The 57,045-nt window shown below is 68.2% G+C and carries 47 protein-coding genes and 2 tRNA genes (2 of these 49 running past the window's edge); 23 read left to right on the top strand and 26 right to left on the bottom strand.

The window, feature by feature from the left end:
- Positions 1 to 172 carry the start of an arylesterase gene (locus AAW00_RS12480; RefSeq protein WP_047004766.1) on the bottom strand. Its footprint begins 548 nt before the window's first position, so the window shows 172 of its 720 coding nt (coding positions 1–172); its start codon is at positions 170 to 172; its stop codon lies off the left edge, out of view.
- A 27-nt stretch (positions 173 to 199) separates the two neighbouring features.
- On the opposite strand from AAW00_RS12480, the gene AAW00_RS12475 reads away from it, so the two are divergent.
- Together AAW00_RS12475 and AAW00_RS12470 are read left to right on the top strand one after the other, a co-directional pair.
- Positions 200 to 898, top strand: a complete 699-nt coding sequence (locus AAW00_RS12475) for an ABC transporter ATP-binding protein (RefSeq protein WP_047004765.1) — start codon at positions 200 to 202, stop codon at positions 896 to 898.
- Positions 895 to 3,405: an ABC transporter permease gene (locus AAW00_RS12470; protein ID WP_047004764.1), complete on the top strand. Its 2,511-nt coding sequence runs from the start codon at positions 895 to 897 to the stop codon at positions 3,403 to 3,405. The genes AAW00_RS12475 and AAW00_RS12470 overlap by 4 nt, the downstream gene beginning before the upstream one ends.
- Positions 3,406 to 3,466: 61 nt before the next feature.
- Here AAW00_RS12470 and AAW00_RS12465 read toward each other — a convergent pair whose 3' ends face one another.
- Positions 3,467 to 4,051: an RDD family protein gene (locus tag AAW00_RS12465; RefSeq protein ID WP_082125071.1), complete on the bottom strand. Its 585-nt coding sequence runs from the start codon at positions 4,049 to 4,051 to the stop codon at positions 3,467 to 3,469.
- A gap of 24 nt (positions 4,052 to 4,075) precedes the next feature.
- On the bottom strand, positions 4,076 to 6,820 hold the full coding sequence (locus tag AAW00_RS12460; RefSeq protein ID WP_047004762.1) for a TonB-dependent receptor: 2,745 nt from the start codon (positions 6,818 to 6,820) through the stop codon (positions 4,076 to 4,078).
- 330 nt (positions 6,821 to 7,150) lie between these two features.
- On the opposite strand from AAW00_RS12460, the gene typA reads away from it, so the two are divergent.
- Entirely contained in the window at positions 7,151 to 8,992 is a 1,842-nt protein-coding gene (gene typA, locus AAW00_RS12455; protein ID WP_047004761.1) for a translational GTPase TypA, read from the top strand.
- Between the two features lie 3 nt (positions 8,993 to 8,995).
- Here typA and AAW00_RS12450 read toward each other — a convergent pair whose 3' ends face one another.
- Positions 8,996 to 9,550, bottom strand: a complete 555-nt coding sequence (locus AAW00_RS12450) for a hypothetical protein (RefSeq protein WP_156170068.1) — start codon at positions 9,548 to 9,550, stop codon at positions 8,996 to 8,998.
- A gap of 103 nt (positions 9,551 to 9,653) precedes the next feature.
- Between AAW00_RS12450 and AAW00_RS12445 the strand changes: the two genes are divergently transcribed.
- On the top strand, positions 9,654 to 10,817 hold the full coding sequence (locus tag AAW00_RS12445; protein ID WP_047004759.1) for a glycosyltransferase family 4 protein: 1,164 nt from the start codon (positions 9,654 to 9,656) through the stop codon (positions 10,815 to 10,817).
- On the opposite strand, the gene AAW00_RS12440 is transcribed toward AAW00_RS12445, so the two are convergent.
- Positions 10,773 to 11,279: a hypothetical protein gene (locus AAW00_RS12440; RefSeq protein ID WP_047004758.1), complete on the bottom strand. Its 507-nt coding sequence runs from the start codon at positions 11,277 to 11,279 to the stop codon at positions 10,773 to 10,775. The two genes, AAW00_RS12445 and AAW00_RS12440, sit on opposite strands and share 45 nt — an antisense overlap.
- Positions 11,280 to 11,338: 59 nt before the next feature.
- Entirely contained in the window at positions 11,339 to 12,289 is a 951-nt protein-coding gene (locus AAW00_RS12435) for a PadR family transcriptional regulator (RefSeq protein ID WP_162199432.1), read from the bottom strand.
- Positions 12,290 to 12,409: 120 nt separating this feature from the next.
- Between AAW00_RS12435 and AAW00_RS12425 the strand changes: the two genes are divergently transcribed.
- Together AAW00_RS12425 and AAW00_RS12420 are read left to right on the top strand one after the other, a co-directional pair.
- Positions 12,410 to 13,726: a replication-associated recombination protein A gene (locus AAW00_RS12425; RefSeq protein ID WP_047004757.1), complete on the top strand. Its 1,317-nt coding sequence runs from the start codon at positions 12,410 to 12,412 to the stop codon at positions 13,724 to 13,726.
- Positions 13,723 to 14,595: a hypothetical protein gene (locus AAW00_RS12420; protein ID WP_047004756.1), complete on the top strand. Its 873-nt coding sequence runs from the start codon at positions 13,723 to 13,725 to the stop codon at positions 14,593 to 14,595. Before AAW00_RS12425 ends, AAW00_RS12420 begins: the two co-directional genes overlap by 4 nt.
- Here AAW00_RS12420 and AAW00_RS12415 read toward each other — a convergent pair.
- A complete protein-coding gene (locus AAW00_RS12415) occupies positions 14,592 to 14,900 on the bottom strand; it encodes a TM2 domain-containing protein (protein WP_047004755.1) in 309 nt (102 codons plus the stop codon). The two genes, AAW00_RS12420 and AAW00_RS12415, sit on opposite strands and share 4 nt — an antisense overlap.
- 132 nt (positions 14,901 to 15,032) lie before the next feature.
- On the opposite strand from AAW00_RS12415, the gene AAW00_RS12410 reads away from it, so the two are divergent.
- Positions 15,033 to 15,107: transfer RNA gene (locus tag AAW00_RS12410), tRNA-Thr, on the top strand.
- A 235-nt stretch (positions 15,108 to 15,342) separates the two neighbouring features.
- Here AAW00_RS12410 and AAW00_RS12405 read toward each other — a convergent pair.
- Positions 15,343 to 16,683 carry a sigma-54-dependent transcriptional regulator gene (locus tag AAW00_RS12405; RefSeq protein WP_047004754.1) on the bottom strand — a complete coding sequence of 447 codons (1,341 nt, stop codon included), beginning with the start codon at positions 16,681 to 16,683 and terminating at the stop codon, positions 15,343 to 15,345.
- Complete coding sequence (locus AAW00_RS12400; RefSeq protein WP_047004753.1) at positions 16,680 to 18,365, bottom strand: ATP-binding protein; 1,686 nt, start codon at positions 18,363 to 18,365, stop codon at positions 16,680 to 16,682. The genes AAW00_RS12405 and AAW00_RS12400 overlap by 4 nt, the downstream gene beginning before the upstream one ends.
- A 187-nt stretch (positions 18,366 to 18,552) precedes the next feature.
- Here AAW00_RS12400 and AAW00_RS12395 point away from each other — a divergent pair, with 187 nt between their 5' ends.
- The 8 genes from AAW00_RS12395 (at position 18,553) to AAW00_RS12360 (ending at position 32,067) form a co-directional block, all read left to right on the top strand.
- Positions 18,553 to 19,944: a dicarboxylate/amino acid:cation symporter gene (locus AAW00_RS12395; RefSeq protein WP_047004752.1), complete on the top strand. Its 1,392-nt coding sequence runs from the start codon at positions 18,553 to 18,555 to the stop codon at positions 19,942 to 19,944.
- Positions 19,941 to 20,903: an alpha/beta hydrolase gene (locus tag AAW00_RS12390; RefSeq protein WP_047004751.1), complete on the top strand. Its 963-nt coding sequence runs from the start codon at positions 19,941 to 19,943 to the stop codon at positions 20,901 to 20,903. Before AAW00_RS12395 ends, AAW00_RS12390 begins: the two co-directional genes overlap by 4 nt.
- A 21-nt stretch (positions 20,904 to 20,924) precedes the next feature.
- Complete coding sequence (locus tag AAW00_RS12385; protein WP_047004750.1) at positions 20,925 to 23,996, top strand: TonB-dependent receptor plug domain-containing protein; 3,072 nt, start codon at positions 20,925 to 20,927, stop codon at positions 23,994 to 23,996.
- Positions 23,997 to 24,087: 91 nt separating this feature from the next.
- The gene (locus AAW00_RS12380; RefSeq protein ID WP_047004749.1) at positions 24,088 to 25,176 is read left to right on the top strand and encodes a M14 family metallopeptidase; all 1,089 of its coding nucleotides are present in this window, start codon (positions 24,088 to 24,090) and stop codon (positions 25,174 to 25,176) included.
- 42 nt (positions 25,177 to 25,218) lie between these two features.
- Positions 25,219 to 25,818: a TetR/AcrR family transcriptional regulator gene (locus AAW00_RS12375; RefSeq protein ID WP_047004748.1), complete on the top strand. Its 600-nt coding sequence runs from the start codon at positions 25,219 to 25,221 to the stop codon at positions 25,816 to 25,818.
- Between the two features lie 229 nt (positions 25,819 to 26,047).
- Complete coding sequence (locus AAW00_RS12370) at positions 26,048 to 27,382, top strand: efflux RND transporter periplasmic adaptor subunit (RefSeq protein ID WP_082125068.1); 1,335 nt, start codon at positions 26,048 to 26,050, stop codon at positions 27,380 to 27,382.
- A gap of 51 nt (positions 27,383 to 27,433) precedes the next feature.
- Positions 27,434 to 30,619: an efflux RND transporter permease subunit gene (locus tag AAW00_RS12365; RefSeq protein ID WP_047004747.1), complete on the top strand. Its 3,186-nt coding sequence runs from the start codon at positions 27,434 to 27,436 to the stop codon at positions 30,617 to 30,619.
- Positions 30,620 to 30,630: 11 nt separating this feature from the next.
- Positions 30,631 to 32,067 carry an efflux transporter outer membrane subunit gene (locus AAW00_RS12360; RefSeq protein ID WP_047004746.1) on the top strand — a complete coding sequence of 479 codons (1,437 nt, stop codon included), beginning with the start codon at positions 30,631 to 30,633 and terminating at the stop codon, positions 32,065 to 32,067.
- 1,032 nt (positions 32,068 to 33,099) lie between these two features.
- On the opposite strand, the gene AAW00_RS12355 is transcribed toward AAW00_RS12360, so the two are convergent.
- Both AAW00_RS12355 and queF read right to left on the bottom strand, forming a co-directional pair.
- The gene (locus AAW00_RS12355; protein ID WP_047004745.1) at positions 33,100 to 34,413 is read right to left on the bottom strand and encodes a UDP-glucose dehydrogenase family protein; all 1,314 of its coding nucleotides are present in this window, start codon (positions 34,411 to 34,413) and stop codon (positions 33,100 to 33,102) included.
- A gap of 69 nt (positions 34,414 to 34,482) precedes the next feature.
- Complete coding sequence (gene queF / locus AAW00_RS12350) at positions 34,483 to 34,950, bottom strand: preQ(1) synthase (protein WP_047004744.1); 468 nt, start codon at positions 34,948 to 34,950, stop codon at positions 34,483 to 34,485.
- A gap of 98 nt (positions 34,951 to 35,048) precedes the next feature.
- Here queF and AAW00_RS12345 point away from each other — a divergent pair, with 98 nt between their 5' ends.
- From AAW00_RS12345 to AAW00_RS12310, 8 genes are all read left to right on the top strand, one after another.
- Complete coding sequence (locus AAW00_RS12345) at positions 35,049 to 35,888, top strand: sulfurtransferase (RefSeq protein WP_047004743.1); 840 nt, start codon at positions 35,049 to 35,051, stop codon at positions 35,886 to 35,888.
- Positions 35,885 to 37,099 (top strand): cystathionine beta-lyase, encoded by a 1,215-nt coding sequence (gene metC / locus AAW00_RS12340; RefSeq protein ID WP_047004742.1) that lies wholly within the window; start codon positions 35,885 to 35,887, stop codon positions 37,097 to 37,099. The genes AAW00_RS12345 and metC overlap by 4 nt, the downstream gene beginning before the upstream one ends.
- Positions 37,096 to 38,169 carry a mechanosensitive ion channel family protein gene (locus tag AAW00_RS12335; RefSeq protein ID WP_047004741.1) on the top strand — a complete coding sequence of 358 codons (1,074 nt, stop codon included), beginning with the start codon at positions 37,096 to 37,098 and terminating at the stop codon, positions 38,167 to 38,169. The genes metC and AAW00_RS12335 overlap by 4 nt, the downstream gene beginning before the upstream one ends.
- Before the next feature lie 94 nt (positions 38,170 to 38,263).
- On the top strand, positions 38,264 to 39,019 hold the full coding sequence (gene cobA, locus AAW00_RS12330; RefSeq protein ID WP_082125067.1) for a uroporphyrinogen-III C-methyltransferase: 756 nt from the start codon (positions 38,264 to 38,266) through the stop codon (positions 39,017 to 39,019).
- Positions 39,016 to 39,312 carry a DUF2849 domain-containing protein gene (locus AAW00_RS12325; RefSeq protein ID WP_047004739.1) on the top strand — a complete coding sequence of 99 codons (297 nt, stop codon included), beginning with the start codon at positions 39,016 to 39,018 and terminating at the stop codon, positions 39,310 to 39,312. The genes cobA and AAW00_RS12325 overlap by 4 nt, the downstream gene beginning before the upstream one ends.
- A complete protein-coding gene (locus AAW00_RS12320; RefSeq protein WP_047004738.1) occupies positions 39,312 to 40,946 on the top strand; it encodes a nitrite/sulfite reductase in 1,635 nt (544 codons plus the stop codon). Before AAW00_RS12325 ends, AAW00_RS12320 begins: the two co-directional genes overlap by 1 nt.
- Positions 40,939 to 41,403 (top strand): DUF934 domain-containing protein, encoded by a 465-nt coding sequence (locus AAW00_RS12315; protein WP_047004737.1) that lies wholly within the window; start codon positions 40,939 to 40,941, stop codon positions 41,401 to 41,403. The genes AAW00_RS12320 and AAW00_RS12315 overlap by 8 nt, the downstream gene beginning before the upstream one ends.
- On the top strand, positions 41,396 to 42,145 hold the full coding sequence (locus tag AAW00_RS12310) for a phosphoadenylyl-sulfate reductase (protein WP_047004736.1): 750 nt from the start codon (positions 41,396 to 41,398) through the stop codon (positions 42,143 to 42,145). The genes AAW00_RS12315 and AAW00_RS12310 overlap by 8 nt, the downstream gene beginning before the upstream one ends.
- Here the strand turns inward: AAW00_RS12310 and AAW00_RS12305 are convergent.
- The 15 genes from AAW00_RS12305 to AAW00_RS12225 all read right to left on the bottom strand — a co-directional run.
- A complete protein-coding gene (locus AAW00_RS12305) occupies positions 42,142 to 42,792 on the bottom strand; it encodes a hypothetical protein (protein WP_047004735.1) in 651 nt (216 codons plus the stop codon). The two genes, AAW00_RS12310 and AAW00_RS12305, sit on opposite strands and share 4 nt — an antisense overlap.
- Before the next feature lie 44 nt (positions 42,793 to 42,836).
- Entirely contained in the window at positions 42,837 to 44,060 is a 1,224-nt protein-coding gene (locus tag AAW00_RS14335; RefSeq protein WP_052761936.1) for a cupin domain-containing protein, read from the bottom strand.
- Between the two features lie 94 nt (positions 44,061 to 44,154).
- Positions 44,155 to 44,607 carry a hypothetical protein gene (locus AAW00_RS12295; protein WP_047004734.1) on the bottom strand — a complete coding sequence of 151 codons (453 nt, stop codon included), beginning with the start codon at positions 44,605 to 44,607 and terminating at the stop codon, positions 44,155 to 44,157.
- 102 nt (positions 44,608 to 44,709) lie between these two features.
- Positions 44,710 to 45,618 (bottom strand): NAD-dependent epimerase/dehydratase family protein, encoded by a 909-nt coding sequence (locus tag AAW00_RS12290; protein WP_047004733.1) that lies wholly within the window; start codon positions 45,616 to 45,618, stop codon positions 44,710 to 44,712.
- Complete coding sequence (proB, locus tag AAW00_RS12285; protein WP_047004732.1) at positions 45,615 to 46,736, bottom strand: glutamate 5-kinase; 1,122 nt, start codon at positions 46,734 to 46,736, stop codon at positions 45,615 to 45,617. Before proB ends, AAW00_RS12290 begins: the two co-directional genes overlap by 4 nt.
- Before the next feature lie 18 nt (positions 46,737 to 46,754).
- Positions 46,755 to 47,834: an Obg family GTPase CgtA gene (gene cgtA, locus AAW00_RS12280; RefSeq protein WP_047004731.1), complete on the bottom strand. Its 1,080-nt coding sequence runs from the start codon at positions 47,832 to 47,834 to the stop codon at positions 46,755 to 46,757.
- A 325-nt stretch (positions 47,835 to 48,159) separates the two neighbouring features.
- Positions 48,160 to 48,235, bottom strand: a tRNA-Ala gene (locus tag AAW00_RS12270).
- 111 nt (positions 48,236 to 48,346) lie between these two features.
- Entirely contained in the window at positions 48,347 to 49,276 is a 930-nt protein-coding gene (locus tag AAW00_RS12265; RefSeq protein WP_047004729.1) for a hypothetical protein, read from the bottom strand.
- Between the two features lie 163 nt (positions 49,277 to 49,439).
- A complete protein-coding gene (locus tag AAW00_RS12260) occupies positions 49,440 to 50,210 on the bottom strand; it encodes a Bax inhibitor-1/YccA family protein (protein ID WP_047004728.1) in 771 nt (256 codons plus the stop codon).
- Between the two features lie 112 nt (positions 50,211 to 50,322).
- On the bottom strand, positions 50,323 to 51,129 hold the full coding sequence (locus tag AAW00_RS12255; protein WP_047004727.1) for a pyrroline-5-carboxylate reductase family protein: 807 nt from the start codon (positions 51,127 to 51,129) through the stop codon (positions 50,323 to 50,325).
- Between the two features lie 12 nt (positions 51,130 to 51,141).
- Positions 51,142 to 51,648: a type III secretion system chaperone family protein gene (locus tag AAW00_RS12250; protein WP_047004726.1), complete on the bottom strand. Its 507-nt coding sequence runs from the start codon at positions 51,646 to 51,648 to the stop codon at positions 51,142 to 51,144.
- 151 nt (positions 51,649 to 51,799) lie between these two features.
- Positions 51,800 to 53,488, bottom strand: coding sequence for a tetratricopeptide repeat protein (locus AAW00_RS14330; RefSeq protein ID WP_162199431.1), 1,689 nt, complete (start codon positions 53,486 to 53,488; stop codon positions 51,800 to 51,802).
- Positions 53,489 to 53,590: 102 nt separating this feature from the next.
- Positions 53,591 to 55,273 carry a cell division protein FtsZ gene (gene ftsZ / locus AAW00_RS12235; RefSeq protein ID WP_047004723.1) on the bottom strand — a complete coding sequence of 561 codons (1,683 nt, stop codon included), beginning with the start codon at positions 55,271 to 55,273 and terminating at the stop codon, positions 53,591 to 53,593.
- A gap of 138 nt (positions 55,274 to 55,411) precedes the next feature.
- Positions 55,412 to 56,719, bottom strand: coding sequence for a cell division protein FtsA (ftsA, locus tag AAW00_RS12230; RefSeq protein WP_047004722.1), 1,308 nt, complete (start codon positions 56,717 to 56,719; stop codon positions 55,412 to 55,414).
- Positions 56,719 to 57,045 carry the final stretch of a cell division protein FtsQ/DivIB gene (locus AAW00_RS12225; RefSeq protein ID WP_047004721.1) on the bottom strand. 585 nt of this gene lie beyond the right edge of the window, so the window shows 327 of its 912 coding nt (coding positions 586–912); its start codon lies beyond the right edge, outside the window — the gene reads right to left on this strand; its stop codon occupies positions 56,719 to 56,721. The genes ftsA and AAW00_RS12225 overlap by 1 nt, the downstream gene beginning before the upstream one ends.

The following is a 57,045-nucleotide window of genomic DNA, read 5'->3' as shown; positions in this document are numbered from 1 at the left end:
AAGCGAGGATGGTGCGCGGCGGGCCCATCACGGGCAAGTCATCGGCAAGCGGCGCCTCCGCCTGCGGCGGCGCCTCGGGGGCCGGCGCCTGCGTGTCGCAGCCAGCCAGCAGCACGGCCATCGATGAAGCGACGAGCGCGCCCGTCCACGGCCTTCGGGATGTCTTGTCCATGCGGACTAGCTATGCCATCCGCTCGGCGTGACAAGTCCCCCGCAGCATTCGCCCGTCATTTCTGCCCGAGACCTGCGCCTGACGCTTGGCGAGGGAGAGGCCGCGGTGGAAATCCTGCGCGGCATCGATCTTGACGTAGCGGCGGGCGAAACGCTGGCGCTGCTCGGCCCGTCGGGCAGCGGCAAGAGCTCGCTGATGGCGGTGCTGTCCGGTCTCGAACGCGCCACGGCGGGCGCGCTGAGCGTGGCGGGCGAGGATTTCACCGCGCTGGGCGAGGACGCGCTGGCACTGGCCCGGCGCGGGCGCATCGGCATCGTGTTGCAGGCGTTCCACCTGCTGCCGACCATGACCGCCGCCGAGAACGTCGCCACGCCGATGGAGCTGGCGGGCACCCAGGCTGCGTGGGAGCGCGCCGTGGCCGAACTGGAGGCCGTCGGACTAGGCCATCGCACGACCCACTATCCCGCGCAGCTTTCCGGCGGCGAGCAGCAGCGCGTCGCCATCGCCCGCGCCATCGCGCCCCGCCCGCCGCTGATCTTCGCCGACGAGCCCACCGGCAACCTCGATGCCGCCACCGGCGAGAGCGTGGTCGAGGTGCTTTTCCGCCGCCGCGAGGAGACCGCCGCGACGCTCGTCATCATCACCCACGACCCTGCCCTCGCCGAACGCTGCGACCGGGTGGTCACGCTGGCCGACGGGCGCATCGCCAGCGACACCGCCAGGTGAGCTGGGCGCGCGCCTCGACCATCGCGCGGCGCGACCTCGCCAGCGGGTTTCGCGGCCTCAGGCTGCTGCTCGTCTGCCTGTTCCTCGGCGTGGGCGCGCTGGCGGCGATCGGCAGCCTGACTTCCGCCATCGAGGACGAACTGGAAGGCCAGGGGCAGGCCATCCTGGGCGGCGATCTCGAAGTCGAGCTGTGGCAGCGCGGGATGACGGCGGAGGAGGAGGCGTGGCTTGCGCGCTACGGCACGCTGTCGCGCGGATACCGGCTGCAGGCGATGGCCGCGACCGACGATGCCGCCGTGCCGGTCGAGCTGAAGGCGGTCGACGCGCAATACCCGATGTACGGCACCCTGCGACTGGAGGACGGACGCTCCGCCGGCGCGCCGCCCGCCAGTTCGGCCTGGCTGGCGAAGGGCGCGGCGGAGCGTCTCGGCATCGGCGTGGGCGACAGCTTCACGCTGGGCACCGCCACCCTGCGCGTCGCCGGCATTATCGCCGAGGAGCCGGATCGCCTCTCCGAAGGCTTTGCGCTCGGGCAGACGATCATCGTCCCCTACGACCTGCCCGAACAGGCCAGCCTCACCCTGCCCGGCGCCATGTTCCAGACGAAGACCCGCGTCGCATTCTCCGGCGGCGACGACCCGGAGCAAGTGTCGGAAGCGCTCGAGGAGGCCTTCCCCGGCCAGCCCTTCGACATCCGCACCGCCGCCGTCGCCTCGCCGGGCGCGGAACGGTTCGTCGGCCGCATGGGCGAATTCCTGACGCTGGTGGGCCTCGCCGCGCTGGTGATCGCGGGCATCGGTATCGGCGGGGGCGTGAATTCCTATCTCGAGGCGCGGCGCAATTCCATCGCGACGCTGAAGATCCTCGGCGCCACGTCGCGCGACATCGCCCGCATCTATGCGCTGGAGATCGGCGCGGCGGCGCTGGCGGGCTCGCTCGCCGGGCTGTTCGCGGGCGTGCTGGTCACGCCGCTGCTGGCCTCCGCATTGGGCTCGCTGCTGCCGGTGAGCACGGACATCGCCGTCGCGCCCCTGGCGCTGCTGCGCGCGCTCGCCTTCGGACTGCTGGTCGCGCTGGTCTTCGCCGCCCCGCCGCTGGCGCGTGCGCGGGTGTTCCCGGCGATGGCGCTGATGCGCGAGCGCGTGTCGCCGCTCTCCCGGCGCTGGCGCGGTGCGGCGAGGCCCGTCCTGCTGGGCATTGCCGGCATCGTGTTACTGGCGGTCGCTGCGTCGGACCAGCCGCTGCTTTCCGCCGGGTTCCTCGCCGGGGCCGCCGTGGTGCTCGGCCTGCTGGCACTGGTCGGCAAGGGCATCCGCACTGCCGCCGCCCGCCTGCCGCGTCCCGCCAATCCCATCGCGCGCGCCGCGCTCGCCAACCTTCACCGCCCCGGCGCGCACACCGGTGCGCTGGTGACCGCGCTCGGCTTCGGGCTCAGCGCCTTCGTGCTGCTGGCGGCGGTGCAGAGCTCGCTCGATGCCAATATCCAGCGCACCGTTCCGGACCGCGCCCCCGCCTACTTCGTGCTCGACGTACCGCGCGACGGCCTCACGCAGTTCGATACGCTGGTGAGCGCCCGTGCCCCCGGCGCCGCGATCGAGACGGTTCCGACCCTGCGCGGATCGATCGTCTCCTACGGCCCCGCCGATGCGCCCGTGGTAGTGGCCGATCTCGAGGAGCTGCCCGAGGGCGCATGGGGGCTGGGCGGAGAGCGCGGGTTGACCTACGCGGCCGAATTGCCGGGCGGCAACACCGTGACCGAGGGCGAATGGTGGCCGTCGGACTATGCCGGGCCGCCGCTCGTCTCGGTCGATGCCGAGCTTGCCGAGGCGGCGGGAATGCAGATCGGCGACGTCATCACGATTTCCATTCTCGGCGTGCAGAAGAGCGCGCGGGTCGCCAGCTTCCGGCGCATCGACTGGGAAAGCCTGGGCTTCAACAACGTCTACGTCTTCACGCCCAGCACCTTTGCCGACACGCCGCACAACCTGGCGGCCACGGTCAGCCTGCCGGACGGCACCGAGGCGGGCGGCCTGCTGCGCGACCTGGTGCGCGCCTTCCCCTCGTCGAGCGTGATCGAGGTCGGCCCCTTGCTGACCGAGGCGCGCGCCATCCTCGACCAGGTGAGCCTCGCCATCCTCGCCGCCGCATCGGTGGCGGTGCTGGCGGGAATCGCCGTGCTGCTGGGCGCCATCGCCGCGGCGCGCGCGGCGCGCACCTACGATACCGTGGTGCTGCGGGTGCTGGGCGCGAGCCGGGGGCAGCTTCTCGCGCTGCAATTCGCCGAGTTCGGCCTGCTGGCCGCGGTGCTGGCGGGCGTCGCGCTGGCGCTGGGCAGCGGGCTTGCCTGGCTGATCGTGGTCCAATTGTTCGAGTTCGACTGGCTGCCCGACTGGGGCGAGGTGCTGGCGGTGCTCGGCGGTGGCCTCGTGCTGGTGCTGGGCTTCGCCCTCGCGGCCTCGCTCCCGCTGCTGCGCGCCCGCCCTGCGCAAAGCCTGCGCTCGCTCTGACCGATCACGAAAAAGGGGGCCCGCAGACCCCCTTCCCCGTCTGTGCGAGGAGGCCGCGGCCTTACTCGAACACGCCCCGCGACGCGAACTGGCCCGGTTGCCCCTTCACCACCAGCGTGCTGGCGAGCATGTCGTGCAGGCCTTGCTTCTTCTCGGTGAAGGCCACCATGATGAAACCGATGAGCAGGATGATGCTCGACAGGAACTTGCCGAAATAGCGGCCGATCGCGCGCGCCAGCGAGATGCGGTTGCCGTTGAGATCGGTGACGATCAGGCCGAGCGCCTTTTTGCCCAGCGTGGCCTGCCACGGCCCGCTCTCCATGACGGCGAAGTAGGCCACGCCGATGACGATCATCAGCAGGATCAGCAGTCCGCCGCCTCCGGTAAGGACGGCTTCCTGCGCGGCGGGATCGAGTGCTGTCGTGGCACCGGCACCCAAGCCGAACACGCCCGCGATGACCATCTGGACGATGTAGAGAATGATGGAATCGATGATGTACGCACCCGTGCGTATCCAGAAACCGGCGTAAGGCGTTCGTGATTGTCCCCTCTTGTCCCTGTTGGATTCAAGGCGGGCAGAGCACCATAATCGTCCGCCACACGCAAGAAAAAGGGGGCCCGCAAGCCCCCTTTTCCCACCGCCGATGGCGGCTCCCGTCCAAGGGATGTGTTACCAGCGGAAGCGACCGGTCACGCCATAGGTGCGCGGATCGTTCGGGTAGCCGGAGACGCTGCGCGGCTGGGCCGGGCTGGGGAAGATCGTGCCCAGGTTCCGGTCGTCGAGCAGGTTGCGGCCCCACACCGACAGTGAGAAGCCGGCATCGTGCTCGTAGGTCAGCGAGGCCGTCAGGTCGTTCACTTCGCGCGAGAACGGTGCGGCAGCAGCGATCGCCGCCGTCGCATCCAGAATCGTCCCGTCAGGCGCGCGCACCAGGAAGTCGGGCAGGCCTTCGACCAGCTGCGTTTCGCTCTGCCACAGGTAGTTGACGCGCGGCACCAGCAGGGCGTTGCCGAGGTCGAACTCGTACTGCGCACCCGCGATCACCGTCCATTCGGGGATGCCCGCCGGACGCTGGCCCGAGATGTCGCCCACCGCCGACTGCGTGAAGCTGTCGAACACCGGGTCGAGATAGGTCGCGGCGAAGTTGATGGTGAACCCTTCGGTCGGATACCACAGGGTCTCCAGCTCGACCCCGCGCGTGCTCTGGGCGCCCGCGTTGGCGAGCACGAAGCCCGAGCCGGTGAAGATGTTGGACTGGAAGCCCTCGATCTCCTGGTCGAACACCGTGAGGTTGATCGAGGCCCAGTCGAAGTTGGTCTTCACGCCCAGTTCCATCACCCGCGATTCCTCCGGGCCCGCGAAACGCGAACCGGCGGACAGGTTGGCCACGCCGAGGCCGCGCTGGATCAGCGCCGCGCGGTCCGCCGTCGTGGGACGGGCATCGCGCGACAGGTTGATCGAGCTCGCCTTGAAGCCGGTCGCGTAGCTTGCATAAACGTTCACGTCGGGCGTGACGTCGTACGACAGGCGTGCGGTGTAGCTGAAGTTGTCGTCGTTGGTGCGGCCGTCCTCGACGGCGTTGGGCACGTTCACGAACGGCGGCAGGAACTGCAGCGCGCGCAGCGGATTGAGCGGGTTCGCCAGCGGGTTGTTGACGTTGGCCGCGGCAAACTGGCCCGCCTGCACCTGGATGGCCTGGAAGACCTGGAAGTTGGTCGGGCTCGAACCGGCAAAGGCGGCGACCTCCGCCGCGGTCGCGCCGCGGTTCAGGCCGAGGCGCTGGCCGACGGCCTGCGACACGAAGCCTTGGCCCAGCACCTGTCCGCGAAACGGCGCGAGCTGCGGCGCATCGAAGTTGATGGCCGAGAACACGTCGGTCGAGACGGCGTTCTGGGTGAAGGTCTTGCTGTCGTCGGTGTAGTTGCCGCCCAGCGTCAGCACGAGGCCGTCGAAGATCTCGAAGTCGACCTGGCCGAACAGCGAGTAGCTCTCCGAATCCAGCGTGTAGCTTTCGGTGAAGCCCGACCCCTGGGTGAAGAAGCGACCGTTGAAGTTCGTGCCGAAGGCCTGGCTGAAGACGGCCTCGAGCGGCGTCGCGCCCGGCGTCAGCGGGGAGGCGAAGATCGAGAACGCGTTGCTCGACAGGCCCGCCACCAGGAGGTTGGCGTAGTTGCGGAAGTCCGCGCCGTAGAGCAGCTGGTTCGACTGGTCGACGTCCTCATTCAGGTAAAAGGCGCCCAGCAGCACGTCGAGACGATCGCCGATCGAGCCGGCCACGCGGAATTCCTGCGTAAAGGTGTCGATCCTGAGATCCTGCGAGTTCGGGTAGATCAGGTCGGCGCTGGAGAAGTCCGAATCCTGCACCGTCACGCTCTCGGTAGTGCGGCTGGCGGTGATCGAGGTGAAGGTGAAGTCATCGCTCAGATCCCAGTCGAACTGCCCCGAGATGCCGTGGTTGCGGATGTCGTTGGTCGAATCGAAGTTCGAATAGATGACGTCGGCGAAGGGATCGGCCGGGTTGGTCACGTTGCCGCCCAGGGCACGGATCACCGGGGTCGAGGGGCCGTTCTGCACGTTGACCACGCCGCAGCAGATCTCGTCGATGTCGTCGACGTCGGCGATCACGCGCAGCGTCCAGTCGTTGCCGGGATCGATCAGCGCCTGGCCGCGCAGGAACCATCGGTCGCGGTCGTTGGAACGGTTGCCGGTGCCCAGGTCCTCGAAGAAGCCGTCGCGCTCGTTGAAGCCGCCGGCAACGCTGACCGCCACGCTGTCGGACAGCGGGCCGGTGACGTAAAGGCGGCCGAGCAGCGCGTCGTAGTTGCCGTAGGTGAGCTCGGCCGAGCCGCCCCAGTCGAACTGCGGCTCTTCGGTGACGACCGAGATGACGCCGGCGCTGGCGTTCTTGCCGAACAGGGTCGACTGCGGGCCGCGCAGCACCTCGATGCGGGTGACGTTGGGAAGGTCGGAGATAGAGGAGGCGGTGCGGCTGCGATAGACGCCATCGATGAACACGCCGACCGAGGGTTCGATACCGGCGTTGTTGGCGCCGTTGCCGAAGCCGCGGATGAAGAAGCCGGTGTTGGCCGAGGACTGGCGCTGGCCGACGCTGAGCGAGGGCACCACCGTCTGCAGGTCGCGGATGTCGCGGATCTGGTCGCGCTCGAGCACCTCGGCGCCGGTCACGGAGACGGCGACGGGAATTTCCTGCAGGGTCGCTTCGCGCTTGGTCGCGGTGACGATGATCTGGTTGCCTTGGCTGAATTCCTCCCCGTCTTCCTCGGGGTACATGTCTTGGCCGGTCTCGGCCTCGCTCTGGGCGAAGGCGGCGGCGGGCGCGAGCAGCGCGGCAGCGGCGACGCCGCACAGGAACTTGCGCGAAATGCCGGCGGTGCCGGCGAACACAGTCTTCATAGAAATCTCCATCTCTCCCCCTCATGCCGACCCTGCCACCGTTTTCGGCGATCGGTCCGCACGCGAGCGACCTGTCTAGGTAGCCCAGACAATACAAAGCGGTGCAACCTTGCACAATCGGGACATGAATCGCCTATCTCGCGGCGATACAGGTGTATCATTAGCGCAACAGGAAGACATCTGACGTAATGGTGAGGTTCGTTGGCGACGGTCTCCGGGACCTGCCCGTGCTTGCCCCTCGCGCCGCTCTCGGCTAGGGGCGCGCGAATTCGCAGGTGCAGCATTTCGCGCACCCGAGGCGAACCAGCGCTTTTTGCAGGAAACCAGATCATGTCCGCCCCCCTTCGCAACGTGGCGATCATCGCCCACGTCGACCATGGCAAGACCACGCTCGTCGACCAGCTCTTCCGCCAGTCCGGCACCTTCCGCGAGAACGAGCGTGTCGAGGAGCGGGCGATGGATTCGGGCGACCTCGAAAAGGAGCGCGGGATCACCATCCTCGCCAAGCCGACCAGCATCGAGTGGGCGCCCAAGGGCGGCGGGCAGAACTACCGCATCAATATCGTCGACACCCCCGGCCACGCCGACTTCGGCGCCGAGGTGGAGCGCATCCTCTCGATGGTCGACGGCGTCATCCTGCTGGTCGACGCCGCCGAGGGCCCGATGCCGCAGACCAAGTTCGTGACCGGCAAGGCGCTCGGCCTCGGCCTGAAGCCCATCGTGGTGGTCAACAAGATCGACCGCGCCGACGCCCGCGCCTCCGAAGTGCTGGACGAGGTGTTCGACCTCTTCGTCAACCTCGACGCCAACGACGAGCAACTCGACTTCCCGGTGCTCTACGCTTCGGGCCGCTCGGGCTATGCCAGCGAGGACATCGACGCACGCGAGGGCGACCTGACGCCCATGTTCGAGCTGATCGTCAAGCACGTCCCCGCCCCCGACCTCGACGAGGACGGCGACTTCGCCATGCTGGCCACCCTGCTCGACCGCGACGCCTTTCTCGGCCGCATCCTGACGGGCCGCATCGAGAGTGGGCGGCTGGAGGTCGGCATGCCGATCAAGGCGCTCGACGTTACCGGAAAGCTGGTGGAAGCGGGCCGCGCCACGAAGGTCTTCGCCTACAACGGTCTCGACCGCGAGCCGGTGCTGCACGCCAAGGCGGGCGACATCGTCGCCATCGCCGGCCTGACCGAAGCCACCGTCTCCAACACCCTGTGCGCCCCGCACGTCACCGCGCCGATCCACGCGCAGGAGATCGATCCGCCAACGCTTTCCATGACCTTTGCCGTCAACGACAGCCCCTATGCGGGCCGCGAGGGCGACAAGGTGCAGAGCCGCGTCATCCGCGACCGGCTGGAGCGCGAGGCCGAGGGCAACGTCGCCATCCGCATTACCGAGGCCGCCGGCAAGGACGCCTTCGAGGTCGCGGGCCGCGGCGAACTGCAACTGGGCGTGCTGATCGAAACCATGCGCCGCGAGGGCTTCGAGCTCTCCATCAGCCGCCCGCGCGTGCTGTATCGCGAAGAGAACGGCCAGCGCATGGAGCCCTACGAGACCGTCGTGGTCGACGTGGACGAGGAGTTCTCCGGCACGGTCGTCGAGAAGATGGCGCAGCGCAAGGCCGAGATGACCGACATGCGCCCCAGCGGCGCGGGCAAGACGCGCCTGACCTTCACCGCGCCGAGCCGAGGCCTCATCGGCTACCACGGCGAGTTCCTGTCCGACACCCGCGGCACCGGCATCATGAACCGCCTGTTCGACAGCTACGGCCCACACAAGGGCCCGATCTCGGGCCGCCAGAACGGCGTGCTGATCTCGATGGAGATGGGCGAGGCGCAGGCCTATGCGCTCAACATGCTGGAGGAGCGCGGCGTGCTGTTCGTGTCGCCCGGCACCAAGCTCTACGAGGGCATGATCATCGGCGAGAACGCCAAGCCCGACGATCTCGAGGTGAACCCGCTCAAGTCCAAGCAGCTGACCAACTTCCGCGCCAGCGGTAAGGATGAGGGCATCCGCCTGACCCCGCCGCGCAAGATGACGCTGGAGCAGGCCATCGCCTACATCGGCGACGACGAGATCGTGGAGGTCACCCCGCAGTCGATCCGCCTGCGCAAGGCCATCCTCGACCCGCACGAGCGCAAGCGCGCCAAGCGCGCCGCACAGAATGGCTAGGCGTCAGTTCGGACAGCGATAGATGCGAAAGCGCGGGTTGTCGTCGTAGCGGATGCGCATCGTGTTCGGGCCCTCGATGGCCATGTAGAACACGTAGACCGCTGGCGGCGCATCGCCGTACTGCTCGCTGAGGGTGGCGGCGGCGTAGTCGCCGTTGACCCGCACGTCCTGCACGATTCCCGTGCTCTCGAAGAAGCCGACCTCGCGCGCGCGGATGTCGTAGCGCTGGTGGCCGGGCTGGCCGCAGTGCGCGAGATCCTCCGACCAGTCGCCATGGAAGCGCGCCGGGATCGTGTCCTGCATGGCGCCCTCGGCCGCCTCAGCATCGTCGCGCGCGCCCGCCGCCTCGACCTCGGGATCGGCGGCGCGGGTGGGGGTGGGTGTCGCGGCGACGGTCTGGGTGACGGTGGGCGCGGGAGAGGGCGCGGTCTCGCCGGGATCGCCTGCGGATTGGCTGTCGCAACCGGTCGTCAGGACCAGGCCCAGCGCGCAGGCAAGGACGGGAAACGGGCGCGGTGACGAGCAGTCGGGCATGGGGTTCTCCACTTTTCCGGACACGAGATCATTCTCGCCCCGGGTTGTGACGACAACGTGACCGCAGCCCAAAAAGGCTCCAGCTAGCCTCTCGCCAAGCGGCCAAGCCTCGCCTAAGGCCGTGTCGATGAGCCCGGCCGACCTTCGTGTTGCACTCTTCAGCGGCAACTACAATTACGTCCGCGACGGGGCCAACCAGGCGCTCAACCGGCTGGTCGACTACCTGCTGCGGCAGGGCGCGACGGTCAGGGTCTATGCGCCGACCGTGGACAAACCCGCGTTCGAACCCGCGGGCGAGTTGATCGGCGTGCCCAGTGTCGCCATCCCGGGGCGCGGAGAATACCGCTTTCCGCTGGGCTTCAACGCTGCCGTGCGCCGCGACCTGGAGGCCTTCCGGCCGGATATCGTCCACGTCTCCAGCCCCGATCCCACGGGCCATGCCGCCGTGACCTGGGCCCGCCGCCATGGCCTGCCGATCCTGGGCAGCGTCCACACCCGGTTCGAGACCTATCCGCGCTATTACGGATGCGCCTTTGCCGAGCCCTGGGCCGTCGCCATCCTGCGCCGTTTCTACCGCCGCACCGACGCGCTCGTCGCGCCGAGCGAGAGCATGGCCGACGTGCTGCGCGAGCAGGGCATGCACGAGGACATCGGCATCTGGGCCCGCGGCGTGGATCGCGCCATTTTCGACCCTGCCAGGCGCGACATGGCCTGGCGCCGCGAGCACGGCATCGCCGACGACGAGGTGGCCGTGGGCTTCCTCGGCCGGCTGGTGCTGGAAAAGGGCATCGACGTCTTCACCGAAACCATGGCCGAGCTGCGCCGGCGCGGCATTGCGCACAAGGTCCTGGTGGTGGGCGAGGGTCCGGCGCACGGATTCTTTGCCGAGCGCTGTCCCGAGGCGGCGTTCGTCGGCTTCCAGAGCGGCGCCGACCTCGCCCGCGCGGTCGCGAGCATGGACCTGCTGCTCAATCCCAGCGTCACCGAGACCTTCGGCAACGTCACGCTCGAAGCGATGGCGAGCGGCCTGCCGGTGGTGGCGGCACGCGCGACGGGCAGCACCAGCCTCGTGAGCGACGGTATCACCGGGCGGCTCATCGCGCCGGGCGATGCCGGCGCCTTTGCCGACGCGGTGGCGGCCTACATCCGCGATCCTGCCCTGCGCGAGGCGCACGGGCGCGCGGGCGAACTGCGCAGCCGCGATTTCGCGTGGGACGCGATCAACAAGGTGGTCGCCGACACCTACCTACGGCTGATCGAGGAACGCGGCAGGGCGCGTCGCACAGCGTAAGACCCCGCGCCGCGCCATCGCGCGCGCGTAGAGCGTGAAGAAAACCATCACGACGAAGACCACCGCCACCGGGCCGTAGGTCGCGGCGTTGTTCGCCATGCCGGGCAAGGGGTTGGCAAGGCCGTAGATATTGCTGACGAGGAAGGCGGCCAGCGATACCGCAAAAACCGGAAAGGCCAGTCGGCTGCGCAGCAGCAACAGCACCGAAGCGGCGACCGCACCCCACACGCCGATCGCCCAGACGATGTCCATCCACAGCGGGAACCCGGCGAAATAGGCGACGGCCGTGTCGATATCGACGCCCGTGCCGCCAAGGACCGACGCGATGTAGTCGCGGTCGCCAAGCTGCGACATGGTGTAATCGTAGCCGCCCAGTGCCGTGAACAACAGCGCCAGCAGGCCGACGAGCCAGAGGTGCCAGGGTGCGCTTGCACGCACCGGTGCTTGGGTTGCGGTGTCCATGATGCTCTCCCCCGAGGTGCGACCCCGGGGGGAGAGCTATCACGGATCGCCGCAGCGGCCTAGAGTCGCTCGATCCTGCGCGCCAGCTGGTCGATCAGGTCGACGACCTGATCCTTGTCGAGCTCCAGCCCGCCGCGCTTCGCCTTGTTGGCGACGACCGAGGCGAGATTGCCCAGCGCGCGGAACAGTTCGGGCTGGTCCATCGGCCGGGCACGTTCCGTCTTGCGACCGAGCCGCTCCCACAGCTCGCGGATTTCCTCCTTGCGGTCCTCGAGTTCGGCAACGCCTGCGTCGGTGGCCTGGTAGAGCTTGCGGGCATCGTCGCTCGCGGTCTCGGCGATCGCGCCCTCGTCGGTGAGCATCTGCAACGTCGGATAGACGACGCCCGGCGACGGGGCATACGCGCCCTCGGTCATGCCCTCCAGCGCCTTGATGAGCTCGTAGCCGTGGCGCGGCTCCTCGGCGAGCATGGCGAGCAGCAGCAGGCGCAGTTCGCCGGGACCGAACAGGCGGCGACGGCGGCTGCCGGCAAGGCCGTGGATCTGCTCCGCGCGGCGGTGCGCCCGCTCCGCCCGGCCTGCGTGGCGCAGTCCGCCGCGATGGCGCGAGGACTTGGCAAAGACGCCGCCCGGCCCGAAGACGCCCTTGGGGCCGAAGGGTCCGTCGGGGCCGAATACGCCCTTCTCGCCGAACGGACCCTGTTCGCCGAACACGCCCTTTTCGCCGAAGACGCCCTCTTCGCCGAAAGGACCGTTGCGGCCGAACGGGCCACTGGGGCCGAAGAAACTGTCGCGCTTCCCCTCGCCCTCGAAGTCGATCTCGATATCCACGTCGAAATCCTCGCCTTCGGGATGATCCGAGATGTGGCCTTCCAGCGGCTCCATGTCGCCTTCGTCGTTGATGTCCTCGTCCGGCGCGGCCGGGGGCCTGGGCGGTTTCGGGGGCTTCGGTGGTTTCGGGGGTCGGGGCGCGCCGTTCTCGTCACGCTCGCCCTTGTGCTTTCTTCCCATGCGAGTTCTCCAATCGTGTCCCATCGGCAAGATATATCTTAGACCTATCGTAACAAGGGGTCTGTGCAAAAATTTCGCTGCCCGCTGCATTTCGCGCGCCGCCACGCGTTAGGAAGGGTGATGGCCGATCTTTTCGCCGACGATGAACCGCCCCAGCGCGCGCTCGACGAACCGGGCGAGGACGCGCCGCTGGCCGACCGGCTGCGGCCGCGCGACCTGTCCGAAGTCATCGGGCAGGAGCACATCACCGGGCCGGAGGGCGCGATCGGGCGGATGGTGGCGGCGGGTCGCCTCTCAAGCCTCATCCTGTGGGGCCCGCCCGGCACCGGCAAGACCAGCATCGCCCGCCTGCTCGCCGCCGCCGTGGGCATGCGATACGAGGCGGTGAGCGCGGTGTTCAGCGGGGTGGCCGACCTCAAGAAGGCCTTTGCCGCCGCCGAGACCGCCAAAAAGGCGGGGCAACGTACGCTGCTTTTCGTGGACGAGATCCACCGCTTCAATCGCGCCCAGCAGGACGGCTTCCTACCCTTCGTCGAGCGCGGCACCGTGACCCTCGTCGGCGCGACGACCGAGAACCCCAGCTTTGAACTCAACGCCGCGCTGCTCAGCCGCGCGCAGGTGCTGATCCTGCACCGGCTGGATGCCGCGGCGCTAGGCCGCCTGCTGGACCGCGCGGAGGACCTCGAAGGCCCCCTGCCCCTGACCAATCCGGCGCGCGAGGCCCTGATCGCCAGCGCCGACGGCGACGGCCGCTTCCTGCTCAACCAGGCGGAGACGCTCTACGCCGCGAAGATCGCCGAACCGCTCGATCCTGCTGCTCTCGGCCAGTTCCTCCAGCGCCGCGTCGCCGTCTACGACAAGGACCGCGAGGGGCACTACAACCTCATCTCCGCGTTGCACAAGGCGGTGCGCGGCAGCGATCCGCAGGCCTCGCTCTATTACCTCGCGCGGATGCTGACGGCGGGGGAGGAACCGCTGTTCCTCGCCCGGCGGCTGATCCGCATGGCGGTGGAGGACATCGGCATGGCCGACCCCGGCGCGCTGACCCAGTGCATTGCGGCCAAGGACGCCTACCAGTTCCTCGGCAGCCCTGAAGGCGAGCTGGCGCTGGCGCAGGCCTGCGTCTACCTCGCCACCGCGCCCAAGTCGAACGCGGTATACAAGGCGCAGAAGGCGGCGTGGAAGTCGGCGCGCGAGACCGGCAGCCTGATGCCGCCGATGAACATCGTGAACGCGCCCACCAAGCTGATGAAACAGGTCGGCTACGGCGCTGGCTACACCTACGACCACGACGCCGACGAAGGCTTCTCAGGCGACAACTACTGGCCCGACGAGATGGAGCCGCAGGCCTTCTACCAGCCGGTCGAGCGCGGGTTCGAGCGCAAGGTGCGCGAGCGGCTCGCCTACTGGGACAAGCTGCGGGACGAACGCCGGTGAAGGTCCGCGAATTCGAGCACTTCCTCGCCATCGACTGGTCGGGCGCGCAAGGCGCACGGCACAAGGCCATCGCCGTCGCGGTGGCGCACGCAGGTGGCGGGCCGCCGGTGCTGGTGCAGCGCGACAGGGGCTGGAGCCGCGCCGAGGTGCTCGACGTGCTTACCGAGGCGTTGCCCGACAATTCGCTCGTCGGCCTCGACCTTGGCATTGCCCTGCCATTCGCCGACCGCGGCGCCTATTTCCCCGGCTGGGATCGCAGCCCGGCGGACGCGAAAGCGCTATGGTCGCTGGTGGAGAGCACCTGCGCCGCCGACGAGCACCTGGGCGCGACCAGCTTCGTCGATCATCCCGAGGCGAGCGCCCACTTCCGCCGCCACGGCGCGCGCGAGGGGGCGGCCTTCGAGGGCGGCAGGGGCCGGTTCCGCGTCACCGAGCGCGAACAGGAAGCGCTGGGGTGCAAGCCGACCTCCAACTTCAACCTCGTGGGCGCCTCGCAGGTCGGGAAGTCGAGCCTGACGGGGATGCGGGTGCTGCACGCGCTGGCGGGCCGCCTGCCCGTCTGGCCCGTCGACCCCCTGCCCCACACCGGATCGGTCGTGGTCGAAATCTACACCACCATCGCCGCCATGGCCGCGGGCCGATCGCCCTCGCGCAGCAAGATGCGCAGCTTCGAGGAGCTGAACGCGGCACTCGCCGCACTCGGCAGTCCGCCTGTGCCGGGCGAAGGTGCCATCGACGACCACGCCTCCGACGCGCTGATCACCGCCGCCTGGCTGCGCGTGGCGGCGGACGATGCCGCCTTGTGGAGCCCCGCTGCGATGACCCCGCAGATCGCCCGCACCGAAGGCTGGACCTTCGGCGTGCCCTAGATGCGCGCGGACAGGCCCCGGCGGTTGCCGCCCAGCCGCTCGATGGCTTCCATGTTCTGCCGCTCGATGATGCCGGGGATGAGAAAGGCGTCGACGACCCACCAGATGCCGAGAACCAGCCAGCCGAGGAACAGCGGGATCCAGCCGAGCAGGCCCAGCAGCAATTGCGCGATGCCCGTGCCGGTCTGTCCGAGATAGAAGCGATGCGCGCCGAACCCGCCGAGGAAGAACCACAGCAGGTAGGCGGCGCCCGCGCTCTTGCGCTGCGCCTCGAACATGAGCTGGGTCCGTAAATTGTCGTCCATTGAAAGCCCCCTTGTTCCCTGTCCCGAACCATATCCGAACGCGGGCACTGCGCAATAGGGCCGGGCGCCTAGCGAAGGCTGGACGTTTGCGCCGCCTTGAGGCAAAGGCGAGGCCTTCCCGCGACGGGATATGCCGGCTTAGCACAGTGGTAGTGCAGCGGTTTTGTAAACCGAAGGTCGGGGGTTCAAATCCCTCAGCCGGCACCATTATTGATAATCTCTGACCCTGGTCAGCACGCAATCAATTCTCAAAGCCGCCGTTCACGCATTGAACCCGGCTGAAGTGATTGGTCGGAAGCGGCACGGCCGCTTGCTGAAGACGATTGCCGCAATGCCAATACTCTCACCCGCTCGAGCGAGGCAGATCCCGCCGGCAAATCCAGGGTGCGGCATGCGCCAGCCACACCCGAGCGGGCCGTCCTACACCTGCCAATCGTCGCATTCAAAATACGCTTGAGCGGAATTCCTTTGCTACGAGACCGTATCGCCTCAACTTGTCATACAGCGTCTTGCGCGGGATTTGCATCTCCGCGCGAAGCTTCTCGACGTTGCCGCCGTAGCGACGAAGCCCGTCCTCGATGAGGCTTCGCTCGAATTGCGCGACGCGTTCCGCCAGCGAATGAGGTTGCGTCGATGTTTCGCCCGGTGAGGATTGCATGGGCACCCCGAGCACGAGTGCACGGGCGTAGCCGTCGAGTTCGCGCAGATTGCCTGCCCAGGTGTGAAGCTGGAGATACTCCCGGTCGCGATCGGACATCTCGCGTGCCTGGCGTTCGGTAGCCAACTCGTGTCGGCGCACGAAAATGCCAAGAAGCGTCGGCAGATCTTCCCTTCGCTCCGCCAGCGACGGCAAGGTGATCGACACCGCGCCCAGCCTTCGTTCAAGCGCGCTGCCCGCGTCCTGCAACGCCGCATCGCCCGGTTGCCGGGCAAGTACGATCCGCAGGTTGAGCCTGCGACCGCGATCCGCTCCGATGGGAATGACGGTCCTGCTGTCCAGCATGGCGAGAAGCCGCGCGCGTAGCGGCGCATCGAACTCGGCGACATCGTCCAGCAGCAGCGTCCCTCCGTTGGCGCGTTCCAGCAGGCCGGTGCGCGAAAGCCCCGCAGCCGGATCTCGGCCGAACAACAGCAGCTCGGCATCCTCGTGCGCGAGCACACCATTGTCGATGGCGACGAAGGGTCGGGCCGCGCGCGGGCCCATGTCGTGGATATGCCGTGCCAGCGTCGTCTTGCCGGTGCCCTGCCCGCCCTTGATGACGACATCGATTTCCGCGTTGCCGACAGCCTCGACCAGCGAGCGAAGGGCAGTTACGGCGGGGGAACTGCCCTGCAGCACGGCCGGCCCTCGCCCGCCGCTCGCGCGATGCAATTCCTGCCGCAGCGCGCGATTCTCCAGCGCCAGCACTCGCTGCTCGAAGGCCCGCTTGATGGAGCGCAGGAGGTCTGCCGAGGAGAACGGCTTGGCGAGGAAATCGGCGGCGCCGCCGCGCATGGCGTTCACCGCCATGTCTATGTCGCCGTGCCCCGTGACCAGGATCACCGGGAGGGCCGGGTCCATCTCTCGCAATTGCTCGAAAAGCGCGATGCCGGACATGCCGGGAAGCCGCACATCGGTCACCACCACGCCCGCGAAATCCTCGGCGAGCCAGGCCAGGGCGGCGCGCGCATCGGCAAAGGCCTCGACGTGCGCGCCTTCCAGCAGGAGCGCCTGCACCGTAGCCGCGCGCAAGACGGCATCGTCTTCCACCAAGGCTACCGTAAGGGCCGGCCGGGCGCTCATGCGAGGGGGATGACCATCGTAAACCGCCCGCCGTCACCAGAGGGTTCGACCACTAGGTCGCCATCGAGACCCTGCATGATGTCGAGCGAGATGACGAGGCCCAGTCCGAGGCCGTCCGGTTTGGTCGTAGCGAATGGCTGGAACAGCTGGTCCGCTTCTTCACGCGTCAGGCCTGGGCCGTCATCCAATACGCTCAGCCGCGCAAAATTCGCGTCGCAGGCGATCGTGATCTCGATCCGCCCGCCTTCACCGACCGCATCGAGCGCGTTTTGCAAAAGGTTCACAAGAACCTGCTCCAACCGAACCGGCTCGGCGCGAACGATCGTTTCCGCGAGCGAAGAGGAAGGGCGTTCGATGGTCACGCCGCTCTGCTCGATCCGGTCTCGCAGCAGCAGCATGGCGCCGTCGATAGCGCGCGCCAGCTGGACGTCGCCGGGCTCTCGCGCGGTTCGCCGGCTGAAGCGCAGCAATTCGTCGGTAATCTGGCCGATCCGTTCCATGAGCCCGGCAATGTGCGCGAAATTGTCTGCCGCACCGCCAGTGTCGCCCGCTGCGATCATGCGCTGACCGTTCTCCGCGAAGAGCCTGCTTGCCGCGAGCGGCTGGCGAATCTCGTGGCCCACGCCGGCCGTGACCTGCCCCAGGGTCGCGAGCCGGTTTGCCTGCGTCAGCTGTTCGCGCAGCGTTGCCGTTCGTGCGGCGATGATGCTGCGCGTCTGTGCCTGCCTGTGGCGCCGCCACTGGAAGGCAGCCCAGAGGACAAGGGCCAGCGCAACAAGTCCAAGCAATACCTCCAGCCGTGCGGTCTGCTGCGCCGCGGCGACTTGCGGACCGGTTTCGGCGAGTAGATGGAGGTTCCATTCCTCTGCGGTACCCTGCGCCGGGTATCCCACCGGCACACTGACGAGCGCGGCATCCGGAATGTCGGGCGCGAACCTGCGAAATCCGGCCACGCCGTACTGCCGCTCGTCCGCGGCGGCATCGCGACCTGCGCTGGCAAAGCGCTGCAGCATGGTAAAGCGCCATGCCGGATCGCTCGCGATGAGCACGATACCCTCTGCATCGCTAACGAATGCGCGCACGCCGCTGTCGCGCCAGACCTGCTCCGCCTCGTCGAATTCGACCTTCAGCGCGACTACGCCCCGCGGCCTACCGTCCACCACGATGCTGTGTGCAATGTAGAGGCCAGGGGCTCGGCTGACTGTACCGAGCGCAAATTGCGACGCTTCGCCCTGCGCCAGGGCATCGCGGAAATAGCCGCGGAAGGCGTAGTTGGACCCCACGAAACTGGTCGGCAGGTTCCAGTTGCTGGCCGCGAGTGTCAGCCCGTCGGCGTCCATGACATACAGCGCCGCCGCACCCGTCTGCTCGGCAATGCGCTCGAGCCGGCGGTCGAGCGCTCGGCGCGTCCCGCGATCGCCCTGCACGACAGCCGCGACTTCCAGATCCTCGGCGAGGACGCGCGGGACGAGCTCGAACTTGCTCAGCTCCGAACGCAGGCCGTTGGCGAGAATTTGCGCATCGCTACGCGCCCGCGTCTCGACCTCGAACAGCGCCGCGTCCCGCTCCACCCGCTGCACCAGGAACAGCGCCGCGAAGGCAACCGCTGCAACGAGCACGAGGCTCGTTGCAACGATCAGGGCCAGGCGACCGCGTGGCGGCGCGGAGTTGAGGAACGTCATTGCGCAACCATGTGCGATTTTCCGCATTCCGAACAGACAGCTTGTGCGGAAATTCGCACGAATTACTCGTCGGACCGGTCAATAGAATTGATTTTGCAGGAAAAAACTTTCAGCTGCCTCATGCTGGATAGGCGGTTCGCGCAGCCTATCCTGTCTAAGACCGCATCAAGTGCGGCGTGGAGAGGACATGCTGACCAACGCTACCGAACGCCCCCTGCCGCCACACGCGCCAGCAAGACGGGTACCGATCTATCGCCGCCTGTATGCCCAGGTCGTAGCGGCCATCGTGCTCGGTGCCATCGTCGGCCACCTGTTCCCCGACTTCGGCACCTCGCTCAAGCCAGTCGGCGACGGCTTCATCGCGCTCGTCAAGATGATCATCGCGCCGGTGATCTTCCTGACCGTGGCGACGGGGATCGCGGGAATGAAGGACATGTCGTCTGTCGGCAGCGTGGCCGGCAAGGCGCTCGCCTACTTCCTGTTCTTTTCCACCCTGGCCCTCATCATCGGCCTCGTCGTCGCCAATGTCGTGCAACCGGGCGCGGGGCTGAACATCGATCCGGCCAGCCTCGATGCCGATGCAGTTAGTTCCTATGCCTCGACCGCCGAAGAACAAACCATCGCCGCCTTCCTGCTGGCGATCATCCCGACGACGCTGTTCAGCGCGCTCACCAGCGGATCGATCCTGCAGGTGCTGCTGGTGGCGATCCTCTCTGGCGTGGCCATCGCCGCCACGCGGCCGAAAAGCGACCTCGTCCTCGACTTCCTCTCGTCGGCGAGCGAGGTGATCTTCAAGCTCGTCCACATGCTGATGAAGCTGGCGCCCATCGGCGCTTTCGGGGCAATCGCCTTTACCATCGGCGAATTCGGCATCGGCTCGCTCGCCAGTTTGGCCGCGCTCATCGCCACCTTCTACCTCACATCGATCCTGTTCGTGGTGGTCGTGCTGGGCGTGGTCGCGCGGTTGGCGGGCTTCTCCATCTTTGCGCTGATTAAATACCTGCGCGAGGAGCTACTGCTGGTGCTCGGCACCTCGTCCTCCGAGGCAGCGCTGCCCACGCTGATGGAAAAGATGGAGATCGCCGGCTGTCGCAAGACCGTGGTCGGCCTGGTCGTGCCGACCGGCTATTCGTTCAACCTCGACGGTACCAACATCTACATGACGCTGGCCGCGCTGTTCATCGCGCAGGCGGTGGGCATCGACCTTTCGCTGGGCGAGCAGGTGGCGCTGGTTTTGGTCGCCATGATCAGTTCCAAGGGTGCGGCGGGCGTGACCGGCGCGGGCTTCGTGATCCTCGCCGCCACGCTCTCGGTCGTGCCCTCGGTGCCGGTCGCGGGCATGGCGCTGATCCTGGGCATCGACCGCTTCATGTCGGAGTGCCGGGCGCTGACCAACTTCATCGGCAATGCCGTCGCCACCGTGGTTGTCGCCAAGTGGGAAAAGGCACTCGACACCGATCGCCTCGCCGCGGCGATGGCGGGAACGCCGATGCCGTTGCCGACCGAGGATATCGAGCGGCACGAGCGCACCGGGCCCCACAGCGAGAGCCTTGCCGCCACGATGGAGAATGCCCGATGACGACCCGCCGCGACCTCTTCGCCATGACGCTTGCCGCGGGCGCGATCCACGCCGCCGGCCCGATGGTCGGCGCCTCCGCGCACGAGCTGGAGGAAATCCTGCTGTGGCCCGGCACCCCGCCCGGCGGGGGCGGCGTCAGCGGCGAGGAAGAGGTGGGCACCTCGGGTGCGGGATACGGCGCGGTCTCGAACATTGCCGTACCGCGCATGCGCGTCTATCGCCCGAACCACCCGAACGGCCGCGCGGTGATCGTATGCGGCGGCGGGGGCTATTTCCGCATCCAGCTGTGGAAGGAAAGCACGCCAGCCGCGCTGTGGCTGCAGACGCACGGCTATACCGTCTTCGAACTGCTCTATCGTCTGCCCGATGACGGCTGGGAGCGCGGCGCGCCGTTTGCCGATGCCCAGCGCGCCATGCGCATCGTGCGCAGCCGTGCGGCGGACTTCGGGATCGATCCGGCGAAGATCGGCATCATGGGCTTTTCCGCAGGCGGCCATCTGGCGGGCTATACCGCCCTGCGTCCGGCTCAGCCGATCTACACCACCGTCGACGCCATCGACACCGTCAGCGCCCGGCCCGACTTTGCAGCATTGCTGTTCCCGGTCGTATCGATGAGCGCCCCGTACGATACGACGCGAACCCGCCGCATTCTCGTGGGCGAAGGCGCCAATCCCGAGCAGGAAGCCTTCTGGTCGCTCGACCGGCTGGCGAACGCCGAAGCGGCGCCCACCATCATCTTTTCCGCCGCCGACGACCCGACCACGCCGCCCGGCCACGGCATCGCGCTGTTCCAGGCGCTGGTGGGCGCGGGGGTGCCAGCGGAACTGCACATCTTCGAGAACGGCGGACACGGCTGGGGGCTCGGCACGCCCGACCAGACGCTCAGCCAGTGGCCGGACATCTTCGACGCCTGGATCACCAGGCGCGCACCGACACCAACGCCGACAGGCACACGTTAAGACATGATGGGGAGAGCATCGATGAAGACACTCGCAAAGGCACGCCTGGCCCTGCTGGCAGGCGCCGGCATGGCCGCCTACGCCGTTCCTGCAATGGCCCAGGTGGTCGAAGCGCCTGTTCCGCAGGCGGCGACGGACGATCGGCAGGACGAGGACGTGCCGGGCGACGAGGCCATCGTGGTCACCGGATCGCGCATCCAGGGGGCGCAGATCAACGACGTGCTGCCGGTGACGGTGCTGGACGAACGCGCCATCGAGAACACCGGCGCGGCATCGGGTGACGAACTGTTTCGCGCCATCCCGCAGCAGGGCACAGTCGCGTTCAACGAGCAGAACTCGAACACCGTCAACTCCGCGCGCGGCGACGTCGGGTCGGTCAACCTTCGCGATCTCGGCACCGGCAACACGCTGCTGCTCATCAACGGTCGGCGCATGGTGCTGCACCCCGGTTTCCAGACCGAGCTGCTGGTGCCTGTCGTCTCCTCCGACACCAACGAAATCGCGCCGGGTTCGGTGCGCCGGCTGGAAGTGCTGCGAGACGGGGCCTCGGCCATCTACGGCGCGGACGCGGTGGCGGGCGTCATCAACACCGTGCTGCGCGGCAATCGCACCGGCGGCTTTCTGGAGGCGGAGTATCGCCTATACGATGGCACCAGTATGGACGGTTACGAGATAGCCGGCGGCTACGGCTTCGACTTCGCCGACGGTCGCGGCAACCTGACCGTCTATGGCGGCTATTTCCACGAGAGCGGAATGCCCGGATCGGAGCGGCGCTATGCCCGCGACGACAACCGCCTGCCCCTGGTTGAGGGCACCGATTTCGAGGGCGACGCCTCGTTCAACAACCGCAACACCTTCGGTCCGTTTGGCCAGTTCGACATCCAGGCCCCCTCCAGCCGCACGCCGATCGGCGATGACGACTTCTACCTGCAGCCTAGCACCTTTCCCGGCTGCGCGCTCGACTTCGGCGACGGCATCTGCGCCCGCGCGGGCACCACGCCTACGGCGGCCGTTCGATACAACACCATCTTCGGCAACGACCTGTTCAGCCGCAAGAACCGCTACAACACGCAGGCGCTGCTGAGCTACGAGCTGTCGAACGATGTGGAGGCCTATTTCGAGGGCAGCTATTACCGCTCCGAGAACCGGCGCAACATCGATGCCTCGGCGATCCTGAGCGCGGTGCCGCTCGGCATCTCGCGCAACGCCTATTACAATCCCTTCGGCCCGACGACCCGCAACGGCCTGCCCAACCCCGAACGCCTGCCCGGCACCACAATCCCCGCGGTCGGCGCGGACGTCATCATGGAGCGTTACCGCTTCGTCGACGTCGGCAACCGCGACGTGTCGGTCGACAAGGATTCCTACCGCCTCGTTGCCGGCCTACGCGGCAATTTCGGCGAGTGGGACTTCGATACCGGCTTCGTCTATTCGGAGGCGGAATCGCTCGATCTGGCCCGCAATCGCGTTTCGCTGACGCTTTTGCAGCAGCAGATCAACCTGACGACCCCCGATGCCTACAACCCGTTCAATGGCGGCTGCCTCGATGATCCGGGCCTGGGCGACTGCACGCCCAATCCCGAGGCATCGATCGCGCCGTTCCGCATCGACGTGTTCCGCCGCGGCGGCACCAGCCTGGCGCTGGCCGACTTCAAGCTGAGCCGCGACGACCTCTTCGAACTTCCGGGCGGCGATCTCGGCGTGGCCGCCGGCATCGAGTGGCGGCGCGAGACCTTCTTCGACGACCGCGACCCGCGCCTCGACGGCACCATTACCTTTACCGACAGCGTGACCGGCGACTTCAACGGCAGCGACGTGGCCGGCACCAGCCAGTCTCCCGACACCGACGGGAGCCGCAACGTCTATTCCGCCTATGCCGAGGCCTTCGTCCCTCTCGTCGGACCGGACATGGACATCCCGCTGGTCGAGGAATTCAATCTCCAGCTTGCCGGGCGCGCCGAACATTTCGACGACATCGGCGAGACCGCCGTCGTCCCGCGCGTCGCAGCATCCTGGACCACCGTTCCCGGCCTGACCTTCCGCGGTGCTTGGTCGCGCGGCTTTCGTGCCCCCAACCTGGTGCAGGTCAACGACGGCGGCACAACGCGGTCCAACACCCGCGACGATTTCGTGGTCTGCCAGGCGCAGGTCCTGCAAGGAACCCTCGCCAATCTCGGTGCCTGCCCGGGCGCGGGCGTCATCAGCTTCCGCGCCGGGACCGAGAACCTCGTTCCGGAGGAAAGCACCTCGATCAACCTGGGTGTCGTGCTGGAGCCGCGGTTCCTCCCGGGCCTGACGCTGACGGCGGATTTCTGGCGCGTGCGGCAGGAAGGGCTGGTCGGCACCTTCGGCGACGAGAATGCCATCGCGCTCGATTTCCTCCGGCGGCTCGCGGGCAGCAGCAATCCCAACGTCGTGCGCCTCGCGCCCACGGCAGAGGACATCGCCCTGTTCGCCGGAACCGGGCTGGAGCCTGCGGGCAAGATCGATTTCGTGCGCGACGACTATCTCAATCTCGACAGCCGCATATCGAGGGGCCTCGACTTCGGGCTCTATTACCAGGTGCCCGACTTCGGTATGGGCGATGTCAGCATCAGCCTGAACGCCGCGCGCCTGCTCGGCTTCGAACAGGTGGCGGGGCCCGATGGGCTCGAGCTGGTCGATGCCGTCAATGCAGGTGTCCTCCCGCTCGACATCACGGTGGGCGGCCTAGGCGAACTGCTGGAACTGGACGGGCGGCCCAAGTGGCGCGCTAGCGGTTCGCTCAACTGGGAGCGGGGCCCGATCGCGCTCGGCATCTTCGGCCAGTACGTTGGGAAGGTCTACGACAGCAGCGTGGTCCGCGACGTGCTGGTCGATTCCGACGATCCGCGCGACAACTACTTCCCGGTGGACGACTGGCTTACCTTTAACGTTTCGTTGTCCTACACCTTCGAGGGCAACACGGCGCTGGACGGCACGCGGTTGCGCTTGGGGATCAACAACCTGTTCGACGAAGATCCGCCGCTGGCCGACGAGGACTATGGCTTCTTCAGCGACCTGCACAGCGCAAGGGGGCGGGTATTCCGGTTTGAGGTACGCAAGACCTTCTAGGGCATCCGCCGCGCTGGTGGCCTTGGCGGCCGGGGCCTGCGTTCACGCACCCCCGGCACCCGCCGCCGACGGCCCGGGGGGACGAGCCGGGGTGGAATGCCGCACCGCGAGCGCGGTCGTCGCCTTCGATTTCGAGGGCGCGTCGCGCTCGCGCTGCAGTATCGATGGCGAGCGCGCGTTCACTGTCCTGGTCAGCCCGGAACACGCGCCGCCGATCAATCCCAGCCCGTGGTATGCCTTTCGCTACGAGGCCGAGGGGCCGGGCGAGGTTGCAGTGCGGATCGTCTATCTCGGAGCGCGGCACCGATATGCCCCCGTCCTGACCATAGGGCGGCAGACGAGGGCTGTGGATGTCGCTGTGGCCGACGACGGGAATGCGGTGACGCTTGCCCTGCCGCCCGGTGCCGGGACGGTGAGCGCGCAGGAACTGGTCGGCGCCAGCCATTACCGCGGCGCGCTGGCTCGCTGGCGCGATCGCGCAGGCGGCGAACTGTTGACGATCGCCAGATCGCACGCAGGCCGCGCCGTCGAGGCCCTTCGCCTTGGCAATGCGGACGCGCCGCATCTCGTCGTCCTGCTCGGCCGGCAACACCCGCCAGAGGTCACCGGCGCTATCGCCATGGAGAGCTTCGTCGACACGCTCGGCGAAGCCTTTGCCGCGGACCCCGGTCTTGGCGCGCGCTACCAGGTGCTCGTCGTGCCCCAGATCAATCCCGATGGCGTCGCGGAGGGCAACTGGCGCGCCAATCTGGGCGGCGTCGATCTCAACCGGGACTGGGGCACCTTTAGCCAGCCCGAGACTCGCGCGGTCGCGCAATGGCTGTCGGATCTGCCCGCCGGGACGCGGCCGGTGGCGATGATCGACTTCCACTCGACCAACCGCAACCTGTTCTACGTCCAAGGCGAGGAGGCGAACGAGGCCGGTCGTCGCTTCCTCAGCGAATGGCTGGAGGGGCGGGAAAACGCGTTTTCCGGCTATTCCTTCACCATCGAACGGACCAACGCCAACCCGGGCAGCGGCACGGCCAAGAACTGGTTCAATGCGACCTACGGCATCCCCGCTTTCACCTATGAAGTCGCCGACGACGCGGACCGGCAAGGAACGCACTCGGCCGCCGCCGCTCTGGCGCGGGCCTTTCCTGCAGCACTCGACCGACTGGTGGGCGACGGCTCCCGCTAAACGAAGCTTGCATTTGCAGGGGCAAATACCATACTGGAAGGTATGGAAAAGCTCGCGACACGAGGTCGCCCGCGGGAATTCTGTCCCGATACGGCGCTCGCTTCGGCCCTCCAGGTCTTCTGGACCAAGGGCTACGAAGGTGCATCGCTGTCCGATCTGACGGAGGCGATGGGCATTACCCGCCCGAGCCTCTACGCTGCTTTCGGCAACAAGGAGGCGCTGTTCCGGCAGGCGCTCGACCTCTACCAGCGCGACAAGACGGCCTACATCGGCGAGGCCATGCGGGAACCGACGGCGCGGGGGGTGGCGCAATACCTTCTCCACGGAGCGGTCGAGACGGCGACCGGCGGCGAGTGCCGGGGCTGCATGGGCGTCATCTCCACCGTGGCCTGCCAAAGCGTCGAGCCGTCCATCCGCGAAGACGTCAACCAGCGCGCCGAAGCGGCCAAGACCCTTATCGTCGAGCGAATGCAGCAGGCCATCGATGCCGGCGAGTTCAACGGACCGACGGATGCGCAGGCCATCACGCGGTACCTGCTCGCGATCATGCAGGGCATTTCGGTTCAGGCGCAATCCGGTGCGACCCGCGCAGACCTCATGGGCGTTGCCGATGCGGCACTGGCGGCGTGGCCATCCAGATAAGGCGCTTTTCGCTGCGACGCGGAAAAAAATATCGGTCGGTACAAAATTAGCGCTTGACCTGAACGCCAGATTACATACTTAGCGGTACATATCGCGGTCGAGCCGGCTGGTGCCGTCTCGCGTGGCGGGTGTTCGCAAGGACTCATCACAGACACCGTGACCAGACAGATCCGGCAAGCATCGCTTCCGGAAACGAAGACGCACGCCTGCACGGCACGGGGATGGCATCATGTTCGACACACCTTTTGACGCTTACGAAGACCAGGCCGGGGTAACCCGCGACGGGTGGGTCCAGCATGACGATGGCATCGAATGGGTCGAGGCACCTCGCGCGCCTGCGGAGAGCGAGGTCGTTGCAGATGAGCGCAAGTCGCGCCGTGGCTGGTTCGTAGCTGCCCTACTCGCCGCGATTGCGGTCGCGGCCTGGTGGATGAGCGGCGGCAGCCCGGCCCCGGCTGCGCCGCCCGTGGCGACCGTCACAGTCGCTCAGCCGCTCGAGCGGCAGATCACCGAGTGGGACGAATTCGTCGGCCGCTTCAGCGCGACCAATACCGTCGAGGTCCGGCCACAGGTTTCCGGCCAGATCGTGCGCGTCCATTTCACCGATGGCCAGTACGTCCGCAGGGGCGCTCCGCTCTTCACCATCGATGCCCGCACTTTCCGCGCCGCCCTTGCCGAGGCGCAGGCCCAAGAGGCGGGGGCCTCGAGCGCGCTCGCGCTGTCGCAGGCCAACCTCGCACGTGCCGAGCGACTGGTGGCCGAAGACGCCGTCGCCGCCACCGAGATCGATCGCCTGCGCGCCGAGGTCCGCGCCGGTCAGGCCGCCTTGCAGGCCGCGCGCGCCGCCGTGGCGTCCCGCACCATCGATGTTGGCTTCACCACGGTCCGCGCGCCGATCTCGGGCCGCATTTCGGACCGCCGGATCGACGCCGGCAACCTCGTCTCGGGTGGCGGTGCCGCGGCCACGCTGCTCACCACGATCAACGCGGTCGATCCCGTCTATTTCGAGTTCACCGGATCGGAAGCGCTCTACCTCAAGGCCCAGCGCGAAGGGTTCTCGCGCGGCACGGCCGTTGAAATCCGTTTGGCGGACGAGCCCGACTATCGCTGGCACGGCACGCTCGATTTTACCGACAACGGGCTCGACGCGGCGTCCGGCACCATTCGCGCCCGCGCAGTGGTCGCCAACGAGGGTGGCCTACTGGCCCCGGGCCTGTTCGGAAGGATGCGTCTCGCGACCGGCGGCACACGCGCCGCCCTGCTTGTGCCCGACACGGCTATCGTGACCGACCAGACCCGCAAGCAGGTGCTGGTCGTGGGCGATGACGGCACCGTCGCCGCCCGCACGGTGGAACTGGGGCCGCAGGTCAATGGGCTGCGGGTCATCGAAAGCGGCCTTCGCGTCAGCGACCGGGTCATCATCACCGGCTTGCAGATGGCCGTTCCCGGCCAGCAGGTCCGCGCCGAGGCCGGCCGCATCACGCCTGGCGCCGTCCGGCCTGACGACGCGGCCAGCCCGGCCAAGCCCGTTTCCCGCGCGGCCTCCGCCACGCTCACCAACTAAAGTCCTGCAATTTCAACGGCGCGTTTGCGAACGACGCCCGGAGTGTGCCCGATGCGCCTGTCCCGCTTCTTCATCGACCGCCCGATCTTTGCCGCGGTCATCGCCGTGCTGATTACGCTGGTGGGCGCCATCGCCTACTTCTTCCTGCCGGTCAGCCAGTACCCCGACATCGTGCCGCCGACTGTGACGGTGAACGCGGTCTATCCCGGCGCCTCGGCGGAAACCGTGGCCGACACCGTCGCCAATCCGATCGAGCAGGAGATCAACGGCGTCGACGGCATGCTCTATCAGTCGAGTGAATCGACCGGCGACGGGCGCATGACGATCACGGTCACCTTCGCGCCTGGCACCGATCTCGACGAGGCGCAGGTGCTGGTGCAGAACCGCGTCGCCATCGCCGAGGCGCGCCTGCCAGAGGAGGTCCAGCGGCTCGGCATCGTCACCCGCAAGACCACGCCCGACTTCCTGATGGTGGTGAACCTCGTCTCGCCCGACGGTTCGCTCGACCGCGAGTACATGTCCAATTACGCCCAGACGCGTATCAAGGATCGCCTCGCCCGCCTGGAGGGTGTGGGCGACGTGCAGCTGTTCGGCCAGCGTGAGCTCGCCATGCGCGTGTGGATCGATCCCGGCCGCGCCGCCGCCCTGGGCCTGACCGGCAGCGACGTCGTGCGGGCGCTGCGGGCGCAGAACGTGCAGGTCGCCGCCGGCACACTGGGCCAGCAGCCGAGCCCCGATGCCGCCTTCCAGCTCAACGTCGAGACGCAGGGCCGTTTTACCGACCCGGCGCAATTCGGCCAGGTTGTCATTCGCACCGACGAGATGGGCCGCCAGGTCCGCGTGAACGACGTCGCCCGGGTCGAGATCGGCGCGGCGGACTACGCCACCAGCGCCTATCTCGACGATGCCGATTCCGTCATCCTGCCGGTGTTCCAGAAGCCCGGTTCCAACGCGCTGGACGCTGCCGAACGAGTGAAGGCGACGATGGACGAGTTGTCGTCGGATTTTCCGGGCGGGCTGGAATATCGCATCGTCTACAACCCCACCGAGTTCATCTCGCAGTCCATCGATGCCGTGCTGCACACCCTGCTCGAGGCGGTGGTGCTGGTGGTCCTCGTCATCATCGTGTTCCTGCAAAAGGCGCGCGCGTCGATCATTCCGGTGCTGGCGATCCCCATTTCGCTCGTAGGCACGTTCGCGGTGCTGGCGATGGCCGGTTACTCGCTCAACAACCTCTCATTGTTCGGGCTGGTGCTCGCCATCGGCATCGTCGTCGACGACGCCATCGTCGTGGTCGAGAACGTGGAGCGTAACCTGGCCGCCGGTTTCAGTCCGCTCGAGGCCGCACGCCGATCCATGGACGAAGTGGGCGAGGCGCTGATCGCCATCGTTCTGGTGCTGTGCGCGGTGTTCGTCCCCACGCTGTTCATGAACGGCCTGTCGGGCGAGTTCTACAAGCAGTTCGCGGTGACCATTTCGGCCGCCACGGTCATCTCGCTGATCGTCAGCCTCACGCTGTCGCCCGCTTTGTCTGCGATGCTGCTCAAGCCGCACGAGCGCCTGCCCGCCGACGCCCCGCGCTGGCGCCACGCGATCGAGAATGCCGGCGAGCGGTTCAACACTGCCTTCGACCGCTTCGGCAACTGGTATGCCGGCTGGACCGCGCGCCTCGTGGCCATGCCGCGCCGCATGATGCTGGCCTATGCCATGCTGATCGGCCTCACCGGTCTGACGCTCGCCTCCACCCCCACCGGCTTCGTGCCGCAGCAGGACCAGGGCTATTTCGTCAGCGTGATCCAGCTGCCGCCCGGCAGCGCCACCACGCGCACCGATGCGGTAATGAAGCAGGTGGCGGACCGCGTTCTGCCCATCGAGGGCATCAAGGGCACGGTCATGCTGTCCGGCTTCGACGGCACCACTCAGACGCAGTCCGCCAGTTCGGCGGCCGCCTACTGGGTGCTCGACGATTTCGAGAGCCGGCAGGCGGCAGGCCTCGATATCGATACCCTGATCGCAGAGGCGCAGGCGGCCACCGCCGACATCGACGTGGCGCGCCTCATGATCGTCAAGCCGCCCGTCATTCAGGGCATCGGCTCTGCCGGCGGTTTCCGCATGATGCTGCAGGACAGTTCGGGCAACGGCTACCGCGCGCTGCAGGACGTCGCCTACCAGGTGATCGGGCAGGCCAACACGCAGCAAGGCCTGGCCGGGGTCTACACCTTCTTTGACACCGGCACGCCGCGCATCAGGACCGACATCGACCGCGACAAGGCGCAGATGCTGGGCCTCGCTCCCTCGGACGTGTTCGACACGCTTTCGGTCTATCTCGGGAGCGCTTTCGTCAACGACTTCAACCTCCTCGGGCGCACCTACCGCGTCACCGCCCAGGCCGATGCGCCCTACCGCGACGACGTGACCGACATCGCCGGTCTCTATGCGCGCTCGAACACCGGGGCCATGGTGCCGCTGGGTTCCGTCGCCTCGTTCACCGACACCACCGGCCCCTACCGCGTCTCGCGCTACAATCTGCAGCCGGCGGTCGCCATCGACGGCGATACCGCGCCCGGCAGCTCGACCGGCCAGTCGCTAACCACGATGGAAAAGGTCGCGGCGGAAACCCTGCCGCGCGGCTATTCAACCGAGTGGACCGGCATCGCCTACCAGCAGGCCACTACCGGCGACACGGCGGTCTACGTCTTCGGCCTTGCGGTACTGCTCGTCTTCCTGGTGCTGGCAGCACAGTACGAGAGCCTGATCATGCCGCTGGCGATCATCCTGATCGTGCCGATGTGCCTGCTCGCAGCGATGGTCGGCGTGAACCTGCGCGGTATGGACAACAACGTGCTGACGCAGATCGGGCTGATCGTTCTCATCGCCCTGTCGGCCAAGAACGCCATCCTGATCGTCGAGTTCGCCCGCCAAGGGGAGCGGGATCATGGGCTGACCGCTGCCGAGGCCGCGGTGGAAGCCGCCCGCACTCGCCTGCGTCCGATCCTGATGACAAGCTTCGCCTTCATCCTCGGCTCGGTGCCTCTGGTCATCGCGACCGGCGCCGGCGCGGAGCTGCGGCAGGCGCTCGGCACGGCGGTCTGCTTCGGAATGCTCGGCGTCACCGGTTTCGGCCTCGTCTTCACCCCCACCTTCTACGTCGTCAGCCGCGCGCTGGGTGACCGCATCGCCGCGTGGCGGGGCCGCCCCGCTGCCCGACCCGATCTCGCCGCCGTGCCGGCCGAATGAGGAGCAAGTCCATGACCCTTCGCCACACCGCTCTCGCCGCCGTTTCCGCGCTCGCGCTTGCCGCCTGCGCAACGACGCCCGCGGATGAGGAAGTCGCCACGACTGTCCCCGTCACCGCCACGCACGGCGCGTTCGTCGCCGCCGAGCAAGGCGTCGTCACCCCATCGCCGCTGCCGGCTGACTGGTGGCGACTCTACGACGATCCAGTGCTCGATGCGCTCGTTGCCGATGCCGCCGTTGCCAACACCGACGTCCGCCAGTCAGTCGCTCGCATCGCCCGTGCGCGCGCCGTCTTGAGAGGTGCGAGAGCCGATCGCATGCCGCAGGGCGGGCTGAGCGCATCGGCAGGCTATGGCCGCACCCCCGTCGACCAGACGCCGCCGGGCGCGGACCGAACCGGCGCCAGCTTCGGCCTCGGCGCGGACCTGTCCTACGAGCTTGACCTGTTCGGCCGCGTCTCCGGCTCCATCGCGGCGACGCAGGGCGACCTCGCCGCCGCGCAGGCCGATGCGGACGCGGTGCGCGTGATTGCCATCGCGGATACCACGCAGGCCTATGCCAGCGCCGCCAGTGCCGCCGCGCGTATCGCCACGGCGCGCTCCATCGTGGCCCTGCTCGACGACAGTCTGCGCCTCACTCGCCGCCGGCACGAGGCAGGCCTGACCGACGGGCTCGCCGTTGCGCGGATCGAGGCCCTGCGCCAGCAACGCGCCGCGACCATTCCGGCGATCGAGGCCGAGCGGACAGCTGCGCTCTTCGCGCTGGCGACGCTGACGGGGCGCGCACCTTCGCAGCTTCCGCCCATCGCCGGCGAGCGCGCGCTGCCGCTGGAGATCGCCGCCCCGATCCCGGTTGGCGACGGTGCGCAACTCCTCGCCCGCCGGCCTGACGTGCGCGCGGCGGAACAACGCCTGCTGGCCGATAACGCGCGCATCGGCGTGGCTCATGCCGATCTCTATCCGCGTATCACGCTCGGCGGTTCGGTCGGCTCGACTGCCTCCAGCCTCGGCAACCTGTTCTCCGGCGGGCCGCTCGGCTTCCTGCTCGGACCGCTGGTCGACTGGGCCTTGCCCAACCGCGAGCCCGTGCGCGCCCGCATCGACGCGGCTGGTGCCGATGCCGATGCCTCGCTTGCCGCCTTCGACGGCACGGTGCTGACGGCGTTGCAGGAGACGGAAACTGCCCTTTCCGATTACGCACGCGCGCTCGAGCAACGCCAGTCGCTCGTATCCGCGCAGGAAGCCGCTGCGAGGGCTGCGCGCATCACACGCGCGCAGAACCGCGAGGGATTGGTAGACTCCTTGCAGACGCTCGACGCGGAACGAACCTTGGCGGAAGCGCAGGCGGCGCTGGCCGATCAGGACGCGCTTGTCTCGAAGCGGCAAATTACGTTGTTTCGCGCGCTGGGGGGTGGGTGGTCGCAGGCAGCGGCGGGGGCGGCCCGATGACCGCGCCTCAACGAAAAGCGCGCCCTTGGTGGACCGATCAAAAGGATGCCTTATGGTCGGCAGGTCTGGGCTTCGTCTTAACGGCCTTTGTCCTGTTGATAGCCGCTTTCACCTGATGCGACTACGTTTGGCGAGGCGTAACCATATGCTCAGCAAACAATGCGAGCGCATTCTTTGCTGAGCCCTCGCCCATCTACTCTTTAATCAGATCAGGTAAGCTCATGTGGGGTTCTTTACGGTCAGTATGCGAAAACAGATTGTCCGCGAGGGGCGGACTAGCCGCGACGTTCTGAGCGTTAGCTCTTCGGCTAAATGGGCCGGGCGCAAATGCAATGGGATACTCTCGCTTTGATTGGCCAACGCGACATGAACTCACGGCCGATATTCGAGCTACACGGCTAGCTTGGCTGGAACGCCCAACGACTATCTATTTATAAGCTTCAAAGCACGCAACCCGCGATGGGCTGTCGTACCATCGGTTAAATACGAGAGATCCAGATACTGCTTAGTCATGCGAAGATCTAGACCCCGGGATTTGCGAGCGATGTTAGAGACGACTTACCTTCAGCGGAATAAACTGAAATTTGATAGAATAAGCGGCCGCTCGGTAAATCTGTTCTACCTCTTCGAAGTTCTTCCGCACAATATATTGGTGCAATTGGGGTAAAAGCGCGCTGTTCGTCGCCACAACCATCTGGCAGATGCTGGTCAAAGAAAGCTGCGCCCTTGTATTCAACCATTTGTTGACCCCTACTATACTATAATGACCTCACGCACGGGCGGTGCCGCCCCTCCCCTGATTTTGATCGTCTGGATCTCTGCGGTCGGCATAACCTCGCTTAAGGAAGGCTGCGGGCGCGCGTTCGCGCTTGCGGCCCGCTTCGCGAGCCGACTTGCCGGATTATGCATTCGGTCGCAGCCCGGTCGGCGACGAGCCGACCGCAAGGCCGAACGGCCGCCCGCAGCGGGCACGCAGCAAAGCGGAGTGCGTCTAGCGAGGACGCTCACGCGGAGGCGTGAGCGAAATGCGAACTACCTCCCCACGGCGACGTAGGTGATCCCCCGGTCCTCGACGTCCTTGCGGCTGTAGAGATTCCTCAGGTCCACCAGCACCGGTGCGGCGAGCAGATCCTTGGCCCGGTCGAGGTCTAGCGCGCGGAACGGCTTCCACTCGGTGACGATCACCATCGCGTCCGCCCCTTCCATGGCCTCGTAGGCGCTGTCGCAATAGGCGATGTCGCCCGCGCCCAGCCCCTCGTGCTGCTGCGCCTGCTCCATGCCCTCGGGATCGTAGGCGCGCACTTTCACGCCCTTAGCGGTCAGGGCGCGCACGATGTCGATGGCGGGGGAATCGCGCATGTCGTCGGTGTCAGCCTTGAACGTCAGGCCGAGCACGGCGACGGTCTTGCCCTGTGCATTGCCGCCCAGCGCATCGATCACCTTGTCGCCCATCGCGGCCTTGCGCCGGTCGTTCGATTCCACCACCGCGTCGACGATGGAAGCGCTCGCGCCGTACTGCTCGGCGGTCTTGAGCAGGGCCAGCGTGTCCTTGGGGAAGCACGACCCGCCGTAGCCCGGCCCGGGCATCAGGAAGCGGCTGCCGATGCGGCTGTCGGTGCCGATGCCGTGGGCCACGTCGCGCACGTCCGCGCCCACCTTTTCGCACAGGTCGGCCATCTCGTTGATGAAGCTGATCTTCGTCGCGAGGAAGGCGTTGGCGGCGTACTTGGTCAGCTCGGCGGCGCGGCGGCTCATCACGATCAGCGGCGCGCCATTGCTGGTAAGCGGGCGGTAGATCGCCTCCATCACCGCTTTCGCGTGGTCGTCGTTCACGCCAACCACGATCCGGTCGGGCCGGGCGAAATCGTCGATGGCGGCGCCTTCGCGCAGGAATTCGGGATTGCTGGCGACGGAGAACTCAAGGTCCGGCGCGGTCCTGGCGATGATCTTTTCCACTTCGTCGCCTGTGCCCACGGGCACGGTCGACTTGTCGACCACCACCGCGCCGTCGCGTAGCAGCGGGGCCATCTCCTCGGCGGCGGCATAGACGTAGGTGAGGTCGGCGTGCCCGTCGCCCCGGCGCGTGGGGGTGCCGACCGCGATGAACACCGCGTCCGCCTCGGGCAGCGCCTCGGCGAGGTCGAGCGTGAAATTCAGCCGCCCGGCGGCGACGTTGTTCGCCACCAGCCCGTCCAGCCCAGGCTCGAAGATCGGGATCTCGCCGTTCAGCAGCGCATCGATCTTCGCCTTGTCCTTGTCGACGCAGGTCACGGTGTGGCCGAAATCGGAGAAGCACGCGCCGGACACGAGCCCGACATAACCCGTTCCGATCATCACGATACGCATGAATTCAGTCCCCTCAGGAAGTCTCGCGCGCCCTAGAGGCTGGGGCGCGGGCGTGCAAGTCGCCCCCGGTCAGCCGCGCCCGCGGTAGGAAGCTACGCCCTGGTCGGGCACCCACAAGCCTTCGGGCGAGGCGCCGCTCTGCCAGAACACGTCGATGGGAATGCCGCCGCGCGGATACCAGTAGCCGCCGATGCGCAGCCACCGCGGCGCCATCTCGGCGAACAGGCGCTGGCCGATGCCCACGGTCACGTCCTCGTGGAAGCCGCAGTGATTGCGGAAAGACCCGAGGAACAGCTTGAGGCTCTTGCTCTCGACGATCGTCTCGCCCGGCGCGTAGTCGATGACGAGGTGGGCGAAATCGGGCTGGCCGGTGACCGGGCACAGGCTGGTGAACTCGGGCACTGCGAAGCGCACGAGATAGAGGCTGCCCGATCGCGGATTGGGCACGTAGTCGAGCACGGCCTCCTCCGGCGAGGCAGGCAGCGCGCTGGTCTGGCCGAGATGGAGCGGGGCGGGCGGAGCGGGGGCGTCGGTCATGGCCTGCCTGATGGCGCGAAGCCCCGCGCGCCGCAAGCGTCATGCGGGCACCCGGCGCGGCATTTACGCGAGGCAGCCTGCGCGCTAGGCGATGGGCGATGGACAGCCTCGTCTCCACCCGGTGGCTCGCAGAAGCGCTCGGCGCGCCCGACCTGCTCGTGCTCGATGCCTCGACGCACCTGCCGACGGCCGGGCGCGATGCGCTGGGCGAATTTGCCGCCGGCCACATTCCCGGCGCGCGGTTCCTCGACCTCAAGACGCTGACGAACCCCGACGATCCCGTCCCCGCCGCCCCGCCCACCCGCGCCCAGTTCGATGCGCGGATGCAGGCGCTGGGCGTGACGGGGCGGGAGCGGATCGTCCTCTACGACGACAGCGCCATGCGCACCGCGGCGCGGGCCTGGGTGCTGCTGCGAATGTTCGGAGTGGATGCGGCGGTGCTCGATGGCGGCTTGCAGAAGTGGCGCGCCGAGGGCCGACCCCTCGAGACCGGCCTGGCCGAAGCGCAGCCCGGCACCCTTTGCAGCGCGGGCGGATACGGCGAGCTGCGCACCAAGGCAGAGATGCGCGCCAACATCGACAGCAAGGCCGAGCAGGTCGTCGACGCGCGCGACGGCCCGCGCTTTCGCGGCGAAGAGCCCGACATCCGCCCGAACATGCCCACCGGCCACATCCCCGGCTCGCGCAACCTGCCCTTCGGCGAGGTGCTGGAAGAAGACGGCACTTTCAAGGACGCGGCCGGCATCCGCGCCGCATTCGAAGCATCCGGCATCGATCTGGGCCGCCCTGTCGTGACCACCTGCGGCAGCGGGGTGACGGCCTCCGTCCTCCTGTTTGCCCTCCACCTCATCGGCAAGGACGCCGCGCTCTACGACGGCAGCTGGAGCGATTGGGGCGCGGACCCGGAAATGCCGGTCGCCACCGGGCCCGCGGCATGAGCGACGAAGAGCACCGCCCGGCGACGCGGCTGGTCGAGGCCGGACGGCGCAAGGCGTGGACCAGCGTGGGCGGCCAGCCCGGCGGCACTGTGAACCCGCCCGTCTGGCGCGGCAGCACGCATCTCTACGAGGACATGGCCGATCTCGCGAAGGGCCGCCCCAATGCGGACGGCCACTTCTACTACGGCAGGCGCGGCGGACCGACACAGTGGGCGCTGGCAGAGGCGCTGACAGCGCTGGAACCCGGCGCCGAGGGCACCGAGCTGTTCCCCAGCGGTGTCGCCGCCATCGCCTCCACGCTGCTCGCGCTGCTGGAGCCCGGCGACGAACTGCTGCTGACCGACAATGCCTACGAGCCCACGCGCAACATCGCCTTCGGGATGCTGCGGCGCATGGGCGTGACGGCGCGCACCTTCGACCCGATGCGGCCCGAGACGCTCGAGGCAGCGATGACCGGCGCGACCAGGGTCGTCATGCTGGAGAACCCCGGCAGCCTGACGATGGAGGTCTGCGACGTGCCCGCGCTCGCCGCCATCGCCCGCGCCGGCGGCGCGCTATCGGTGATCGACAACACCTGGGCCTCGCCGCTCGGCTTCCCCGCGCTGGAGCGCGGCTGCGACGTATCGGTGATGAGCATCACCAAGCACGTCGGCGGCCATTCCGACCTGATGATGGGCAGCGCCGCCGCCGGGGGGCCGATGCTGGAGCGCATACGCCTCACCGCGCAATACATGGGCCAGGTCGTCTCGCCCGACGATGCCGCGCTTGCCCTGCGCGGGCTCAGGACGATGGGCCTGCGGCTGGAACGCACCGCTGCCACCGCGCTGGAAGTGGCCCAATGGCTCGAAACCCGGCCCGAGGTATCCGCCGTGCTCTGCCCGATTCTCCCCGGCGCGCCCGGCCACGACCTGTGGCGGCGCGACTTCACCGGCGGCTGCGGGCTGTTTACCTTCGTGCTCGCCGATGCCGACGTGGCGGCGCGTGCCCGGCTGGTCGACGCGCTCGAGCTGTTCGGCATCGGCTACAGCTGGGGCGGGTTCGAGAGCCTCGCCATCCCCGTCGACCCGGCACGCATCCGCGATCACCGCGCCTGGCCCGAGGGCATCGACGAGGGTAGCGGGCTTGGCCTGCGCCTCGCCATCGGGCTAGAAGATGCAGGCGACCTCATCCGCGACCTGACACGCGGGTTCGCCGCGATGGGAACTGCATGACCGCCACCGCCGACCCGCCATTGCCCAGCGCAAGCGCCCCTTCCGAGGGACTGGACCCCGTGCCAGTCGTGCGCGGCGTCGGCCCCGGCGCAGACGCTCCGGCCGGTGATGGCGTCGCGGGGGCCGACGCCCTGCGCGAGGCGGTGGACAGCTCCAGCCCCGGCATAGCGGAACTGACCGACTGGCTCGACGGCATCGGCTTCACGATCGCCGATCACCGCTTTTCGCTGTGGACCCTGCTCGTCGTGGTCATGGTGATCGTCGGCGTCTACCTGTTCGCCCGCATCACCACGTCGCTCGTGAAGACCGGCGTGCGCCGCGCCACCAAGCTCGATGTCTCGCAGCGGCTGCTCGTGGAAAAATTGCTGACCGTCGGCATCTGGGCGCTGGCGTTGATGATCGGGATCGACCTGCTGGGCATCGACCTGACCGCGCTCGCCGTGTTCTCGGGCGCCTTCGGCCTCGCCATCGGCTTCGGCCTGCAAAAGACCTTCGGCAATCTCATCGCCGGGATCATCCTGCTGATGGACAAGTCCATCAAACCCGGCGATGTCATCGCCATCGCCGACCAGGCGGGTAACGAGACCTTCGGCCAGATCCGCCGTATCGGCATCCGCGCCGTCTCGATCACCACGCGCGACGAGCGCGAATACCTGATCCCCAACGAAAACCTGATGATCAACCAGGTCGAAAACTGGTCCTATTCGTCGAAGAACGTCCGCATCCAGGTCCCCGTCGGGATCGGTTATGCGTGCGACCAGAAGCTGGCGCAAAAACTGATGCTGGAGGCCGCCATCTCGTGCCCGCGCACGCTGGAGAACCCTGCGCCGAGCGTGTGGCTGACCGAATACGGCGAATCGAGCGTCAACTACACCATCCATTGCTGGATCAGCGACCCGGAGATGGGCGTGGGCAACGTGCGGTCCGACGTGCTTATGCGATTGTGGGACCTGCTGGCGGAGAACGGCATCGAAATTCCCTACCCCCAGCGCGACATCAACCTGCGCGACAATGCGCAGTTCCAGCAACTGGTGGCGGCCATCGCACAGAGAGTCGAAAGCGGGCGTTGATAGGGGTCGCGACGAATCCCGCTAAAGCTGGCCTAGGCCCGGCCCTAGCCATTCTCGCTGGCGAGCAATGGGGCTGCGGTCCATCTCGCCATCCATGCAACATGGCACAATCCACCTCGTCGGCGCGGGGCCGGGCGATCCCGATCTTCTGACCCTGCGCGCCGCGCGGCTGATCGCGCAGGCCCGCACCATCGTCCACGACGGGCTCGTCGATCCGGCGATACTCGCGCTGGCCGCGCCCGATGCCCGGCTGGTCTCGGTGGCCAAACGCCGCGCGCACCACACCATGGCGCAGGAGGACATCAACGCCCTGCTGGTCACCGAGGCGCTGGCCGGGCGTGACGTCGTGCGGCTGAAGGGCGGCGATCCCTTCGTCTTCGGGCGCGGCGGGGAAGAGCTGGAAGCAGCGCGTGCGGCAGGCGTGCCGTGCGAGGTAACCCCCGGCATCAGCGCCGCCACCGGCGCGGCCGCGGCGGCGGGCATCGCCCTCACCCATCGCGAGGCATCGAGCATTCTCACCCTCGTCGCCGGTCAGTGCAAGGGCCTCTCCGACCAGGACTGGACGGGGCTTGCCGGCAAGGGCCGCACGCTCGTCATTTACATGGGCGTGAAGACCGCCGCGCAGATCGCGGAGAAGCTGATGGCCGACGGCCTCGCCCCCGACATGCCGCTCGCCGTGGTCGAGAACGCCTGCCGCCCGGAGATGCGCGTGCTGCGCGGGCCGCTGGCCGCGCTGCCCGACATGGTCGAGACCTACGCCGTTGTCAGCCCCGCCCTCATCGTCATCGGCGAGGTCACCGCGCGCGAGGATACCGCGCTCGCCGCCCTCGCGCTGGAGGCCGCGCGATGAAGCTCCTCACCGGAAACGACCTCAAATCCGGCGCCGTCGTGTGGTGGGATGGCCAGGCCTGGTCCACCCACATCGGCGACGCCGTCGACGCGGGCGAGGAGGCGACCGACATTCTCGCGCGCGAGGAAGCCGCGCGCCGCGTCAACGCCGCCTACGCCATCGACGCGGAAGCAACGCCGACCGGCCCGCGCCCCGCGCACATCAAGGACCGCGTCCGCGCCCTCGGCCCCACGGTGCGGCCCGATCTGGCGGTGAAGGCGGCACAGCAGCAAGGTTGGGACTGGGTGATCTGATGTACAAGTACGACCAATACGACCAGGCCATGGTGGACGCGCGCGTCGAGGAATTTCGCGACCAGTGCGCCCGCCGCCTGTCCGGCAAGCTGACCGAGGACCAGTTCAAGCCGCTGCGGCTGATGAACGGGCTGTATCTCCAGCTCCACGCCTACATGCTGCGCGTCGCCATCCCCTACGGGACGCTCGACAGCCGACAGATGCACGCGCTGGCCGACATCGCGGACCGTTACGACAAGGGCTACGGCCACTTCACCACGCGGCAGAACATCCAGTACAACTGGATCAAGCTGGAGGAGGCGGCGGACCTCTTGGCGGACCTCGCCAAGGTCGAGATGCACGCCATCCAGACCAGCGGCAACTGCATCCGCAACATCAGTTCGGATCACTTTGCCGGCGCAGCGGGCGACGAGGTCGTGGACCCGCGCCCCTATGCCGAGCTGCTGCGCCAGTGGTCGAGCTTCCATCCGGAATTCTCGATGCTGCCGCGCAAGTTCAAGATCGCCGTCATCGCGAGCGAAAAGGACCGCGCGGCCATGCGCCTGCACGACATCGGCATCCGTATCGTGCGCAGCGATGCGGGCGAGCTGGGCGCGGCCTTCTATGTCGGCGGCGGCATGGGCCGCACGCCCATGATCGCACCGCTGATCCGCGACTTCGTGCCGCTGGACCAATTCGTAACCTATGCCGAGGCGTGTCTTCGGGTCTACAACCGCCACGGCCGCCGCGACAACAAGTACAAGGCGCGCATCAAGATCCTCGTCCACGAACTGGGCGCGGACGAATACCGGCGGCAGGTGGAGGAGGAATTCGCGCACCTGTTGGAGGTCGGCGTCGAGCCGCCGCTGGCCGAGCTGGAGCGCCTGCGCACCTTCTTCGAGCCTCCCGCTTTCGCCACCGGCCTGCCCGAGCGCGCCGACCGCTCGGACCCCGACTTCGCGCTGTGGATCGACCGCAACTGCGTGGCCCACAAGGCACCGGGCTATGTCGCCGCGGTGATCAGCCTGAAGCCCGTCGGCGGCATTCCCGGCGATGCCAGCGCCGCGCAAATGCACCTCATGGCCGACTTGGCGCGGGAATACAGCTTCGACGAGCTGCGCGTCACCCACACGCAGAACATCGTCCTGGCGCACGTCGAGATCGGCCGCCTGCACGAGCTGTGGTCGCGGCTGGACGAAGCGGGGCTCGGAACGCCCAATCTCGACCAGGTGGGCGACATCATCGCCTGCCCCGGGCTCGACTACTGCTCGCTCGCCAACGCCCGCTCCATCCCCGTCGCGCAGAAGATTTCCGAACGTTTCGCCGCCAGCGGCAAGGGCGATGCGCTGGGCGAGCTGAAGCTGAAAATTTCCGGCTGCATCAACGCCTGCGGGCACCATCACGCGGGCCACATCGGCATCCTCGGCGTGGACAAGAAGGGGACGGAAAACTACCAGCTCCTGCTCGGCGGCAGCGAGGCTGAGGACGTGAGCCTCGCCAAGATCACCGGCCCCGGCTTCGACGAGGCGGGCATCGTCGACGCGGTCGAAAAGGTCGCCGACACCTATCTCGCCCAGCGCCGAGACGGGGAACGCTTCCTCGATACCTATCGCCGCATCGGCATGGATAGCTTCAAGGAGGCGCTTTATGGCTGATGCCCCCGCAACCGAAATCGGCTCGGGACGCGACGACGTCCAGTTCCGCTTCCGCGACGACGAACCCGCCGGCGTCGCGCAGGTGACCGTCGATGCCTTTCTCGAGCAGCCCGCTGCCGAGGCCGTACGGGTCGAGCCGGGTGACGATGCCCGCGCGCTGCTGCCGCATCTCGCGCGCGTGCGTCTTGTCGAGGTCAACTTCCCCGTATTCGGCGACGGACGCGGTTATTCCGCTGCCCGCCTGCTGCGCGAGCACGGCTACACCGGCGAACTGCGCGCCGTGGGCGATGTGCTGGTCGACCAGATCGCCTTCATGCGCCGCTGCGGCTTCGACAGCTTCGCCCCAGAGCGCCCGCTCGACCCTGCCGACGTCGAGGCCGCCTTTGCCCGCTGGCCCGAGGTCTACCAGAGCGCCGCCGACGAGCGCGTGCCCATCTGGAATCTTCGTCATGGGTGAAGCCGCCCGCCGCATCGACCGCATCGACACCGCGCCCGCCTTCATGCAGGCGGACGCCGACGCCCTCAACGCCCGCTTCGCCGGGGTCGATACGCTCGACATGCTGCGCCAGCTTTTCGCCGAGGACATCCTCGGCCGCGTCGCCGTGGTTTCCAGCTTCGGGACCGAGAGCGCCGTGCTGCTCGATCTCGTCGCCCGCGCCGACGCGAGCGTGCCGGTGGTCTTCGTGGATACGCTGAAGATGTTTCCGGAAACCCTCGCCTATCGCGAAACGCTGATCGAGCAGCTGGGCATCGAGAATGCCTCGGTCGTGCAACCCGATGCGGCGCGTCTGGCGGAGCGCGACGAGAGCGGCCTCAGGTGGTCCTACGATCCCGACGGCTGCTGCGAAATCCGCAAGGTGGAGCCGCTGGCCCGCGCCAAGGCCGGTCTCGACAGCTGGATTTCCGGTCGCAAGGCCTTCCAGTCCAGCACCCGGCAGAACATTCCGCGCTTCGAGGTCGAGGACGGCCGGCTGAAGCTGAACCCGCTCGGCGACTGGGTAAAGGCCGATCTCGAAGCCTATTTCGCCGAGCGCGACCTGCCGCGCCACCCGCTCGAGGCGCAAGGCTATCTCTCCGTCGGCTGCGCGCCCTGCACCAGCCCGGTCGCTCCCGGCGAAGACCCGCGCGCGGGCCGCTGGCGGGGCTGGGACAAGACCGAGTGCGGCATCCACCAGCCGGGCGTGGAGCCGTTCCTCTAGCGCATCACTTCAACCGCCATCGCCATAAGGAAGCAGATGAAGGTCGCCTCCAGAAAGCCGCGCAGCGCGTTCCCCAGCGCCCATACCCAGCCCTGCGACAGGTTCTGGCGGAACCACATCGTCTGCACTCCGAGATACCAGAGGATGGACGCCCCGGCTACGCCAAGCGCCACGCCGACGTCGGCCCCGCCTGCACTCAGCACCGTCGCCACGTCGATGCCCAGGGCGAAGGGCGCGGCGACGAAACACTGGGAGTAGAACGGCAAACGCAAGCTCTTGCGATCGAGCGCGATGCGCTTGCGACGCAAGAGCCGCAGCGAGAGCATCAGCGGAAACAGCGCAAAGGCCACCAGGCGGAAGGCAATGAGGTTGGTGTCGTCGGCCAGCAGCCCGTCTGTCTCGAGGTTCCAGCCGCCCGCCATCTCGACGAAATGCACGAGGCCGAGCGTGATCGCGAGAAAGATCGGCGGGCTGAGCGTATCCGAATAACGGTCCGCATCGGCATCGCCAAGCTCGTCATCGGCATAGTCCATCAGCCGCAGCGGATGGAACGTCGCCTTGAATAGCGTGAGCGGGTAGAACACCAGCCAGACCATCAGTTCGTAGAGCAACTGCTCCAGCGACTGGATGATCTTCATGAAGTCCATGGCGACGGGTCTAGCTCAAGCCCCGCACGCTGCGCAAATTCGCGTCACGCGGGTTCCAGCAGGCCGTAGGCGACCAGCGTGCCGACGATGTCCGACAGCTCCTCCTGGTCGGCCACGGAAAAGTCCTCCAGCCCCACCGAGCCCTCGGCAATGCGGGCCTGAAGCTGCCCGGCGAGATCGGCGCTCATCGGCACGCTCGACCCGGCGACCACAACGGCGTGCTCCTCGCCCTCCCCATTCTCGGCCGGAGAGGTCACGAAGCTGTAGAGGATGTGCTCGCGCACGCGGAACCGGTCGCCCGGCGCGATGCCCTTGGCCAGCGCCAGCAGCGCGCCGCGCGTGCGGGTGCCTTGGGCGCGCGCGAAGTTGCCGGAAAAGGCCGCGCGGGTGGCATCGAAGTTCGCGGTCTCGGCGATCTGGCGGATCAGCGCGCGAAAGGTCGCCTCGTTGTCGGCATCGGTGGGTTCGCCTGGCTCCGCGCCGAAGAACAGCGAGCGCGGCAGCGAATGGCGCAGGTCCGGGATGCGCAGGCTGGCCTCGGCCACGGCTTCCAGCATGAATTCGGCCCAGGTTTGCACGAGGATGCCGACGGTGATGTGCAGGCTCGGCTCGTCGCCGTGGTTGGGCGCGCGGTGGGCGGTGCCACGCGGCACGTAGAGGCATTCGCCGGCGTTCAGCACGAAACTGTCGCGCAGTTCGCCGGTGTCGTCGTGACCCTTGCGGAACCCCTCGCCCTTGTAGGGCAGGCCCTCGCGGTCGCCGTAGATCTCCCACTGCTTCGCGCCCGAGACCTGGATGACGAACACGTCGTGGTCGTCGTAGTGGATGCCGAAGCCGGTGGAGCCGGGCGGGGTGAGGTAGATGTTGGTCTGCACCCGCGCGCCGAATTCGCGTTCGAGCGCGAGGCAGAACTGGTAAAGCTTGCCGTCGGCGAAATGCAGCTGCGGCAGGATGATGGTCGCCCCGTCGCGAAAGTTGTCGAGCACCGCGCCGCGATCGACCACGCCGTTGTCGAAGGTGAAGTCGGAGGCCGGGATGCTCTCGCCCGACTTGGCCATGCTGATCGCCGCGGGCGGCAGTTCGCTGTCGGAGATAACCTCGTCGATGCGATCCATGCTGAGCAGGTCGTCGACCGCCCGGCTGCTACGGCTGGCGCGGTGCACGCGCCGCTCATAGACATCGGCAAAGAACTCCGCGCGCGAAAGCGGGGCGATGAGCATATCGAGCACGTCGCTCGCGCTGCCCTTGGCGGTGGTGGTGACGGTCATCTCTTCGACTGCGCTCCGGAACGGCGGATACACGAAGGCGGAGGCCGACTGTCGCCGACCTCACGCCAGAAATGCAGGCCCTGACGGCCAGTGACTAGGAGCAGGTGCCCCGGCCGCGCCCGCGACCGGCCTGGTCCGCGCTGTCGGCATCGGTGATGCCGCTGCGGCCGTAACCGCCGCGATCGCCCGAATCGGAATCCGAATAGCCCGAACCGCTGCCGCGACCCTGACCCGCGCAGTCGCGGTTGCTGCCGCTGTCGGAATCGGTCACGCCGCTGCCGCTGCTGCGACGACCGCCGCCGCGACCGTAGTTCGCCGCATCGTTCGAATCGGAATCGGTGTAGCCCGTGCGCCCCGCGCCCGCGCGGTCGCCCGCGTCGCTATCGGAAACGCCGGTGTGGCCGTAGCCGGCCCGGTCGTTGGCGTCGCTGTCCGTACGACCGGTGCGCTGCGCCATTGCCGGCACCGCAACCACCGAAGCTGCCGCCGCGCCGGTGACCAGCGCTACGAACGAACGACGCGAAACGGGCTTTGCCCTCTTTGCCATGAAATCCCCCTCATAAACGGTCCGGCTCCCATACCGGACAGACGGCGCAACGTATCAAACCCGCCCGCCGTGGCAAGCCATTTCCGTTTACATTTGCGAGGATTACAGCCAGCCGGCCTCGCCATACCAGCGCGCGGTCTCGGCAAGACCGGCCTCCAACCCGATCCGCGGCTGCCAGATGTCGCCGGGCACGGCGCGCTCGGCACGCGCGGTCCAGTCTGGGTGGGCCATGTAGCGGGCGCGGTCGGGCGTAAGCTTCGCCTTGTCTCCGCGCAGCTTGCGATCGAGGCGCGCGGCAGCGGTCAGAAGGCGGCCCGGCAGGCTGGGCGCCCAGACACGGCGGCCCACGGCCCGACCGATGGCATGGCCGACGTCCTGGTGGCTCCATCCGCCCGCATGGCCGTCGTCGGGCTCGAAGATGCGACCGCTCGCAGCCTCCCGGGCCGGGACGAGGTCGAGCAGCAGCCGCGCCAGGTCCTCGACATGAATGTAGGAAGCGCGGCCTCGGGGCGGCATCGGCAGCACGCACCAGCGCGCGGCGCGAAACAGCTCGAACATCTCCGTATCGCGCGGGCCGTAAATCGCGGGCGGGCGCACCACGGTCCAGTCGAGCCCGCTGACCTGCACCACCTCTTCAGCGAGGCGCTTGGAGTGGCCGTAGTCCGACAGGCCGGGTTCGCGCGCGGCGAGCGAGGAGACGTGGACGAAACGGGCAACACCGGCATCGCGCGCGGCATCGACCACGGCCCGCGTGCCATCGACATTGCCCGCTGCAAAGCCCGCCTTGTCGGGCGCGCTGACCACGCCCGCGACGTGCAGCACGGCGTCGGCACCTTGGGCGAGCCGGGCGAGCGCGGCATGATCGGCAAGGTCGCCGCGCACCCAGTCCACGCCTTCGCGCGGAGCCATGTCGCGGCGGGCAAGCGCCGTGACCTGCCAGCCGCGCCGGCCCGCCTCGTCCAGCACCGCCTGCCCGACGAAGCCGGTGCCACCTGTCAGCGCCAGCCTCATTCGCGCACCATGTGGTCGCGGTGGATCACGGCGGCGCGCGGGGCATAGCCGAGGCGCTCCGCCTGCGCCTCCTGCTTCAGGCCCAGGATCGCGCGGCATTCGGCGGCGGTATATTCGACCAGCCCCTGCCCCAGCCGTTCGCCCTTCGGCCCATGCATGGCGACGAGGTCGCCGCGTGCGAAATCGCCGTCCACAGCGGTCATGCCGGGTGCCAGCAGGCTCGCGCCCTTGCCCAGCGCCTCGACGCAGCCAGCGTCCACGGTGATGACGCCCGATGGCGCGAGACGCCCGCCGAGCCAGGCCTTGCGCGCGCTGGCATCGGCCTGCGGCACGAACAGCGTGCCAGTGCCGCTCGCAAGCAAGGCGGCGACGGGCGAGGAGGCCGTGCCGTTGGCGATGACGAGCGCGATGCCCGCCCGTTCGGCGATACGCGCTGCCTGCAGCTTGGCGAGCATCCCGCCCGATCCCAGGCCCGACGAGGAGCCGCCGTCCGCCATCGCGACGATTTCCGGGGTGACGCCTTCCACGCGCGGGACCAGCGCCGCGCCCGGCTCCTTCGGCGAGCGGTCGTAGAGGCCGTCGACGTCCGAGAGCAGCAGCACCGCCTCCGCCCCTGCCGCTTGTGCCACGCGCGCGGCGAGGCGGTCGTTGTCGCCGAAACGAATTTCCTCGGTGGCGACCGAATCGTTCTCGTTGACCACGGGGATCGCGCCCGCCTCCACCAGCCGCGCCAGCGTGGCGGCGGCATTGAGGTAGCGGCGACGATCCTCGAGGTCGCCGATGGTGACGAGCATCTGCGCGGCGGTCAGCCCGTGGGGCGCGAGCGCGTCGCACCACAGCCGCGCCAGGTCCACCTGCCCGACCGAGGCCGCGGCTTGCGCGTCGGCAAGGCTGCCGCGCCCGCCCTTTGCAAGTCCCAGCCGCGCCGCGCCGAGCGCGATGGCGCCGGACGAGACGACGATGACCTCCACGCCCTTTGCGCGCAGCATGGCGATATCGGCGGCGAGCGAGGCCAGCCATTCGACGCGAGGGCTTCCGCGCTCGACCAGCAGGGCGGAGCCGACCTTCACCACGAGGCGGCGGGCGCTGGCGAGCTGCGATGGGTCGGCGATGGTCACGCTTGCCGCCCTAGCGCCTCAGCCGAGCGGTGACCAAGGTTTCTCCGGCAACGGCTCGGCGTCGGCCTCGGGCGGCAGTTCGCTCGGCTGCTCGGTCATCGTGCGTTCGGGCAGATAGGCGAGGACGGCGTCGAGCAGCTTCTCGATCCCCGCGCCCGTCGCACCCGACACGGCGAAGACCTCGTCCGCGCCTGCGGCCTTCAGTTCGTCGGCGAAGTCGGCGGCAAGTTCGGCGTCGGCGAGGTCGAGCTTGTTCAGCACCACCAGCCGCGCCTTGTCTTCCAGCCCGGCGCCGTAGGCCTCCAGCTCGCCCTCGACGATGCGCATGGCCTCGACCGGATCGGCATCGCCGGTGCCGGAGATATCGATGAGGTGGATCAGCACGCGGCAGCGCTCGATATGGCCGAGGAAACGGTCGCCGATCCCCGCACCGTCCGCCGCGCCCTCGATCAGCCCCGGAATGTCGGCGATCACGAACTCGCGGCCCTTGTGATGGACGACGCCCAGTTTGGGCACGAGCGTGGTGAAGGCGTAGTCGCCGACCTTTGCCCGCGCGTTGGAGACGGCGTTGATGAAGGTGCTCTTGCCCGCGTTGGGCAGGCCGACGAGGCCGACGTCGGCGAGCAGCTTCAGCCGCAGCCAGACCCACATCTCCTCGCCCGGCATACCCGGCTGGTGCTGGCGCGGGGCGCGGTTGGTGCTGCTCTTGAAGCTGGCGTTGCCGCGCCCGCCCATGCCGCCTTCCAGCAGCACGACGCGCTGGCCCTCCTGCGTGAAGTCGGCGATCAGTTCGTCGCGGTCGTCGGAGAAGACCTGCGTGCCCACCGGCACCTCGATGACGAGGTCGTCCGCCCCCGCGCCATAGCGATCGCGGCCCATGCCGTGCCCGCCGCGCTTGGCCTTGAAGTGCTGGGCGTAACGGAAGTCGATGAGGGTGTTGAGTCCGGGCACGGCGACCATCACGACATCGCCGCCCTTGCCGCCGTTGCCGCCGTCCGGCCCGCCGTACTCGATATATTTCTCGCGCCGGAACGACACGGCCCCTGGGCCGCCCGGTCCGGACTTCACGAAGATCTTGGCCTGGTCGAGGAAATGCATGAGGCTGGCCTTAGACCCAGTCGAGGGTGGAAATCATCTGTTTGTTTGCGAGGCCGCCTCCGCGGCCTCGTCCTTGCTATACGTCCTCCGCTTCGCTGCGCGCCCGCTGCGGGCGGGCGGTCGCCCCTGCGGCCGGCTGGTCGCCGACCGAAGCAGTGCCCTTTGAGAAGTCCTGACCGGGCTGCAGGCCCGCAAGGCCGAACAGCCGGCCGCAGGTGCCTCGCAGCCGGAGCAAAGCCCCGGCGGAGAGATCAGCACCGAGGACGAAAGCGCGGAGGCGCTTTCGAAAAGCAAACATTCCAGTGTGGAAGCGAAGCTGAAACACTGGTGGAGCCGAGCGGGATCGAACCGCTGACCTCGTCATTGCGAACGACGCGCTCTCCCAACTGAGCTACGGCCCCGTTCCAGTGTCCTGACTTAGCCGCGAACCCGGGTGGGCGATGCGGCGAAGGCGCGCTCCTTAGCGAGACTTGTCGGCACAGGGAAGGGGAAAATCCCCTTCCCCTTTCGCCTTAGTTACCGCTGGGCTGCGCGGGCGGCACGACCACGCCGGTATTGCCCGGCAGCGGCTGCACCACGGGCGTTCCCGCGTTCGTCTCGTCGACCGGGATGACCGGCACCGCGGCGCCGGTTTCGCCGTCGGGAACGGAAATCGGATCGTCGGGGAAGGCACCCACGCCGGCCACGCCCGCCGCACGCTGCTGGGCAGCCGTACCGTAGAGCGCGACCCAGCCGGGCTGCGAGGCGCCGTAACGTGCGCCATATCGCTGGTCCCACGCGGTCGATGCGGCCTGGTATTCCTCGTAGGCCTGGAAGAACCGTTCGAACGCCATCTCGTAGCGCTGCAGGCCGGCAATGGCGAAGCTGTCGAAGTCGGTCGGCCGGGCGGCGGCATAGTCGTTCGCCACCGCCAGCGCGGCCGTGCACAGCTCGCGCCGCGCGCCGGGCGTGGCGAAGTAGTTGTAGACGCTGGTCGCGTGAGTCTCACGCGCGAGCAGGGCCGCGCGCCGATCACCGCCCGCATCGCTGCGATAGCGCGCATCGACGGCATTGTTCGCCGAATTGAGGCGCGAGGCCTCGGCGCGCAGCATCTGCGCGTAGGTATCGATGATAGCCTGGTCCTCGGGACGGGTGCAGTTGAGCGCGGCGACGTTCCAGCCGGACCGGAAATGCCACACGGCCTCGTCGGTGGTCAGCGCGGTGTTGACCGTGACCCGGTTGCCTAGCGAATCCTTCATCGGCAGGTCCATCTGGTAGGCGGCCTGCGGCGGCGGCAGCGGACGGTAGGGCACGGCTTCGACCACCGGCGGTGGGGGCGGCGGCGGCGGCGGGGGTGGCGGCGGTGGCGGCGGGGTGGCGCAGGCCGCCAGCATGGCGACGGCGGTGGCTGTGGCGACCGCCCGCACGGCGATGGTGCGGATGGTAATCGGCGGCTTGGTCATGATGCGCTTGGCTTCCTATGCTGGGACGAAACTTTCCCCTCCCGTCCCTGAAGCGGTGATGACTAACGCCCCGGACGGACAAAGAAAATGCCCGGGAAGCGTTTATGCTCCCCGGGCACGAATGTGAGTCCCGATTGCAACAATCGGACCTTGTCGCGGCAGCCTACTCGCGGCTGCCCATGAACTGCAGCAGGAAGGTGAACATGTTGACGAAATCGAGGTACAACGTCAGCGCGCCAAGGATCACCATCTTGCCCACAGGATAGGCGGCAGCGACGGCGGGGTTGGTCATGCCGGCCTGGCGCACCATCAGGTACTCGTGCTTCAGGCGCTGCGTGTCGTAGGCGGTGAGGCCCGCGAAGATCAGCACGCCGATGAACGGAATCGCCATGGCCAGACCCGAGGACTGGATGAACATGTTGGCGATCATCGCGACCAGCAGACCGATCACGCCGACGATCAGGAAGCTGCCCCAGCCCGAAATGTCCTTCTTCGTGGTATAGCCCCACAGGCTGAGCGCGGCGAAACCGCTGGCCGTGGCGAAGAAGGTCGTGGCGATGGAAGCGCCGGTGTAGATCGCGAAAACAGACGACAGCGACAGGCCCATCAGCACGGCAAAGGCCCAGAACATAAGCTGCAGGGTGCCGGTGGAAAAGCGGTCGCGCCCGAAGCTCATCGCGAACACGATGGCCAGCGGCGAAAGCGCGACGATCCAGCGCATCGGCCCGGTCATGATCTCGGCGGCGAGCCCGCTCTGCCACGTAAGCAGTGCGACGATGCCGGTGAGTAGCACGCCCGAAGCCATGTAGTTGTAGATCGAGAGCATGTGCCCACGCAGACCCGCGTCCATCGTGGTGCGCGAGGTGACGTCGCCCATCTGGCCGGGAGCGGTGCCGAAGCCCTGCCGGGTCCGGTTCTCGTTCCAGTTTGCCATTGTTTCCAAACTCCTGGTCTCCCGGTCTCACAAAGCGGACCGGATTAGTCGCAATATTGCCCTTGGTCGGCGAAATTTCAAGCGAAACCGGGGGTTTTTCGGCGGCGCGACGTTAACCGCGATCCCGCGCCTCGCGGGCCATTTCAGCGCTGCGATCGCGCGCTGCGCGCAAGGTTTTGGTGACGAGCTGGGTCAGCGCCTCGTCCTCGTCGAGTACGTCCAGCCCCTTGCGCGTCACCCCGCCGGGGCTGGCGACCATGTCGGCGAGCCTGCCCGGCCCGTGCTCGGATCGCGCCGCCAGCGCCGCCGCGCCCTCGGTCATGGCGATGGCGAGGGTGCAGGCCTGCTCCGGCGGCAAGCCGAGCCGCTGGGCGGCGGCCCCCAGCGCATCGATGAAGCGATAGACAAAGGCCGGGCCGCTGCCTGCCAGCGCGGTGACGAGGTCGAAGCGATCCTCCGCCACCCATTCGGGCGTGCCGAGCGGCTCGAGAAACTGCACCAGTGCCGCCTCAGCGCCATCGTCCAGCCCCTCCTGCGCCAGCGCGACGGGCGACTTGCCGAGCGCGCAGGCGAGGTTCGGCATGACCCGCACCACCGCGCCTGCCTGGGGAAAATGCCGTCTGAGGCTGGGCAGCTCCACGCCCGCGAGGACCGAGAGCACGCTCGTGCCCGCACCGGCAACGCCCTGTAGCGTGGGCGCGATGGCGGCCAGCATGTGCGGCTTGAAGCCCAGAACCACAGTGTCGAAGGTTCGGCCTTCGGGCACCTCGCGCAAGAGGTCCACATCCCCGGGCACGCTTTCGCGCATGGGCGTGACGACGGTGAAGCGGTCCGGCGCGAGCCCGCCCGCCAGCCAGCCTTCCAGCATGGCGCCCGCCATGTTGCCGCAGCCGACGATGAGGACCGATTCGTGCGCCATGGTGCGCCGTTTCTACGCCTCGCCCGCGGCGTCGACCAGTGCCGCGTCGAGTGCCTCCCGCGGGCCCTTGTCGCTCCAAAGGACGAACTGGAAGGCGGGGTAGAAGCGGTCGCATTCGGCAATCGCGGTGTCGATGGCGAGCTGCGCCATGTCGAGGCTCAGCATCCCGTCGTCGCCCAGCATCAGCCCGTGGCGATAGAGCAGCACGCCGCCCTGCGACCAGATGTCGAAGTGGCCGAGCCAGAGCTGTTCGTTGATCAGCGCGAGCAGCTCGAAGGCGACCTGCCGCTTGTTCTCGGCCACGCGCACTTCGGGCAGGCACAGCAGTTGCAGCACGTGATCCTCGCGCCGCCAGATCGCGCGCAGCTGGTAGGTCGTCCAACTGCCGGGGATCTCGCCGCAGACCTCGTCCTCCGAGACCTGTTCCCAGGACCAGCCGTGCGCGTCGAACATCGCCGCGAGCATTTCCACGGGGGCAGCATCCTCGCCCTCCTCGAAGGTGTGGCGCTGCGTGTTCATGGCTGCTTTCCGCGTCCCGTCGTCATGCCATGCTTAATGCGTCGTCAGGCACGATCCGCGCAATCGGGGGGTCCGAAAACGGTCGGGCAAAACTCATCTGGCCTGTTGGCAAGGTGTGGGAAAAGCTGCGCCGCCGAGGGGCCGCGCGGCTTTACCGCAAGGGCCGGATTTCCTCGCCCGCCGTGCTGGTGAAGCGGAAGGCGGAGATGCCAGCCGCGCCCAGGCGGGTGACGAATTCGTTGGCCTCGCGGGCCGAATCGAAGGGCCCGGTGAGCAGGCGATTGGTCGCGTTCCACGGCGCGGTGAATGCATCGCGGCCCTCCAGCGCGCCGTCGGAATTGCGCACCAGCCGCCGCCAGTCGAAGCGGAAGGCGGCGAGGTCCTGACCGGTCGCCACCTGCACCCAGATGCGGCTGGGGTGCGCGGGCGGCGGCGGCGGCGCGGGACGGGCGGCCGGCGCGGGCGCAGCCTCCGCTCGCACCGGCGGCGGATCGCGGCGCGGCTCGATGGTACGGATGTCGACCGCCCCGGCGCTCGGCACCACGGGTAGGGTCGTGGCGAGGGAGAAGTCGGCAAAGGCCTCGGACAAGCCGATCTGCTCGCGCGAGGGCGCGGGATCCGCTGCCACCGGCTGGCCGACCGAGAACGAGGGCCGAGCTTCCCCGGCAGGCGGGAAGCTGGCGGGCTCGCCGAGCGAGGCAACCACGACGGGCTCGGGCGCGGGCGACGGCTGGGCCTGTTGTGCCGCGACGACCTCTGCCAGCGCGGGCTGGACGGGGCGCTGGGGCGTCTGCGAGGCGGCGATTTCGGTCGACTCGATAGCGGGCAGTTCGCCGCTGCGGGAAGGCGGCGGCGTGGCGGCGGCCTGCTGCACGGGTTGCTGGACGACCGGTTGCTGGACGACCGGCTGCTGGACCACGGCCTGCTGCGCCGGAAGCTGCTGCACGACCGGCTGCGATGTCGCCTGCTGGCGGCCAAGCGGTTCGCCCGCCGGGGTCAGCCGGTCGCCGCTGCTTACGGATTGCGGCGCGGGCGCAGGCGCGGGCCTATCCAGCGCGGCGATCTGCGGCGTGTCGCGGCCCATTTCGCTGCTGGTGGGGAAGCGCCCGAGATTGGCCGCGGCAGCCTGCTGGGCGTCGGTCAGGCGGGTCATGAAGCGCAGGTATGGCTCGAGCCGGTCCGACAGGCGCGCGGGCAGCATGGTCGTGGCGATCGACACCGCCTCCTCGTCGCGCCCAAGGATGGCGAGGGCAAAGGCGCGGGTGCGAAAAGCGGCGCGGTCCTGCCGCTGCAGGAGCGGCAAGAGCGTGGTCTCCGACGCCGCGGCATCTCCCGAGATGGCATAACTCAGCGCCAGCCGTCGCACGATCTCGGCGCTTTCCTCGCGCGAGAGCGCCTGGCGATAGAAGCGCTGCGCCCGCGCCGGCTGCCCGGCCAGGTCGTAGGCAAGGCCGCGGTCGCCCGCATAGGGCCCCATCTGCACGCCCGCCGCCTCGGCGTTGTCGAACAGCTGGATCGCCGTCACCGCCTCGCCCCGGCGCACGGCGACGAGCGCGAGCGCGCTCAGCACGCGTCCGTCGTCGGGATCGATCGCCTGCGCGCGGTTAAGGAAACCGAGCGCGCCCGATACGTCGCCCAGCGTCAGCGAGGCGCGGCCGGCATCGACCAGCGCAGGCACGGAGTTGGGATTGCGCGAGAGGCGTTGCAGCGCCGCCGCCAGCTCGCCCTGCGCCGGGTCGGGCAGGGCCTGCACCACCTCCTGCTGCGCTGTGGCGGCAACGGGAACGAGGGGAGGCACCGCCAGCGCGGCGACGAGCAGGAGGGAACGCGACCGGATCATCACGCGCGCCCTATACATGGCTAACTGAACCTCGTGAGAACGATTGTGACGGCCCGCCCCCGGCTCGCGACCAGTGCGCGAGGAAGGGGGCGGGATACGCGACTACTGGTTGTTCTGGCGGCCGAGGAAGCGCGGGATGCGCATCGAGCCGCCGCCGTCACCGTCGTCGTCATCGTCCTCGTCGTCTGCCGAGCCCTGGCGCGAGAGATTAGCCATGCGCTCGAACAGCGTGCTGCCGCCCGAAGAGGGTGGCGGGGGCGCCGGGGGAGCGGGGGGCGTAGCGGGCGCGGCCCCTGCGTCCTGGCCCCCGGCGGCGCCGCCGAGCATCCGCGCGCGGCGACCGCCCGCGGGCTGTACCGGCTCGTCGGCCTCCGCAAGGCGCGTGGCATCGAGCAGCAGTTCGTCCGCCCCGGCATCGTCGTCCGCGAAATCGTCGTCGAAATCGTCGGCGGCGTAGGTTTCGTCCGCAGCCACCGGCTCTCGGCCAGCGGGCGCGGGCTCGGCGGGCGGTGCCAGGTCGAGCGTGTCGTCGTCCTCGTCCGCGGCATCGCCGTAGCCGTCGTCGTCCTGCGCACCGTAGGCGCTGTCGTCGGCGGGCTCGGCGACCGGCTCCGCAGCAGGTGCCGGAGCAGGCTCGGCCTCGTCCATCGCGCCGAGATCGAGCGTCTCTTCCTCATCGGAGAAATCGTCTTCCGCGGGGATCGGGATCGACGGGCGCGCCGGGCCCCTGCCCATGCCGCCGCCCATCCCGCTCATCCCGGCCATGCCCCGCTGGGTGGTGAGATCGAGCGGACGAGCGGCATTCTCGGCCTGCTCGCCGGTCTGCTCGATACCCGTGGCGACCACGCTGACGCGGATCTTGCCGTCGAGATCGGGATTGAACGCCGAGCCCCAGATGATGTTCGCTTCGGGGTCGACCAGCTCGCGGATGTGGTTCGCGGCCTCGTCCACCTCGAGCAGCTTCATGTCCTCGCCGCCGATGATCGAGATAATCACGCCCTTGGCGCCCTGCATCGACACGCCGTCGAGCAGCGGGTTGGCGATGGCGCGTTCGGCGGCCTCAAGCGCGCGGTTCTCGCCCTCGCCCTCGCCCGTGCCCATCATCGCCTTGCCCATCTCGCCCATGACCGAGCGCACGTCGGCGAAGTCGAGGTTGATGAGGCCCGGCATCACCATCAGGTCGGTGATCGAGCGCACGCCCTGCTGCAGCACCTCGTCGGCGAGCAGGAAGGCTTCCTTGAAGGTCGTGTCCGCCTTGGCGACCAGGAACAGGTTCTGGTTGGGAATGACGATCAGCGTGTCGACGTTCTTCTGCAGTTCCTCGATCCCGCTCTCGGCGGCGCGCATCCGGCGCGTGCCTTCGAACAGGAAGGGCTTGGTGACGACGCCCACTGTGAGGATGCCCTTGTCGCGCGCGGCCTTGGCGATGACCGGCGCGGCGCCGGTGCCGGTGCCGCCGCCCATGCCCGCGGCGATGAAGACCATGTTCACCCCGTCGAGCGCCTGCTCGATGTCGGAGACGGTCTCCTCCGCGGCAGCGCGGCCGACCTCGGGCCGCGAACCGGCGCCGAGGCCCTGCGTGATGTCCGGCCCGAGCTGGATGCGGTGCTCCGCCACCGAGGTGTTGAGCGCCTGCGCGTCGGTGTTGGCGACGATAAAGTCGACCCCCTCGATCTCGCTCTCGATCATGTTGGCGATGGCGTTGCCGCCCGCGCCGCCCACGCCGATCACGGTGATGCGGGGGCGAAGTTCCTCGACGCTGGGCGGGCCGATATTGATGCTCATCGTGATACACTCCCGGAGGGAAATAGAGTTACTTGTCGTTCACCTTGCCACAATCCGTATTGCGGCGTGAATGTATTTGCGCCTGTATCCACAGCTAGGCGCGGCCTGCAAGCACTGGCGGCACCGGCGGCGGGCATGTCAGAAATACTCCCGCATGGCCCGCCAGATACGCAGCACCGTGGCGACGGGGCCGTAGCTGGAGGTGATCGTGGTCTTCGACCCGATGGAGCGGATGTCGACCGGGTCCTCGACGGCGTAAAGCACGAGGCCCGCCAGCGTGGCGAAACCGGGCGTGGTGTGTGCCTCGGGCAGACCCTTCAGCGCCACGGGGCGGCCGATCCGCACCGGCACGCCGAGCACGCTCTGGGCGTAGTCGGCGAGGCCCGCCAGCTCCGCGCCGCCTCCCGTCAGCACCACCTGCCGCGCGCGCGCCGCCTTGCCGCTCTTGGGCTGGCTGCCGAGGAAGCCCATGCCTTCGAGCGCGCGCCCGATCTCGCGCATAAGCTGGTCGAGCTCGCCGGTGATGACTCCGATCAGTTCGGCGCGCGGCACCTCGTTGCGGTCGTCCGCGCCGCGCGCCACGGGGCCGCGGCCTTCCTCTCCCGGCGCGGTGACGGGGATCATCTCGCGGTGGTCGGTCGGGCTCGCGACCGCCGAACCGGACACGCACTTCAGCCGCTCTGCCTGGAAACGGCGGATGGAGAACGCGCTGGCGATGGCATCGGTGATGTCGCTCGATCCCTTGGGAATGGCCTTCAGGCCAAGCAGCATCCCGGCGGCATAGACCGAGACGTTGGTAACCTCGCCGCCGAACTCGACGATGGCGACGCCGAGGTCACGCTCCTCCTCCGTCAGGCAGGCGTAGCCGGTGGCGAGCGGCGAGGCGACGACGCCTTCGACCTCCAGGTGCGCGTTTTGCACCGCCTCGGTCACGTTGCGGATCGGCGCGCCGTCGGCGAGCATGACGTGGACGTCGACGCCCAGCCGTTCGGCGTGCAGGTCCTTGGGGTTGGCGACGCCGTGCGCACCGTCGAGGAAATAGCAGGCGGGCTGGGCGTGAAGCACGCTGCGGCCGTCGGGCGCGATCACGTCGCGCGCGGCCACCAGTAGCGCCTCAATGTCCTCTTCCTCGATCCGTCGCCCGCCGATGGGTATCTCGACCGGGCGGATCTCGCTGGCGAGACCCGCGCCCGAACACCCGATCCACACCGCGTCGACGCTGGTGCCCGCGAGCTTCTCCGCCCGCTCCAGCGCGTCGCGCACGGCATAGGTCGCCGCGCCCATGTCCACCACGTAGCCGCGGCTGATGCCCTGGCTGGCGCGGTGGCCGCTGCCGAGGACCTGCAGTTCGCCGTCCTCGGTGATCCCGGCGATAATCGCCGAGATGCGAAAGCTGCCGACGTTGATCGCGCCGAAAACGCGGGCGATGCGCTGCTGGCTCGCCATCAGCCCTCGCCCCCCATCGCCACTTCCTGTGCCGTCTCGCGCTCGGGCACGGTCATGTACATGCGCGGCGCGTTGCGCATGTCGAAGGCCGTCGCCTTGCCGCCGATCAGGCGATGCACGCCGTCGGCCTGGGCAAAGCTGATGAAGGCCGCCGCAGCGCGGTCCTCGCCTTCGGGCAGCGCGAGGCGCTGGTCGGTGGCAAAGGTGAGGTTCCAGCGTCGGTTGCCGACCCACTCAGCTTCCTTGACCTGGCTTTGCAACGCGGGTGCGGCGTCGAGCAGGCGGGTCAGGTCCTCCACCCGGTCCTGCGCGCCCGGCCCCTCGAT

Source organism: Aurantiacibacter luteus, from assembly GCF_001010945.1.
Lineage (GTDB): Bacteria > Pseudomonadota > Alphaproteobacteria > Sphingomonadales > Sphingomonadaceae > Alteraurantiacibacter > Alteraurantiacibacter luteus.
This window is presented reverse-complemented; position numbering and strand designations above follow the sequence as displayed.

Excerpts from the sequence above, each read along its gene's own strand:
- AAW00_RS12460 (WP_047004762.1), bottom strand. The coding sequence starts at position 6,820 with ATGAAGACTGTGTTCGCCGGCACCGCCGGCATTTCGCGCAAGTTCCTG.
- typA (WP_047004761.1), top strand. The coding sequence starts at position 7,151 with ATGTCCGCCCCCCTTCGCAACGTGGCGATCATCGCCCACGTCGACCAT.
- AAW00_RS12445 (WP_047004759.1), top strand. The coding sequence starts at position 9,654 with ATGAGCCCGGCCGACCTTCGTGTTGCACTCTTCAGCGGCAACTACAAT.
- AAW00_RS12440 (WP_047004758.1), bottom strand. The coding sequence starts at position 11,279 with ATGGACACCGCAACCCAAGCACCGGTGCGTGCAAGCGCACCCTGGCAC.
- AAW00_RS12435 (WP_162199432.1), bottom strand. The coding sequence starts at position 12,289 with ATGGGAAGAAAGCACAAGGGCGAGCGTGACGAGAACGGCGCGCCCCGA.
- AAW00_RS12425 (WP_047004757.1), top strand. The coding sequence starts at position 12,410 with ATGGCCGATCTTTTCGCCGACGATGAACCGCCCCAGCGCGCGCTCGAC.
- AAW00_RS12415 (WP_047004755.1), bottom strand. The coding sequence starts at position 14,900 with ATGGACGACAATTTACGGACCCAGCTCATGTTCGAGGCGCAGCGCAAG.
- AAW00_RS12405 (WP_047004754.1), bottom strand. The coding sequence starts at position 16,683 with ATGAGCGCCCGGCCGGCCCTTACGGTAGCCTTGGTGGAAGACGATGCC.
- AAW00_RS12400 (WP_047004753.1), bottom strand. The coding sequence starts at position 18,365 with ATGACGTTCCTCAACTCCGCGCCGCCACGCGGTCGCCTGGCCCTGATC.
- AAW00_RS12395 (WP_047004752.1), top strand. The coding sequence starts at position 18,553 with ATGCTGACCAACGCTACCGAACGCCCCCTGCCGCCACACGCGCCAGCA.
- AAW00_RS12390 (WP_047004751.1), top strand. The coding sequence starts at position 19,941 with ATGACGACCCGCCGCGACCTCTTCGCCATGACGCTTGCCGCGGGCGCG.
- AAW00_RS12385 (WP_047004750.1), top strand. The coding sequence starts at position 20,925 with ATGAAGACACTCGCAAAGGCACGCCTGGCCCTGCTGGCAGGCGCCGGC.
- AAW00_RS12375 (WP_047004748.1), top strand. The coding sequence starts at position 25,219 with ATGGAAAAGCTCGCGACACGAGGTCGCCCGCGGGAATTCTGTCCCGAT.
- AAW00_RS12370 (WP_082125068.1), top strand. The coding sequence starts at position 26,048 with ATGTTCGACACACCTTTTGACGCTTACGAAGACCAGGCCGGGGTAACC.
- AAW00_RS12365 (WP_047004747.1), top strand. The coding sequence starts at position 27,434 with ATGCGCCTGTCCCGCTTCTTCATCGACCGCCCGATCTTTGCCGCGGTC.
- AAW00_RS12360 (WP_047004746.1), top strand. The coding sequence starts at position 30,631 with ATGACCCTTCGCCACACCGCTCTCGCCGCCGTTTCCGCGCTCGCGCTT.
- AAW00_RS12355 (WP_047004745.1), bottom strand. The coding sequence starts at position 34,413 with ATGCGTATCGTGATGATCGGAACGGGTTATGTCGGGCTCGTGTCCGGC.
- queF (WP_047004744.1), bottom strand. The coding sequence starts at position 34,950 with ATGACCGACGCCCCCGCTCCGCCCGCCCCGCTCCATCTCGGCCAGACC.
- AAW00_RS12345 (WP_047004743.1), top strand. The coding sequence starts at position 35,049 with ATGGACAGCCTCGTCTCCACCCGGTGGCTCGCAGAAGCGCTCGGCGCG.
- metC (WP_047004742.1), top strand. The coding sequence starts at position 35,885 with ATGAGCGACGAAGAGCACCGCCCGGCGACGCGGCTGGTCGAGGCCGGA.
- AAW00_RS12335 (WP_047004741.1), top strand. The coding sequence starts at position 37,096 with ATGACCGCCACCGCCGACCCGCCATTGCCCAGCGCAAGCGCCCCTTCC.
- cobA (WP_082125067.1), top strand. The coding sequence starts at position 38,264 with ATGCAACATGGCACAATCCACCTCGTCGGCGCGGGGCCGGGCGATCCC.
- AAW00_RS12325 (WP_047004739.1), top strand. The coding sequence starts at position 39,016 with ATGAAGCTCCTCACCGGAAACGACCTCAAATCCGGCGCCGTCGTGTGG.
- AAW00_RS12320 (WP_047004738.1), top strand. The coding sequence starts at position 39,312 with ATGTACAAGTACGACCAATACGACCAGGCCATGGTGGACGCGCGCGTC.
- AAW00_RS12315 (WP_047004737.1), top strand. The coding sequence starts at position 40,939 with ATGGCTGATGCCCCCGCAACCGAAATCGGCTCGGGACGCGACGACGTC.
- AAW00_RS12310 (WP_047004736.1), top strand. The coding sequence starts at position 41,396 with ATGGGTGAAGCCGCCCGCCGCATCGACCGCATCGACACCGCGCCCGCC.
- AAW00_RS12305 (WP_047004735.1), bottom strand. The coding sequence starts at position 42,792 with ATGGACTTCATGAAGATCATCCAGTCGCTGGAGCAGTTGCTCTACGAA.
- AAW00_RS14335 (WP_052761936.1), bottom strand. The coding sequence starts at position 44,060 with ATGACCGTCACCACCACCGCCAAGGGCAGCGCGAGCGACGTGCTCGAT.
- AAW00_RS12295 (WP_047004734.1), bottom strand. The coding sequence starts at position 44,607 with ATGGCAAAGAGGGCAAAGCCCGTTTCGCGTCGTTCGTTCGTAGCGCTG.
- AAW00_RS12290 (WP_047004733.1), bottom strand. The coding sequence starts at position 45,618 with ATGAGGCTGGCGCTGACAGGTGGCACCGGCTTCGTCGGGCAGGCGGTG.
- cgtA (WP_047004731.1), bottom strand. The coding sequence starts at position 47,834 with ATGCATTTCCTCGACCAGGCCAAGATCTTCGTGAAGTCCGGACCGGGC.
- AAW00_RS12265 (WP_047004729.1), bottom strand. The coding sequence starts at position 49,276 with ATGACCAAGCCGCCGATTACCATCCGCACCATCGCCGTGCGGGCGGTC.
- AAW00_RS12260 (WP_047004728.1), bottom strand. The coding sequence starts at position 50,210 with ATGGCAAACTGGAACGAGAACCGGACCCGGCAGGGCTTCGGCACCGCT.
- AAW00_RS12255 (WP_047004727.1), bottom strand. The coding sequence starts at position 51,129 with ATGGCGCACGAATCGGTCCTCATCGTCGGCTGCGGCAACATGGCGGGC.
- AAW00_RS12250 (WP_047004726.1), bottom strand. The coding sequence starts at position 51,648 with ATGAACACGCAGCGCCACACCTTCGAGGAGGGCGAGGATGCTGCCCCC.
- AAW00_RS14330 (WP_162199431.1), bottom strand. The coding sequence starts at position 53,488 with ATGATCCGGTCGCGTTCCCTCCTGCTCGTCGCCGCGCTGGCGGTGCCT.
- ftsZ (WP_047004723.1), bottom strand. The coding sequence starts at position 55,273 with ATGAGCATCAATATCGGCCCGCCCAGCGTCGAGGAACTTCGCCCCCGC.
- ftsA (WP_047004722.1), bottom strand. The coding sequence starts at position 56,719 with ATGGCGAGCCAGCAGCGCATCGCCCGCGTTTTCGGCGCGATCAACGTC.